The 41086-nt window shown below is 64.0% G+C and carries 32 protein-coding genes and 4 tRNA genes (1 of these 36 running past the window's edge); 28 read left to right on the forward strand and 8 right to left on the reverse strand.

Going from position 1 to position 41086, the window contains the following annotated elements; translation table 11 throughout:
• On the reverse strand, positions 1-1143 hold the start of the coding sequence (locus OO306_RS07330) for a TagA domain-containing protein (RefSeq protein WP_265968207.1). Its footprint begins 1947 nt before the window's first position; only the first 1143 of its 3090 coding nucleotides appear in the window; the start codon lies at positions 1141-1143; its stop codon lies beyond the left edge, outside the window.
• 209 nt (positions 1144-1352) lie between these two features.
• Here OO306_RS07330 and OO306_RS07335 point away from each other — a divergent pair, with 209 nt between their 5' ends.
• The 16 genes from OO306_RS07335 to OO306_RS07410 all read left to right on the forward strand — a co-directional run bounded on the left by OO306_RS07335 (position 1353) and on the right by OO306_RS07410 (position 16188).
• Positions 1353-2357 carry an aspartate-semialdehyde dehydrogenase gene (locus OO306_RS07335; protein WP_265968208.1) on the forward strand — a complete coding sequence of 335 codons (1005 nt, stop codon included), beginning with the start codon at positions 1353-1355 and terminating at the stop codon, positions 2355-2357.
• A 70-nt stretch (positions 2358-2427) separates the two neighbouring features.
• A complete protein-coding gene (locus OO306_RS07340) occupies positions 2428-5148 on the forward strand; it encodes a FimV/HubP family polar landmark protein (protein ID WP_265968209.1) in 2721 nt (906 codons plus the stop codon).
• Between the two features lie 110 nt (positions 5149-5258).
• On the forward strand, positions 5259-6116 hold the full coding sequence (gene truA / locus OO306_RS07345) for a tRNA pseudouridine(38-40) synthase TruA (RefSeq protein ID WP_027596725.1): 858 nt from the start codon (positions 5259-5261) through the stop codon (positions 6114-6116).
• Between the two features lie 59 nt (positions 6117-6175).
• Entirely contained in the window at positions 6176-6796 is a 621-nt protein-coding gene (locus tag OO306_RS07350; protein ID WP_099430089.1) for a phosphoribosylanthranilate isomerase, read from the forward strand.
• 218 nt (positions 6797-7014) lie between these two features.
• Entirely contained in the window at positions 7015-7908 is an 894-nt protein-coding gene (accD, locus tag OO306_RS07355) for an acetyl-CoA carboxylase, carboxyltransferase subunit beta (protein WP_027596723.1), read from the forward strand.
• Positions 7908-9194 (forward strand): bifunctional tetrahydrofolate synthase/dihydrofolate synthase, encoded by a 1287-nt coding sequence (folC, locus tag OO306_RS07360; RefSeq protein WP_265968210.1) that lies wholly within the window; start codon positions 7908-7910, stop codon positions 9192-9194. Before accD ends, folC begins: the two co-directional genes overlap by 1 nt.
• A 4-nt stretch (positions 9195-9198) precedes the next feature.
• Positions 9199-9858 (forward strand): SPOR domain-containing protein, encoded by a 660-nt coding sequence (locus tag OO306_RS07365; RefSeq protein ID WP_265968211.1) that lies wholly within the window; start codon positions 9199-9201, stop codon positions 9856-9858.
• 226 nt (positions 9859-10084) lie between these two features.
• A complete protein-coding gene (locus OO306_RS07370) occupies positions 10085-10642 on the forward strand; it encodes a CvpA family protein (RefSeq protein ID WP_012313468.1) in 558 nt (185 codons plus the stop codon).
• Positions 10643-10684: 42 nt separating this feature from the next.
• Positions 10685-12190, forward strand: coding sequence for an amidophosphoribosyltransferase (gene purF / locus OO306_RS07375; protein ID WP_027596720.1), 1506 nt, complete (start codon positions 10685-10687; stop codon positions 12188-12190).
• Between the two features lie 15 nt (positions 12191-12205).
• Complete coding sequence (locus tag OO306_RS07380; RefSeq protein WP_099430085.1) at positions 12206-13417, forward strand: O-succinylhomoserine sulfhydrylase; 1212 nt, start codon at positions 12206-12208, stop codon at positions 13415-13417.
• Positions 13414-14187 (forward strand): SDR family oxidoreductase, encoded by a 774-nt coding sequence (locus tag OO306_RS07385; RefSeq protein ID WP_027596718.1) that lies wholly within the window; start codon positions 13414-13416, stop codon positions 14185-14187. The genes OO306_RS07380 and OO306_RS07385 overlap by 4 nt, the downstream gene beginning before the upstream one ends.
• A 323-nt stretch (positions 14188-14510) precedes the next feature.
• Positions 14511-14586, forward strand: a tRNA-Val gene (locus tag OO306_RS07390).
• Between the two features lie 92 nt (positions 14587-14678).
• A tRNA-Asp gene (locus OO306_RS07395) sits at positions 14679-14755 on the forward strand.
• Between the two features lie 101 nt (positions 14756-14856).
• A tRNA-Asp gene (locus tag OO306_RS07400) sits at positions 14857-14933 on the forward strand.
• A 140-nt stretch (positions 14934-15073) separates the two neighbouring features.
• Positions 15074-15150 (forward strand) — tRNA-Asp (locus OO306_RS07405).
• Positions 15151-15339: 189 nt separating this feature from the next.
• Positions 15340-16188, forward strand: a complete 849-nt coding sequence (locus OO306_RS07410; RefSeq protein WP_085273674.1) for a DUF2242 domain-containing protein — start codon at positions 15340-15342, stop codon at positions 16186-16188.
• A gap of 230 nt (positions 16189-16418) precedes the next feature.
• Here OO306_RS07410 and OO306_RS07415 read toward each other — a convergent pair whose 3' ends face one another.
• Both OO306_RS07415 and OO306_RS07420 read right to left on the reverse strand, forming a co-directional pair.
• Entirely contained in the window at positions 16419-17459 is a 1041-nt protein-coding gene (locus tag OO306_RS07415) for an AraC family transcriptional regulator (RefSeq protein WP_265968212.1), read from the reverse strand.
• Between the two features lie 4 nt (positions 17460-17463).
• Positions 17464-18582, reverse strand: a complete 1119-nt coding sequence (locus OO306_RS07420; RefSeq protein WP_265968213.1) for a nitrilase-related carbon-nitrogen hydrolase — start codon at positions 18580-18582, stop codon at positions 17464-17466.
• Positions 18583-18772: 190 nt separating this feature from the next.
• Between OO306_RS07420 and OO306_RS07425 the strand changes: the two genes are divergently transcribed.
• Positions 18773-20809 carry an NADPH-dependent 2,4-dienoyl-CoA reductase gene (locus OO306_RS07425; RefSeq protein ID WP_265968214.1) on the forward strand — a complete coding sequence of 679 codons (2037 nt, stop codon included), beginning with the start codon at positions 18773-18775 and terminating at the stop codon, positions 20807-20809.
• Between the two features lie 78 nt (positions 20810-20887).
• Positions 20888-21781, forward strand: a complete 894-nt coding sequence (locus tag OO306_RS07430) for a 1-aminocyclopropane-1-carboxylate deaminase/D-cysteine desulfhydrase (protein WP_265968225.1) — start codon at positions 20888-20890, stop codon at positions 21779-21781.
• Here OO306_RS07430 and cybB read toward each other — a convergent pair.
• Entirely contained in the window at positions 21772-22317 is a 546-nt protein-coding gene (gene cybB / locus OO306_RS07435; RefSeq protein ID WP_265968215.1) for a cytochrome b561, read from the reverse strand. The genes OO306_RS07430 and cybB overlap by 10 nt on opposite strands.
• Positions 22318-22454: 137 nt before the next feature.
• Positions 22455-23390 carry a DUF1853 family protein gene (locus OO306_RS07440; protein ID WP_265968216.1) on the reverse strand — a complete coding sequence of 312 codons (936 nt, stop codon included), beginning with the start codon at positions 23388-23390 and terminating at the stop codon, positions 22455-22457.
• A gap of 88 nt (positions 23391-23478) precedes the next feature.
• Here OO306_RS07440 and OO306_RS07445 point away from each other — a divergent pair, with 88 nt between their 5' ends.
• The 10 genes from OO306_RS07445 to OO306_RS07490 all read left to right on the forward strand — a co-directional run bounded on the left by OO306_RS07445 (position 23479) and on the right by OO306_RS07490 (position 35236).
• Complete coding sequence (locus tag OO306_RS07445; RefSeq protein ID WP_027596710.1) at positions 23479-24369, forward strand: NAD(+) kinase; 891 nt, start codon at positions 23479-23481, stop codon at positions 24367-24369.
• Positions 24369-25340 carry a metallophosphoesterase gene (locus OO306_RS07450; RefSeq protein WP_027596709.1) on the forward strand — a complete coding sequence of 324 codons (972 nt, stop codon included), beginning with the start codon at positions 24369-24371 and terminating at the stop codon, positions 25338-25340. The genes OO306_RS07445 and OO306_RS07450 overlap by 1 nt, the downstream gene beginning before the upstream one ends.
• Positions 25337-26224, forward strand: coding sequence for a rhomboid family intramembrane serine protease (locus OO306_RS07455; RefSeq protein ID WP_265968217.1), 888 nt, complete (start codon positions 25337-25339; stop codon positions 26222-26224). Before OO306_RS07450 ends, OO306_RS07455 begins: the two co-directional genes overlap by 4 nt.
• Before the next feature lie 13 nt (positions 26225-26237).
• Positions 26238-26498, forward strand: a complete 261-nt coding sequence (locus OO306_RS07460) for a YeaC family protein (protein WP_051099822.1) — start codon at positions 26238-26240, stop codon at positions 26496-26498.
• Positions 26495-27325: a DUF2797 domain-containing protein gene (locus OO306_RS07465; RefSeq protein WP_085273671.1), complete on the forward strand. Its 831-nt coding sequence runs from the start codon at positions 26495-26497 to the stop codon at positions 27323-27325. Before OO306_RS07460 ends, OO306_RS07465 begins: the two co-directional genes overlap by 4 nt.
• 13 nt (positions 27326-27338) lie before the next feature.
• Positions 27339-29996, forward strand: coding sequence for an aminopeptidase N (gene pepN / locus OO306_RS07470; RefSeq protein ID WP_265968218.1), 2658 nt, complete (start codon positions 27339-27341; stop codon positions 29994-29996).
• Between the two features lie 277 nt (positions 29997-30273).
• The gene (locus OO306_RS07475) at positions 30274-31314 is read left to right on the forward strand and encodes a YCF48-related protein (RefSeq protein WP_265968219.1); all 1041 of its coding nucleotides are present in this window, start codon (positions 30274-30276) and stop codon (positions 31312-31314) included.
• Between the two features lie 20 nt (positions 31315-31334).
• A complete protein-coding gene (locus tag OO306_RS07480; RefSeq protein ID WP_027596703.1) occupies positions 31335-33710 on the forward strand; it encodes an RND family transporter in 2376 nt (791 codons plus the stop codon).
• Positions 33711-33849: 139 nt separating this feature from the next.
• Positions 33850-34140 carry a DUF5629 family protein gene (locus OO306_RS07485; RefSeq protein WP_027596702.1) on the forward strand — a complete coding sequence of 97 codons (291 nt, stop codon included), beginning with the start codon at positions 33850-33852 and terminating at the stop codon, positions 34138-34140.
• Entirely contained in the window at positions 34106-35236 is a 1131-nt protein-coding gene (locus OO306_RS07490) for a lactonase family protein (protein WP_265968220.1), read from the forward strand. The genes OO306_RS07485 and OO306_RS07490 overlap by 35 nt, the downstream gene beginning before the upstream one ends.
• 218 nt (positions 35237-35454) lie before the next feature.
• Here OO306_RS07490 and OO306_RS07495 read toward each other — a convergent pair whose 3' ends face one another.
• The 3 genes from OO306_RS07495 to OO306_RS07505 are packed head-to-tail and all read right to left on the reverse strand — an operon-like array spanning position 35455 to position 40924.
• A complete protein-coding gene (locus tag OO306_RS07495) occupies positions 35455-36048 on the reverse strand; it encodes a glutathione S-transferase (protein ID WP_265968221.1) in 594 nt (197 codons plus the stop codon).
• A complete protein-coding gene (locus OO306_RS07500) occupies positions 36045-39689 on the reverse strand; it encodes an AAA family ATPase (protein ID WP_265968222.1) in 3645 nt (1214 codons plus the stop codon). The genes OO306_RS07495 and OO306_RS07500 overlap by 4 nt, the downstream gene beginning before the upstream one ends.
• Positions 39686-40924 (reverse strand): exonuclease SbcCD subunit D C-terminal domain-containing protein, encoded by a 1239-nt coding sequence (locus tag OO306_RS07505; RefSeq protein ID WP_027596698.1) that lies wholly within the window; start codon positions 40922-40924, stop codon positions 39686-39688. The genes OO306_RS07500 and OO306_RS07505 overlap by 4 nt, the downstream gene beginning before the upstream one ends.
• Positions 40925-41086 lie beyond the last annotated feature (162 nt).

Raw genomic sequence — 41086 nt, forward strand, 5'->3', positions numbered from 1 at the left:
GCCGAAGTAGTGCAAGCCCAGATAGTCTACCCGCAGATTGTAGCGGTGTGGGTCAGGATGTGTGTGTGGCAGAAAGACATTGTCATACGCCCTATACGACCAGTCTTCGTAGCGTGGGGGTGTATCGTGAGGAAGGCCAAAGGCGTGGCCTGTTTCATGCCAGAAGCCATCGGGGAAGTAAGGGTAATTACAGCTGTTACCTCCACAGCTGGCGGCTACGCCTGGCGGCAATGGAGGCATGCCGTTTGGCGTGTCAAGCAATTGCCCCGTAATGGCCACAGGGTATCCTGCTTTCTTGTCGCCCAGGTTCGAAGCCGCGCGCCAGTAATTGCCCATGCCCACTTTGGCCGGTAACGTTTTGTCGCCGAACACAGCCCACTCCATGCCATTCGTCTTGTCGTAAACATGCGGCTTTTGATCGGGCCCCATGGCAATGATGCGGGGCCAGTAGGCCTTGCCGGTGCCTAGGTGAAGGCGTTGAGTGGGCACTTCGGAAAGCATTTCCCGTGCTGCAATACGCGCGGCAGTGGGGTTGTACTCACCGTCGAACTGATCGAGGGTATCCCTGCACGTCGACTCATCCTTGAAGATGCAGCCCTTGATGTTCATCAGCGTCAGCCCCTCGCTTTCAGGGGTCATGAACACGAATTTGTCAGCGGGTAGCGAGCCTTGATTGCTCGGGTTGCCAGCTTGCTGAAAACTGATGCGTGCATCGGCGGTGAATAGGTTCCAGGGGATCTGATAGCTGAACGTGTTTTCCCTGAACTTCGGGTAGCTGCCTTCAATGATTTTTCCAGAGAAGGTGTCCCTCTGGTCATATACCGCGGTGCCTGGAAGTGCTTCCGGGCGATCCATGCGTACGGTGGTGGTGCGGCCATCCAGCGTTATGGTCATTTCCACGTCAGTGACGGGCTTGTTGGGCCTGAACAGCACCAGGGCCGGTTTGTGCGGCACCAGAAACGGGTCGAAGATTCTGCGGGTCGCCGCTACCACATGCGTTTGGGCAAAATCGACCTGCCCCCCCAGAGCGCCCTGCAGATCATTTCTCGGCGCATCCGCGAAGTTAGTCGGGCCGTAATCCTGAGGTACGCAGGCGCTAGTGACCAAACATGACAGCAGCGTTGTTATCAGGAATGGGCGCATAACGTGTGCCTCGATGAATAGACGTCATGCAAGATTGGGTGCGATCGAGAAATCCTGAAACTGGCAAAAATGTCAGGTAGCGCCTGTCATTCTGGCCGGCCTGATGTTCGACGGTCGGACGCAGAGGGGCTGGCGAATTGAGGGTGTTCGTTGTTCCATAATCCGAGTAAAGTGCCGCCCCCCGCCGTTTCAGCAAAAGGATCCCCTCCATGACCCAACCCCTGGACATCGCCGTCGTCGGCGCCACCGGTAGCGTCGGTGAAACCCTCGTACAGATCCTCGAAGAGCTGGCATTTCCGGTCGCGACCCTGCACCTGCTGGCCAGTATGGAGTCGGCGGGCAGCAGCGTGATGTTCGCAGGCAAGAAGATCAAGGTGCGTGAAGTCGACAGTTTCGATTTCGCCCAGGTCAAACTGGCCTTCTTCGCTGCCAGCCCTGGCGTCAGCCGCAGTTTCGCCAACAAGGCTCAGCAGGCGGGCTGCACGGTCATCGACCTGTCCGGCGGCCTTGACGACGCCCTTGCCGTGGTGCCGGAAGCCAATGCCGACAGAATCGCCAACCTGAAGCTGCCTGCGCGCCTGGCCAGCCCAGGCTCTGCAGCCGTTGCCCTGGCTGTCGCGCTGGCACCGCTGAAAGGCCTGCTGGACATCGAGCGGGTGCAGGTCATGGCCAACCTGGCGGTCTCTGCCCAAGGCCGCGAAGCGGTCAACGAATTGGCCCGTCAAACCGCCGAGCTGCTCAATGCCCGCCCGTTGGAGCCGCGCTTCTTCGACCGCCAGGTGGCGTTCAACCTGCTGGCTCAGGTGGGTGCGGTTGACGAACAAGGCCATGCTGGCCTTGAGCGGCGCCTGGTCAGCGAGCTGCGCGAGCTGCTGGGGCAGCCCGAACTGAAGATTTCCGTGACCTGCATTCAAGTCCCGGTGTTTTTCGGCGATAGCTTCAGTGTGGCGGTGCAAAGCCGTAAACCGGTGGACCTGGCGGCAGTCAATGCTGCGTTGGAGAGTGCCGGTAGCGTCGAACTGGTCGCGCGCGACGATTATCCGACGCCGGTAGGTGACGCAGTGGGCCAAGACGTGGTCTATGTTGGACGTGTACGCCATGGTGTCGATGACGACCAGCAGCTCAACCTCTGGCTGACCACCGACAACCTGCGCAAAGGCGCCGCGCTCAACGCTGTGCAAGTGGCGCAATTGTTGATTAAACACAGGCTGTAAAAGATACTGCGAGCACTTTTGTCCTGCTCTGCATGCAGGTTTCGGGACGATTCATACAAGGGAAGAGGTCATGCTTCGAATTCGCAAACTGGTCCTGGCCATGGCTGCTGCCTCGGCGCTGTCGTCGGGCATGGCCAATGCGTTGGGCTTGGGGGAGCTGACCCTCAAGTCGGCACAGAATCAGCCGCTGGACGCCGAGATCGAATTGCTCGACGTGCGCGACCTCACTGCCGCCGAAGTGGCGCCCAGCCTGGCGCCGCCGGAAGAGTTCAGCAAGGCGGGGGTAACCTTTGCGACTTACCTCGAAGACCTGACATTCACGCCGGTGATCAACCCCAACGGCAAGAGCGTGCTGCGCGTCACCTCCAGCCAGCCGCTGCCGGGCTCTGTGGTCAAGTTTCTGGTGCAGGTGATGTGGCCGCAGGGGCGTCTGCTGCGTGACTACAGCGTCCTGCTCGACCAGGCCAAGGCCCAGGGCAAACAGCCTGCGCCAGGCAATGTCGCACCCGCAGTGACGGGCGCCAGCAACTACACCACCCAGCGCCGCGACACCTTGTGGCAGATTGCTGCGCGCAACAGCCAGGGCGGCTCGATTCAGCAGACCATGATCGCGATCCAGGCGCTGAACCCGGACGCCTTCATTGGCAACAACATCAACCAATTGAAGGTGGGCCAGGTACTGCGCCTGCCCGACCAGCAACAAATCCAGGCCATTGCTCAGGGTGAGGCGGTTCGCGACGTGGCCGAGCAGTATGCGGCCTGGCGTGAAGGCCGGCGCCTGGGGCCGCGTGCCCGTCAGCTCGACGCCACCCGCCGCGGTGCCGCCGAGGCCGCGCCAGAGCGCATTGCCCAGGGTGACAACCTGCGCCTGGTCAGCCCCGGCAACCAGGCAGGCGCTGCGCCGGCCAAAGGGCTGAACGACAAACTGGCCGTGGCCCAGGAAAGCCTCGATACCAGCCGTCGTGACAACGATGAGCTCAAGAGCCGCATGGCGGACCTGCAGAGCCAACTAGACAAACTGCAGCGTCTGATCGCGCTGAAAAACGACCAGTTGGCCCGGCTTGAAGCCCAGGGCGCAGCAGGTCCGGCGCCAGTCGCCGCTGCTCTGCCAGGCGAGCCTGCGCCGGCCAATCCGGCAGCTAATGCCGAGCCGGACGTAAAACCTGCACCGGCGGCCGTCGATACCGCGCCGGCCAGTGTGCCTGACGCCCAGCCGCGCGCTGACGGCGTGCTCGGCAACCCGTTGCTGCTGTGGCTGATTGCAGGGTCTGCGTTCCTCGTGCTGTTGTTGCTGCTGGTGCTGTTGATGCGCAAGCGCAAGGCCCAGGAAGAAGCCGAGAAACACCTGCGCATGGCGCGGGCCTTGGCTGAGGAAGAGCAGGGTGCGGGCCTGGATATCGATGCCGACAGCTTTGAAGGCCTGGAGGTTTCGGCGCCGAGCGTAACGCTGTCGCCAGCGGTGGTCGCGGCGTCTGCTGCTGCCGCCACTGCTGCAGAAAAGCCCGCGGTCGCGCTCGCCGAGCCAGCGCCGCAGCCAGACACGACGGCCGCCCTGTTGGCGGAAGTCGAGCAAAGCCTGCAAAGCGGCCGCCTGAATCATGCCGCCGAGCTGCTAGAAACGGCCCTTGCCGCTGAGCCTGAGCGTGACGTACTGCGCCTGAAACTGATGGAAGTGTATGCCCGTCAGGGTGATCACAGTGCGTTCGTCGAGCAGGAGCGTGTGCTGCCAGCGACTGAGCAGAATGTTGCTCAGGTCGACGAACTCAAAGGCCGTTTCCCAGCCATGCTGGGGCTGGCCGCCGCCGGTTTGGGTGCGGCAGCGTTGGCTGCCGAGATGGATGAGCAGTACGTGCAGGGCCTGCTGCAGGATCAGCTTGAGGCGCCGGTGGTTGAAGACATCGTGCCCGAGGCCGAGCCAGAGGTGCTGGCGGAGCCCGATTTTGTCGCAGAGCAAGCGCTGGACGACATCGTCGAGCCTGAGGCCGAGGCCATCAGCGAGGTTCCGTCGCTTGATGAGTCGGACCTGGACAGCGACTTCGACCTGAGCCTGGGTGAAGACCTGCCCGAGGAAGACCCGTTGGCAGCGCCGCTGCTGGACGAGCCAGTGCTGGACGAAGTTGTGCTGGATGAACCTGTATTGGACGAAGTGCAGGTAGAGGAACAGCCCGCTGCCGTGGAGGCTGAGCTGCAAGCTGACGCTGAAACAGACGCTGAAACAGACGTTGCCGCCGATGCCGATGCTGATTTCGAAGCGATGCTGGCGCAGGCCGAGCCGCAGCCCGTTGCCGATCTGGATGACTTCGACCTCGACGTCAGCGAGCCCGTGGCCCCGGCTGTCGCCGAAGAGGCGCCGGTAGACGTTGCCGCCGAGCTGGCAGCCTTCGACAACGTGCCAGAGTTTGACCCGATCACCGAACTGGACCTGCCGTCGGACTTCGATCTTTCGCTGTCGCTGGAGGATGACTCGCCCGCTGCCAAGAGCTTTGCTTCGGAGCTGGATGACGTCAACGCCGAGCTGGACAAGCTGTCCCAGAACCTCGAGTCGCCTTCGCTGGAACCGCACTTCACCGCTGAAGACGCCGTTGAGCAGCCAGAGCCCGAGCCACTGGACGACTTGGACTTCGACTTCTTCTCTGGCAGTGATGAAGTCGCCACCAAACTCGACCTGGCGCGCGCCTACATCGACATGGGCGACCACCAGGGCGCCCGTGACATCCTCGATGAAGTCGTCAAGGACGGCGACGGGACGCAGCGTCAGGAAGCCGAGGACCTGTTGTCTCGGTTGGTCTGAGCCCGGTTCTGAGGCTTCGCGGCTAAACAGATGTAACCACCCCCAACGGCAGCCCAACAGGGCTGCCGTTGTCGTTATAATCCCGCCATTGCGTAATCACCACAGGTTTCATGCTTTTGGACATCATCGACACCGCCGCCGAATCCGCGGCTGAAGGCTACTCCCGCATCGCCCTGGGCGTGGAATACAAGGGCTCGCGCTACCGCGGCTGGCAGCGCCAGGCCAGCGGCGTGCCCAGCGTCCAGCAAGCCCTCGAGCAGGCGTTGTCGAAAGTGGCGAACGAGCCGATTTCCGTGATCTGCGCCGGGCGCACCGATGCCGGGGTTCACGGTTGCGGGCAAATCGTGCACTTCGACACGCGCGCCATCCGCGATGAACGCGCCTGGACCCTGGGCACCAATTTCAACCTGCCCCACGACATCAGCGTGGTCTGGTCGCGCCCGATGCCGGCGGACTTCCATGCCCGCTTCAAGGCCACCGCCCGGCGTTACCGCTACGTCATCTACAACGACCCGATTCGCCCCGCGCACCTGGCCGAGGAGGTGACCTGGAACCACCGCCCGCTGGACGTCGAACGCATGGCCGAAGCCGCCGAATTCCTGCTCGGTACCCACGACTTCAGCGCCTTCCGCGCCAGCCAGTGCCAGGCCAAGTCGCCGATCAAGCACATTCATCACCTGCGCGTCACCCGCCATGGCCAGATGATCGTGCTGGACGTGCGCGCCACGGCGTTCCTGCACCACATGGTGCGCAACATCGCCGGTGTGTTGATGACCATCGGCGCGGGTGAGCGGCCCGCCACCTGGGCGCGGGAAGTACTGGAAGGGCGCAACCGCCGCGAGGGTGGGGTGACGGCACACCCGTACGGTTTGTACCTGGTGCAAGTGGAATACCCCGAAGCCTTCCAACTGCCCCAGCGTTACATCGGCCCACACTTTTTGACCGGCTACGAGGCATTGGCAGACTGACGGGCCAAAAGCCTTTTGCTAACATCCGGCCTTCACCGAAACAGCAGGGTTCGCAGTCCATGAGCAACGTTCGCAGCAAGATCTGCGGGATTACCCGCATCGAAGACGCGCTGGCTGCCGCCGAGGCGGGGGCCGATGCCATCGGCTTCGTCTTCTACGCCAAGAGCCCGCGTGCCGTGGACGTGCGCCAGGCGCGCGCGATCATTGCCGAGCTACCGCCGTTCGTGACTACCGTCGGGTTGTTCGTCAACGCCTCGCGTTGCGAGCTGAACGAGATCCTCGAAGTGGTTCCCTTGGACCTGCTACAGTTCCACGGCGATGAAACCCCGCAAGACTGTGAAGGCTTCCATCGCCCCTGGATCAAGGCCCTGCGCGTGCGCCCGGGTGATGACCTGGAAGCGGCCTGCCGGCTTTATGCTGGCGCCCGCGGTATCTTGCTGGACACCTATGTACCCGGCGTGCCTGGGGGCACGGGGGAAGCCTTTGACTGGTCGCTGGTACCGGCGCGCCTGAGCAAGCCGATTATCCTGGCCGGTGGCCTGGACGCGCAGAATGTCGGCCGGGCCATTGCCCAGGTCAGGCCCTATGCGGTGGATGTCAGCGGCGGGGTGGAGCAGGCCAAGGGCATCAAGGATGCGGCAAAGATAGAAGCCTTCATGCGTGCGGTGCAACAGGCGTGACGGTGGATGTGACGGTTGGCGGCGCACCATCGTCCATAGCTATCGCAGCCCCTGCGGGGCGCCCGCCGATGCGGTGGGCGAACAACACATTAACGGTGGCGTGGCGCGCCGGAAGCCCCGGCGGCCGTGCCATCATCGTTTCATAAAAGATTTTGAGCTCAAGGGCAGGGCAGGCCGGTTACGCCGGCCCCCGCCCGCCGATACTGGAGAAAGAAAGCATGAGCAACTGGTTAGTCGACAAACTGATCCCTTCGATCATGCGTTCCGAGGTGAAGAAGAGCTCGGTGCCTGAAGGCCTGTGGCACAAGTGCCCGGCTTGCGAGGCCGTGCTGTATCGTCCGGAGCTGGAAAAGACCCTCGATGTCTGCCCTAAGTGCAACCACCACATGCGCATCGGCGCACGTGCGCGTATCGACATCTTCCTCGACGCCGAAGGCCGTGCTGAGCTGGGCGCCGAGCTGGAGCCGGTCGACCGCCTGAAATTCCGCGATGGCAAGAAGTACAAGGACCGCCTCACCGGTGCGCAGAAGCAGACCGGCGAAAAAGACGCGCTGATCTCCATGAGCGGTACCCTGATGGGCATGCCGATCGTGGTCAGCGCGTTCGAATTCTCCTTCATGGGCGGCTCCATGGGTGCCATCGTCGGTGAGCGTTTCGTTCGCGCCGCCAACTACGCCCTTGAAAACCGCTGCCCGATGGTCTGTTTCTCGGCCTCCGGTGGCGCGCGCATGCAGGAAGCGCTGATCTCGCTGATGCAGATGGCCAAGACTTCGGCTGTGCTGGCGCGCCTGCGTGAAGAAGGCATTCCGTTCATCTCCGTGCTGACCGACCCGGTCTACGGCGGCGTTTCCGCCAGCCTGGCGATGCTGGGCGACGTCATCGTCGGCGAGCCCAAGGCACTGATCGGCTTTGCCGGCCCGCGCGTGATCGAGCAGACCGTACGCGAGAAGCTGCCAGAAGGCTTCCAGCGCAGCGAGTTCCTGCTGGAGCACGGCGCCATCGACCTGATCATCTCCCGTGGCGAACTGCGCCCGCGCCTGGCCCGTCTGCTGGCCCAGATGACCGGCCAGGAAACCCCGGAGCAGGCACGTGAGGCGGCTGCGGTCGCGTGATGACACAGCGAACCCTGGGCGAATGGCTCGCCTACCTCGAGCAGTTGCACCCTTCGGCCATCGACATGGGGCTGGAGCGTTCGCAGAACGTGCTTGCCCGCCTGGCGCTGGGCAAGCTGGCACCGCGCGTGGTGACCGTCACTGGCACCAATGGCAAGGGTTCCACCTGCGCCTTCGTCGCCGCGATGCTGCGTGCCCAGGGGCTCAAGGTGGGCGTGTACAGCTCGCCACACCTGTTGCGTTACAACGAGCGGGTGCTCATCAATGGCCAAGAGGCCAGTGATGAGCGCCTGTGCGAAGCCTTCGCCGCCGTCGAGGCGGCGCGAGGCGACATTTCCCTGACCTATTTCGAGATGGGCACCCTGGCGGCGTTCTGGTTGTTCTACCAGTCCAAGCTGGATGCTGTGGTGCTCGAAGTGGGGCTCGGTGGCCGTCTGGACACCGTGAACGTGGTGGATGCCGACCTGGCGCTGGTGACCAGCATCGGTGTCGACCATGTCGATTACCTGGGTGATACCCGTGAGCTTGTCGCCTTCGAGAAGGCCGGCATTTTCCGTGCTGGCAAGCCGGCGCTGTGTGGCGACCTTGACCCGCCGCAGCCCTTGCTGGACAAGGCCCATGAGCTGGCGGCGCCGTTGTTCTTGCGTGGGCGTGACTTCGACCTGGAAAGCACAGGCGACAGCTGGCACTGGCGTGGGAAAACGGCGGAGGGTGGCCTGGTAGCGTTGCGCGATCTGCCGCTGCTAGACCTGCCCATGGAAAACGCCACCCTGGCCCTGCAGGCCTACCTGTTGATGGGCCTGCCCTGGGATGCCGGTCAACTGCGCCAGGCGCTGCTCGATACCCGTATCACCGGTCGCCTCGATCGCCGTGAGGTGCGCTGGCAGGGCAAGCGTGTGGAGCTGTTGCTGGATGTCGGGCATAACCCGCATGCTGCGGCGTACCTGGCACGGCGCCTGGCGGCAAGTCCGGTCAAGGGGCGCCGCCTGGCAGTGTTCGGCCTGCTGGCCGACAAGGACCTGCCGGGCGTTGTCGAGCCTTTGCAGGCACTGGTCGACGACTGGGCGGTCGCACCGCTGGACACGCCGCGCAGCCGTCCGGCCGCAGAACTGGCTGACGCCTTGACGAACCTCGGCGCCGCGGTGAAGTCTTATGCCAGCGTCGACGCGGCCCTCGAAGGGCAATGCGCGCAGGCGACGGCGGATGATCAGGTCCTGCTGTTCGGTTCGTTTTTCTGTGTCGCCCAGGCCCTGGAGTGGTTGGCGCGGCAGGCCCCGGAGGGTTGAGTAGATGGCAGTGCTGGATAAAGGGATGAAACAGCGCATGGTGGGTGCGTTGGTGCTGGTGGCGCTGGCGGTGATCTTCCTGCCGATGCTGTTCACCCGCGAGGACGAGATGCGCCAGGTGCGTGTCGAGGCCCCGCAGGCGCCGGCCATGCCGAGCCTGCCAGAGGTGCAAGTGGAGCCGGTCGCCGTGCCGGAGCCGCAGGTGCTTGCGCAGGAGACGCAGCAGCCACCGGTGGTGGTTGACGAGTCTACCGCGCCAGCCAGCACGCCTAGCCAGCCGATTACGCCATCCCCGCAGACGCAAACGCAGGCCCAGGCTGCCAAGCCGCCAGCGCCCAAGGTTGAAGCCAAACCGGCCGCCACGCCTGCGCCTGCCGTTGCCGCCGCCAAGCCCGCAGCGCCGTCGAAGATCGACGTGAATGGGTTGCCGGTCAGTTGGTCTATCCAGCTGGCCAGCCTGTCCAATCGTGCCGGGGCAGAAAGCCTGCAGCAGACGTTGCGAAGCCAGGGCTACAACGCCTACATCCGCTCGGCGGGTGGTATGAACCGGGTGTACGTCGGGCCACTGATTGAGCGCGCCGAGGCCGAGCGCGTACGTGATGCAATCAACCGCAAGCACAGCCTCAAAGGCTTTGTGGTGCGCTTCCAGCCCGAGCGCGGCTGATAGCGCTGCCTCTTTGTAGGAGCGGCCTCGTGTCGCGAAAGGGCTGCGAAGCGGCCCCAGGTTCCTGGCTTAGATATAAGAATCGCAGGGGCCGCTTCGCAGCCCTTTCGCGACGCAAGGCCGCTCCTACAGGTATCGCGCAGTTGTTAATCGGCCCGACATTCCGCTTACCCCCAGCTCGCCGCTCTGGTAAAATGCGCCGCCTCAAACGTCTGCAGGCAGCACCGTGGCATTTACCTGGGTTGATTGGGCGATCATCGCGATCATCGCCGTCTCCACACTGATCAGTCTCAAGCGCGGCTTCGTCAAGGAAGCCTTGTCCTTGCTCATCTGGATCATTGCCGGTGCGGTTGCCTGGATGTTCGGTGGCTCGCTCTCGGTGTATCTTGAAAGCTACATCCAGACGCCATCGATGCGCATCATCGCAGGCTGCGCCATTCTTTTCGTCGCCACCCTGCTGGTGGGGGCCATGGTCAACTTCCTTGTCGGCGAGCTGATCCGCGTGACCGGGCTGTCGGGTACCGATCGTTTCCTCGGCATGGCCTTCGGCGCCGCGCGCGGGGCCTTGCTGGTGGTAGTGGCCATCGGGCTGCTTAGCCTGGGGCCGGTTCAACAAGACACCTGGTGGCAGGAATCACGCCTGATACCACAATTTCTCTTGGTCGCTGACTGGTCGAAAAACCTGATTCTGGGTTTCACCAGCCAGTGGATGTCCAGTGGGGTGATCAGCACACCGGCTGATCTCCCGTTCAAGGAACAGTTGCTCGGGCCGGCAAAGCCCTGAGCGCTATTCACTCAAGTTTCGTCAAAGTAGGGGTTGCGTCGCATGTGTGGCATCGTCGGTATCGTCGGTAAGTCGAACGTCAATCAGGCGCTGTATGACGCGCTTACGGTCCTCCAGCACCGCGGCCAGGACGCTGCCGGTATCGTGACCAGCCATGACGGCCGGTTATTCCTGCGCAAGGATAATGGCCTGGTGCGCGATGTCTTCCAGCAGCGCCACATGCAGCGCCTGGTCGGCCACATGGGTATCGGCCACGTGCGCTACCCAACGGCGGGCAGCTCGACTTCGGCCGAGGCCCAGCCGTTCTACGTCAACTCGCCGTACGGCATCACCCTGGCGCACAACGGCAACCTGACCAACGTCGAGCAGTTGGCCAAGGAGATCTACGAGTCCGACCTGCGCCACGTCAACACCAATTCCGACTCGGAAGTGCTGCTGAACGTGTTCGCCCACGAGCTGGCCGTACGCGGCAAGCTGCAGCCGACCGAAGAAGACGTGTTCGCTGCGGTTTCCCACGTGCACAGCCGCTGCGTGGGTGGTTATGCGGTAGTGGCCATGGTCACCGGTTATGGCATCGTCGGTTTCCGTGACCCGAACGGTATTCGCCCGGTGGTGTTCGGCCAGCGTCACACCGACGAAGGTGTGGAGTACATGATCGCCTCCGAAAGCGTCGCCCTGGACGTGCTCGGTTTCACCCTGATCCGCGACCTGGCGCCGGGCGAAGCGGTGTACATCACCGAAGAAGGCCAGCTGTACACCAAGCAGTGTGCACAAAACCCGAAACTGCAGCCGTGCATCTTCGAACACGTCTACCTGGCCCGTCCGGACTCGATCATGGATGGCGTCTCGGTGTACAAGGCGCGCCTGCGCATGGGCGAAAAGCTGGCCGAGAAAATCCAGCGTGAACGCCCTGAGCACAACATCGACGTGGTCATCCCAATCCCGGACACCAGCCGCACTGCGGCGCTGGAGCTGGCCAACCACCTCGGCGTCAAGTTCCGCGAAGGCTTCGTCAAGAACCGCTACATCGGCCGTACCTTCATCATGCCCGGCCAGGCCGCGCGCAAGAAATCGGTACGCCAGAAGCTCAACGCCATCGAGCTGGAATTCCGCGGCAAGAACGTGATGCTGGTGGACGACTCGATCGTGCGCGGCACCACCTGCAAGCAGATCATCCAGATGGCCCGCGAAGCCGGCGCCAAGAACGTCTACTTCTGCTCCGCAGCCCCTGCGGTGCGCTACCCCAACGTCTACGGCATCGACATGCCGAGCGCTCACGAACTGATCGCCCACAACCGCACCACCGAACAGGTGGCCGAGTTGATCGGCGCCGACTGGCTGATTTACCAGGACCTGCCGGACCTGATCGAATCGGTCGGTGGCGGCAAGATCAAGATCGAGCATTTCGATTGCGCGGTGTTCAATGGTGAATACGTCACTGGCGACATCGACGCAGCCTACCTTGATCGTATCGAGCAGGCCCGTAACGACCTGGCGAAGGTGAAGACCCAGGCGGTCAGCGCGATCATCGACCTCTACAACAACTGATTAGGGAGCGACGGCATGACGGATCAATGGGATGCCGGACGACTGGACAGTGACCTCGAGGGTGTCGGCTTCGACACCCTGGCGGTGCGCGCCGGGCAAAACCGTACACCGGAGGCCGAGCACAGCGAAGCGCTGTTCCTGACCTCCAGCTATGTTTTCCGTACGGCCGCCGATGCGGCTGCACGCTTTGCTGGCGAAACGCCGGGTAACGTCTACTCGCGCTACACCAACCCGACTGTGCGTGCCTTCGAGGAACGCCTGGCGGCCATGGAGGGCGCCGAGCAGGCAGTGGCGACGTCCACCGGTATGGCGGCGATCCTCGCCGTGGTCATGTCGCTGTGCAGCGCCGGTGACCATGTGCTGGTGTCGCAGAGCGTATTTGGCTCGACCATCAGCCTGTTCGAGAAATACTTCAAGCGCTTCGGCGTCGAGGTGGACTATGTGCCGCTGGTCGACCTGTCGGGTTGGGAAAAGGCCATCAAGGCCAATACCAAGCTGCTGATCGTCGAGTCGCCGTCCAACCCGCTGGCCGAGCTGGTCGATATCACTGCCCTCAGCGAGGTCGCCCACGCGCGTGGCGCCATGTTGGTGGTGGACAACTGCTTCAGCACCCCGGCACTGCAGCAGCCGCTCAAGCTGGGTGCCGACATCGTGTTCCACTCGGCAACCAAGTTCATCGATGGCCAAGGCCGTTGCATGGGCGGTGTGGTGGCTGGGCGCAGTGAGCAGATGAAAGAAGTGGTGGGCTTCCTGCGCACCGCAGGCCCGACCCTCAGCCCGTTCAATGCGTGGATCTTCACCAAGGGCCTGGAAACGCTCAAGCTGCGCATGCGTGCGCACTGCGAGAGCGCTCAGCACCTGGCTGAGTGGCTGGAGCAGCAGGACGGCATCGAGAAGGTGCATTACGCCGGCCTGCCTAGCCACCCGCAGCACGAACTGGCCAAGCGCCAGATGAGCGGCTTTGGTGCGGTGGTCAGCTTCGAGGTCAAGGGCGGCAAAGAGGGCGCCTGGCGCTTCATCGATGCCACGCGGGTCATCTCGATCACCACCAACCTGGGTGACAGCAAGACCACCATCGCGCACCCTGCCACCACCTCCCACGGCCGCTTGTCGCCGCAGGAGCGTGAGGCAGCGGGTATCCGCGACAGCCTGGTCCGCGTTGCCGTGGGCCTTGAAGATGTGGCCGACCTGCAGGCAGACCTCGCGCGTGGGTTGGCGGCACTGTGATTGAAATCAGCGGCAGTAAGCCAGGCCATAACGGCCGGGTAGCCTTGGTGACCGGTGCCGCTCGCGGCATCGGCCTGGGGATTGCCGCCTGGTTGATCTGCGAAGGCTGGCAGGTGGTGCTCAGCGACCTTGACCGCCCACGCGGGGCCAAGGTGGCCAAGGCGTTGGGTGACAACGCCTGGTTCATCACCATGGACGTTGCCGACGAGGCGCAGGTCAGTGCCGGGGTGTCCGAGGTACTGGGGCAGTTCGGTCGGCTCGACGCGCTGGTGTGCAATGCGGCGATCGCCAACCCGCACAACCAGACGCTGGAAAGCCTTAGCCTGGCGCAATGGAACCGCGTGCTGGCGGTCAACCTCAATGGCCCGATGCTGCTGGCCAAGCATTGCGCACCTTACCTGCGTGCGCATAACGGGGCGATCGTCAACCTGACCTCGACCCGGGCACGGCAGTCCGAACCGGACACCGAAGCCTATGCGGCAAGCAAGGGCGGCCTGGTTGCGTTGACCCATGCCCTGGCCATGAGCCTGGGCCCGGAGATCCGCGTCAATGCGGTGAGCCCGGGCTGGATCGATGCACGAGACCCTTCCCAGCGCCGTGCCGAACCGTTGACCGATGCCGACCATGCCCAGCACCCGACGGGCAGGGTAGGGACGGTGGAAGACGTGGCGGCCATGGTGGCCTGGCTGTTGTCGCGCCAAGCGGCTTTCGTCACCGGCCAGGAGTTCGTGGTCGATGGCGGCATGACCCGCAAGATGATCTACACCTGAGCTGTCAGATGTTAAGAAGGGGACCGAAAGGTCCCCTTCTTGTTTCCAGCGATTAATCATCGCGCGACCACTTGGGGTAGGGGCAGCCTTGTGCTGCGAAGAGGGCAGTGAGCTCATGCTGAATCATGGGTGCATTCACTGGCCTCTTCGCAGCACAAGGCTGCTCCTACAGTGAAGGCGGGATCGATCCATTGTCCTCGCACTGGCAAACCTCTTTTTTTTGCCCTTTTTGAAAAAAAATTCAATGGGGGTATTGACTTAGCATCGGTACCTGCGTAAATTTCGCGGCCTCAGCGAAGCAAACGCAACAAGCAACATCGCGGGGGTGATTAGCTCAGCCGGGAGAGCATCTGCCTTACAAGCAGAGGGTCGGCGGTTCGATCCCGTCATCACCCACCACTTCCTGAGCGTTCCTGGTGCAGGAAGCTTCGAAAGAAGCAGATAGCCAGAGAGGAACAAGGCCTGATAAGCCACGACGTAAGTCACTATGCGCAGCGGTAGTTCAGTCGGTTAGAATACCGGCCTGTCACGCCGGGGGTCGCGGGTTCGAGTCCCGTCCGCTGCGCCACTTTTTAGTAACAGATGGGTGCCTTGCACCGGTCTGAGACCGAAAGGCAAATATGCCTGAGGTCGATCCCAGTTTCAATCGGGCGCAAGCCTGAACGATACGCAGCGGTAGTTCAGTCGGTTAGAATACCGGCCTGTCACGCCGGGGGTCGCGGGTTCGAGTCCCGTCCGCTGCGCCATCTTCGCTTCGAAGCCCCTTGAACGCTTCGAAGCAACAAAAAGAGCGATCAACGTGTCGCTTTTTTTGTGCCTGACTTCACTGTGCCCTTGGCCAGTAAGCAGGCAACAGGTTTTAACTGGGCGCAAGCCCAAGCGATACGCAGCGGTAGTTCAGTCGGTTAGAATACCGGCCTGTCACGCCGGGGGTCGCGGGTTCGAGTCCCGTCCGCTGCGCCATCTTCGCCTCGAGGCCCCTTGAACGCCTCGAAGCAACGTGAAAAGCGACCTTAGGGTCGCTTTTTTCGTTTTAACGCCCCGCCAGTCCACATTTACACGAAGCTGACAGACTCTTCACGGATGAACGGTTTCAGTGCCCGTGCGCAGTGATGCACAATAGGCACCTTCTCGACTTACCCGGAATTCGCAATGACCAGATCATCCGTCTTTGGTGCGCTCGGGCTGGCCCTGGTGCTGGCGGGCGTGACCGGTTGTTCCTCGAAAAAAGCCGCCATCTACGAGCACGAGAACTTCGATGACTCGGGCACCTTCTCGCGCAGCTTCCCGGTGACCGATGCCGGCTCCTGCGAGGCCGCTCGCCGCGCCTTGCTCAGCCAGGGTTACATCATTACCAGCAGCGGCGCCAACCAGGTGACCGGCAACAAGAGCTTTCAGCAGAACAGCGAAAACCACCTGCAGATCAGCTTCAACGTTACCTGCGCACCCGACGTGAGCGACGAGCAGCGCTCGACCATGTTCGCCAACGCCCTGCAGGACCGCTACAGCCTGAAGAAATCCAACACTTCCGCCAGCCTTGGCGTGGGCGTGCTGGGTTCGGTGTCCATGCCGATAGGCTCCAGTGATGACTCGATGGTCAAGGTCGCCAGTGAGACGGTGACGGCGGCGCAGTTCTACGACCGTTACTTCGCACTGGTAGAGAGCTATCTGCCGAAGCCGAAAAAGGCCAGCAAGGCTAAGGCCAAAGTCGAGCCTGAGGCGCCCGCACCCAAGGTTGAAAAGCCAGCCGTAGACCTGGGGCTGCCGGAGCAGGCGGCTGCAGCGCCTGTGGCCGCTCCCGTAACGCCTGCGGCTGAAGCCACACCAGCGGCTGAAAGCACGCCTGCACCTGCCGCCGTTGCCCCCGCCAGCGAAGTGCCAGCGGCGCCAGTGGCGAATGACAGCCAGGGGTCGCAGCCAGTAGCGCCGCCCGCCGAACCTGCGCCTATTCAGGTGCAGCAGGAGGCACAGCCTGCAGAGCCCGCACCCGCGGCGCTTTGACACATTCCCTGTTACAGACAGGCGGCGATAACGCCGTCGATACCTGCTACGTTTACTTCTCATGAGCTTGTCATCATTCCTTCACCCAACCTGCTTAGGTTGAAGGCGACATCTACGAAGACAAATGAGAAAAGAGGACGCAGGGCAATGGATGAATATCAGGAAGAGCTGCTCGAGTTCCAGGCATACGAACTGGCCCCCCCGGAACCCGCCGACGACGCCACCGAGCTTTAGCCGGCCTGCCGCTGACTGCGGCGAAACTCCCCCGGCGTGAGGCCGGTCCAGCGCTTGAATGCGCGCTGGAAAGCCTCTGCCGAAGCAAACCCCAACAGATAAGCGATTTCGCCGAAAGCCAGCTCCGTGTCACGGATGTAGGTTTCGGCCAGGTCGCGCCGTGTCTCGTTCAACACGTCGCGAAAACGCGTCCCTTCTTCGGCCAGCTTGCGCCGCAATGTCCAGGTCGGCAGTTGCAGGCTCAGTGCCACTTCGTCCAGGTCCGGTTCGCGGCCGCCATTGAGCAGCGGGCCGAGCAGGTGCGTGATGCGTTCACCGAGGCTGCGCACCCGCGTGCGCTGCTGCAACTCCGCTTCGCAAAGCTGAAGCAGGTGCTGCCAAGTGCTCGGGCAGTGCTGCGGGTTGGCCATCTGCAGGGTGGCGCGGCTAAGGCGCAGTTGATTACCGTCGGCGCCGAACTGCACTGGGGTGCTGCACAGCGCCTGGTACTGGGCGACATAGGGCGGCGCGGTAAATTCAATTTCAAGCCGTTCGGCCTGCAGCGCAGTCCCCGCCAGGTCGCCCAGTTGCGCCAGCCAGCCGGCGAGCAGGGAGTCGACCACGAAGCGGTTGTAGGTGTTGTAGGGGCTGATGGAGTAAAACCGCAGCCAGGCGCCTTGGGCATCTTCCTGAAAGCGCGAGTGGCCCCGGTAGTTGGCAGCGTACAGCGGCTCAAAGCGCAACAAGGTGCGCGCCGCTTCGCCCACGGTGGGCGCCTGGGCCGCGGTGATGCCCGCAAGGCCTGCATGCGCCAGGCGGCTGAGCCGGCCCATGTGCAGGCCCAGCGCCGGCTCGGCGCACAGCGCGATGGCGGCATGCCCAAGGTGCATGTAACGCGGGATCGACAGGCGGGCTCCGGCTTCGGCCAGGCGTGCCGCATCCAGGCCATAGCGTTGCAGCAGGGGCGCAGGGTCGTGGCCCAGCACGCGCAGGGCCTCGGCCAGTGGCTGGACAAACCCTACCGACAGATCACCCAGGCGCACGCGGGGGCGGGCCACGGGGTTACAACCAGAGGTTCAGCAGGCGGGCGCCATGGCTGGGGTTGCCCGCCAGCAGTTGACCCGACTGATGGGCGAAGCCCTGGCCATCGCTGGCCTGCTCCCAGAACTGCCCACGCATGAACACGCTCATGCTACTGACGTTTTCGCCAGCGGCCTGGGTCAGGCGTTGCCAGGCGTTTTGTTCGCTGACTTCGCCACGCTTGAGGGCGAGTTCGGCCGCCGCGTCCTGATGGCGATTGCCACGCCATGGCGCCTCCCAGCTGCCTTTGCCACTGAGGAATACCGGGTTGGCAATCAATTGCACGGATTGTTGTGTCAGTTGCTGGTGGTTTTCCGGGTACCAGCTGTCGCTGCCGACCAGCACGCCCAGGCGCCCGGCCGGGGTTTGCAGCACCTGCAGCGGTTGCTGGCGGCCATCATGAATGAAGCGGCGCGTTTCGCTGTCCGGGTACTGCTGACGCTGTGGCTGGCCCAGCAGCGAGCCGTCGCCGGCAAACACCACGCTGCTGTTGTACAGCGGGCCATTGCCGGCGTGCAGCACGCCTTGTTTGATATAGGGGGCCGGCAGCACGATGGAGCCGGCCACCAGGGTGACGCCAAACTCCTTGGCCAGGCCACCGAACAACTGCTGATAATCGGCGGCCATCTGCTCGGCCTTCATGCGCAGGTGGGCGTCGCTGCGCCAGTCGTCGGCGTTGGCGCGCAGCATGGCCAGGCCATAGCGCAGCGGGTTGCTCAGTTCCAGCCATTGCAAGGCCTCGCGGCTCTGCGTGACTTGGTACAGCTCGTTCTTTTCACCCCGTGCCCACAGCCAGGTACCGATGTGCTCAGGCAGCACCACCACCGTACGTGGGCCGACCAGCCCCTGTACGCGAGCCTGCTGCAAATAGGCCGAAAGCTTGCGGTGCAGGCGTTGCAGGTTCTGGTAGTCACTGGGGTAGAGCAGCGGTTCGACGCCAAGCAAATTGCCTCGCTCACCGGGCACGCCATGGTTGAGCGCCAGCTCGATGCGCAGGTCGGAAAGGTAGTGGCCTTCCGGGCGCTGCTGGGTCCAGAAGCCGTAGCCGCACAGGGCGGCAATCATCACCAGCGCCAGGGCGCTTGCCAGAAGTTTTCGCATGAAGCGGTACAGCGCCTTGGAAGTTGGAGTTGTGTAGGGTAGCCCTGCTGTACGGGAGGATCAATAAGTTGTCAGTTTCGATCATTGAGGCCGTTCAAACAGCTGTTTAATGTCAGTGGCAGATAAACGACGGGGCCCGCCAGCTGGCGAGGCACCCGCATTCCGTGATCACGCCACATGGGGACATTCCATGGCTGCCGACCGTTATCCGCACCTGCTCGCACCGCTTGACCTGGGCTTCACCACCTTGCGCAACCGCACCCTGATGGGCTCGATGCACACGGGCCTTGAAGAACGCCCCGGCGGCTTCGAGCGCATGGCGGCCTATTTTGCCGAGCGCGCCCGTGGCGGCGTCGGCCTGATGGTCACCGGCGGTATCGCTCCGAATGACGAGGGCGGCGTCTATTCCGGCGCAGCCAAGCTCAGCACCGAGGAAGAGGCCGACAAGCACCGCATCGTGACCGAGGCGGTGCATGCCGCTGGCGGCAAGATCTGCCTGCAGATCCTCCATGCCGGGCGCTATGCCTACAGCCCGCGCCAGGTCGCGCCCAGCGCGATCCAGGCGCCGATCAACCCGTTCAAGCCCAAAGAACTGGACGAAGCAGGCATCGAGAAACAGATCGTCGACTTCGTCAATTGCGCCGCGCTGGCCCAGCTGGCCGGCTATGACGGCGTCGAGATCATGGGTTCGGAAGGCTACTTCATCAACCAGTTCCTGGCCGCCCACACCAACCACCGCACCGACCGCTGGGGGGGTAGCTATGAAAACCGCATGCGCCTGGCCGTCGAGATCGTCAGCCGTGTGCGCGGCGCGGTGGGCCCGAACTTCATCATCATCTTCCGCCTGTCGATGCTCGACCTGGTCGAAGGGGGCAGCACCTGGGACGAAATCGAGCTGCTGGCCAAGGCCATCGAGCAGGCGGGGGCGACCCTGATCAATACCGGTATCGGGTGGCACGAAGCGCGTATCCCGACCATCGCCACCAAAGTGCCGCGGGCGGCGTTCAGCAAGGTCACCGCCAAGCTGCGTGGCACCGTGAGCATTCCGCTGATCACCACCAACCGCATCAACACCCCGGAAGTGGCCGAGGCGGTGCTCGCCGAAGGCGATGCCGACATGGTTTCGATGGCCCGGCCGTTCCTGGCCGACCCGGACTTCGTCAACAAGGCCGCTGCTGGGCGCGCTGACGAGATCAACACCTGCATCGGTTGCAACCAAGCCTGCCTGGACCACACCTTCGGCGGCAAGCTGACCAGTTGCCTGGTCAACCCGCGCGCCTGCCACGAGACCGAACTCAACTACCTGCCTGTGCGCAACGTGAAGCGTATTGCCGTTGTCGGTGCTGGCCCGGCCGGCCTGGCTGCCGCCACCGTGGCCGCCGAGCGGGGCCACCAGGTGACCTTGTTCGATGCCGCTGGCGAGATCGGCGGGCAGTTCAACGTGGCCAAGCGGGTGCCGGGCAAGGAAGAGTTCTTCGAGACCCTGCGCTATTTCCGTAACAAGCTGAGCAGCACTGGCGTAGACCAGCGCCTGAACACCCGCGTCGATGTACAGGCGCTGGTGGACGGCCGCTTCGACGAGGTTATCCTGGCCACCGGGATCGCGCCGCGTACGCCCGCGATACCGGGGGTCGAGCATGCCAAGGTGCTCAGCTACCTGGACGTGCTGCTCCAGCGTAAGCCAGTCGGCCAGGCTGTCGCGGTGATTGGCGCGGGTGGCATCGGTTTCGATGTGTCCGAATACCTGGTGCACCAGGGCGTGGCCAGCAGCCAGGACCGCGAGGCGTTCTGGAAAGAGTGGGGCATTGACACCCAGCTCGAGGCCCGCGGTGGTGTGGCCGGCATCAAGGCTGCGCCGCACGCGCCGGCACGCCAGGTGTATCTGCTGCAGCGCAAGCAGTCCAAGGTTGGCGACGGGTTGGGCAAGACCACCGGCTGGATCCACCGGACGGGGCTGAAGAACAAGCAGGTGCAGATGCTCAACGGCGTGGAGTACCTGGGTATCGATGATGCCGGCTTGCATATTCGGGTCGGTGGCGGTGAGCCGCAATTGCTGGCGGTGGACAACGTGGTGATCTGTGCCGGGCAGGAGCCGCTGCGAGAGCTGCAAGAAGGCTTGCTGGCCGCAGGCCAGTCGGTGCACTTGATTGGTGGCGCGGATGTGGCGGCCGAGCTGGATGCCAAGCGGGCGATCAACCAAGGCTCGCGGTTGGCTGCCGAGCTTTGAGATAGCCGGGGGCCGGGAAGCGGCCCCCGATGTTCGCTGATAAACTGAAGCCTTCGCTTCAGGCCCCGTTCCATGTCTATCGATTTTCTCGACCTGCCCCAGGCTCCTCTACACCCCTTGAACCTGCCCTGGCTACAGAGCGCCAAGGTCGAAGTCGCCATTCTGCGCCTGGACCTGATCGACCCCCTGATCAGCGGCAACAAGTGGTTCAAGCTGCGCCACCACCTCCAGCACGCTCATGAATCAGGTGCCCCTGGCCTGATCAGCCTCGGCGGCAGCCACTCCAACCACCTTCATGCCCTGGCCGCTGCCGGCAAACGCTTTGGCTTCGCCACGGCCGGCCTGCTGCGTGGCCACCCCCAGGACACGCCCACGGTGCGCGATCTGCAGGCGTTGGGCATGCACGTGCACTGGCTCGGCTATGGTGGCTACCGCGCCCGTCATGAGGCGGGTTTCTGGCAACCCTGGCAGGCACGTTACCCTGGTTGGCACTGCATTCCCGAAGGCGGCGGCGGCTTGGCCGGCGCGCAGGGTTGCGGGTTGATCGTCGCGCAGGCGCGCGCGCAACTGGCCGAGATCGGTTGGGACGATTACAGCGCCTGGTGGCTGGCCGTGGGTACCGGTACAACGTTGGCCGGCCTGGTGCTGGAAGAGGCGGGCGCGCATGACGTGCACGGCGCGCTGGCAGTGCCCCGCGATCACGGCGTGCCGGACGTTGTGAGAGATCTGGCCGGCGGCAGTGGCTATCAACTGCATGATGCCTGCCGAGGCGGTTTCGCTCGGATCGACGACGAACTGCTGGCGTTCATCGACGCTTGCGAGCGGCACACAGGCGTGCCGCTGGAAGCGCTCTACACCGGCAAGGCCCTGCTGGCGCTACGCGAGCAGGTCGAGGCCGGCCTGTTCGCGCCCGGCACCCGCCTGATCGTGCTGCATACCGGCGGCCTGCAAGGCCGGCGCGGTTATTTGTAGGGCAGCATGCGCAGCAGCGTGTTGTCGCGCTGCACGTAGTGGTGATACAGCCCGGCCAATGCATGCAGGCCGATCAGCCAGTAACCCCAGCTGCCGATGCGTTCATGCCAGCCTTTGATGAATTTGGCCTGGTCTGGGTCCGCGCCGATGAGGTGCGGCAGTTCCAGCCCGTAGAAGGGGACTGGCTTGTCGGCGGCGCTCAAGATCAGCCAGCCGGCCAGGGGCAGGCCGATCATCAGCAGGTACAGCGCCAGGTGCATCAGGTGGGCAAGGCCGGTCTGCCAGGCCGGTGGCTTGGGCAGGATGGGCGGGGTGGGGCGGCTCAGGCGCACGGCCAGGCGCAGCCAGACCAGCACGAACACGGTCAGGCCCAGCATGAAGTGCAGGTCCTTCATCAGGTTGCGCTCGGCGCTGTCCTTGGGGAACAGGCCGCGAAACTCGATGCAGGCGTATACGACGGCCAGTAGCACCAGCGTCAGCCAATGCAGGGCGATGGACAGGCGCGCGTAATGTTGTGTGGGGGTGGATGAAACCATGGAGGATCCTCGTCATCAGGTCTTGAAGTGGCGCTCTTGGTGGCGCTCAGCACTCACTGTATCCGCTTGAGGGAACCAATCTTTGCTCCAGGTCGGTGAAAATTGTGTTGCTTGTACCGGCCTCTTCGCGGGCGCAATCATCGCGTGGGCAAAAGTGGCCAGCTATCAGCCACCAAAAACACCCGCTCCACTTCATGCCAGGCACCCTCGGCTTCTTGCTCCAGCCTGACCAGCATCTGCGCCGGCGCATGCTCATCCAGCCCCTGCAGCCAGGCCCCGAACTGCAGTGCCGTCCAGCACTCATCCGCCTCGACCCGCGCCGGTGCCAACCAGGCATCGCGGGGCAAAGGCTGCCAGCGTTCGCCAGTGGCCATCGACCAATCCCGCCGCCGCAACCAGCGCCCGCGCAGGTGCAGTGGGTTGGCCCCCTCGGGCGCTTCTGCCTGCCCAGGCCAGGGGTAGAACAGGTAACCGGCCAGCCACAGATGCGCCTGCACCTGCTGCACGCCAAGCCCGGCCAAGGCCGCGCGGCTCTGTGCGCCACTGGACATCGGCAACTGATGCCCAGTCAGGTGCGCCAGTTTGATCCCCAGCCGGTCATGGCAACCTGGGCCAAGCCATTGCGTCGGGTCTCGGCCATTGCTGTGGGTCGGCCCCAGGTAAAACTTGATGGCCAACTCGAAATGCTGCACCCCCTCGTCATCCCGCAGCAGAATGTCCAGCTCACCCAACGTCTGCCCGCCTGCGCGTATCGCCAGGTTCGCTGCCAGCAACTCAAGGCCCGGCGCCTGGCCCAGGGCGAACTGCCAGAGGCATTCGTAGTACAGGCCCAGCCGCCGACTGGTCAGGCGCGCCAGCCTGTCGCGCAGCGCTTGCTCGTCGGCATCCAGGGCCAGCAGCCAGGCTTTCAGGCGTTGCGGATCATCGGCCCAGGCGCTGCCGGCCAACGGGTGGCGCTGGGGGCAGGGCGGGGCGCTCAGCAGCGGGGGCGACAGCAATGCCCAGGCCAGGTCGCGCACGGCAGGGCGGCGCAACTGGCGAGGCAAGTCGTGGAGTTCGGCGAAAGGCATCATCCAGCGAGCATAGCCGGTTTGCCGCTACCCGGTCGTTTCGCCCATAATCGGCGCATAGTCACCCGCCGCAGAGCCTCGCAGGAGCCCCATGGAGCAATTTCGCAATATCGGTATCATCGGACGCCTTGGCAGCTCGCAGGTGCTCGACACCATTCGCCGACTGAAAAAATTCCTCCTCGAGCGCCACCTGCACGTGATCCTTGAGGACACCATCGCCGAAGTCCTGCCCGGCCACGGCCTGCAGACGTCCACGCGCAAGCTGTTGGGCGAGGTCTGCGACCTGGTCATCGTCGTCGGCGGTGACGGCAGCCTGCTCGGCGCCGCCCGCGCGCTGGCCCGGCACAACATCCCGGTGCTCGGCATCAACCGCGGCAACTTGGGCTTTCTCACCGACATCCGCCCTGACGAGCTGGAAGAAAAGGTCGCCGAAGTGCTCGACGGCCACTACCTGGTGGAAAACCGCTTCCTGCTGCAGGCCGAAGTGCGCCGTCACCACGAGGCCATCGGCCAGGGCGACGCGCTCAACGACGTGGTCTTGCACCCCGGCAAGTCGACGCGGATGATCGAGTTCGAAATCTACATCGACGGCCAGTTCGTCTGCAGCCAGAAGGCCGACGGCCTGATCGTCGCCACCCCGACCGGCTCGACCGCCTACGCGTTGTCGGCCGGCGGCCCGATCATGCACCCCAAGCTCGACGCTATCGTCATCGTGCCGATGTACCCGCATACCCTGTCGGGCCGGCCGATCGTGGTGGACGGCAACAGCGAACTGAAGATTGTCGTGGCCAAGGACCTGCAGATTTACCCGCAGGTGTCCTGTGACGGCCAGAACCACTTCACCTGCGCCCCTGGCGACACCATCACGGTGAGCAAGAAGCCGCAGAAACTGCGCCTGATCCACCCGCTGGACCATAACTACTACGAAGTGTGCCGTACCAAACTCGGCTGGGGCAGCCGCCTTGGAAGCAGGGACGACTGATGCTCGATCCGGCGCGAAGTTTTGACATCATCGGTGACGTGCATGGCTGTGCGCTGACCCTTGAACGCTTGCTCGACGCCCTCGGTTACAAGCGCGTGGCCGGCGTCTGGCGTCACCCGCGGCGCCAGGCATTGTTCCTGGGCGACATCGTCGACCGTGGGCCGCGCATCCGCGAGGCATTGCACATCGTCCACGACATGGTCGAGGCCGGCCAGGCGTTCTGCATCATGGGCAACCATGAGTACAACGCCCTGGGCTGGGTCACCCCGGCGCTGCCCGGCAGCGGCAAGGCCCATGTGCGCGAACACACGCCACGCCACGCCCGGCTGATTGACGAGACCCTCACGCAGTTCGCCCACCACCCCGGCGACTGGCATGACTTCGTCAACTGGTTCTACGAACTGCCGCTGTTCGTCGACGCCGGGCGTTTCCGCCTGGTGCATGCCTGCTGGGACCCACGGCTGATCGAGCCGCTGCGCCAGCAATACCCGGATGGGCGCATCGACGAACATTTCATCCAGGCCTCGGCTGTGCCCGGCAGCTTTGCCGCCACCGTGTGCAATCGCCTGCTGCGGGGCACCGACATGCGCCTGCCGGACGGCTTGACCCTGACCGGTGGCGATGGCCTGACCCGCGCCTTCTTCCGCACCAAGTTCTGGGAAGAAGACCCGCAAACCTATGGCGACATCGTGTTCCAGCCCGATGCGCTGCCTGAAGCCGTCGCCAGCACGCCACTGAGCCATACCCAGAAGAACGCCTTGCTGCGCTATGCCGAGGACGAGCCTTTGTTGTTCGTCGGCCACTACTGGCGCAGCGGACGCCCGGCGCCGATCCGCGACAACCTGGCCTGCCTCGACTACAGCGCGGTGCTTTACGGCAAGCTGGTCGCCTATCGGCTGGATGATGAAACCCGTATCGACCCGCACAAGTTCGTCTGGGTCGACGTCGACCGCCCACAGGCCAATCAATGAACATAATCGAAGTGATGCGCCTGCCGCTGTCGGTCGACCTCAGCGGCTTCGTGCACCTGCTGCAACGCTTGCAGGTGCCACACCGGGTCAGTGAAGAAGGTGAAGTCCAGGTGCTGTGGGCCCCCGACACGCTGGCCCAGGATGTGCTGCAACTCTACCAGCGCTATCCCGACGGTAACGCCGACCTTGAGCTTGCGCAGGCCCCTGTGGAAGGGGATTCAGCCGCGAGTGCCCCCACACAACCCCCCCTCAAAGACCAGGTCAAAGCCTGCAAGGTCACCGCTGCTGTCCTGCTGCTGTGCTTCATCGTTGCCGGCATCACCGGCCTTGGCGACAACTTCTCGACCATTGGCTGGTTCACCTTCCTCGACTTCCGCGTGCAGGGCGACTACCTCTACTTCACCCCACTGGCCCAGGGCCTCGCCGAAGGCCAATGGTGGCGCCTGGTGTCGCCGATGCTGCTGCATTTCGGCGTGCTGCACCTGGCCATGAACAGCCTGTGGTACTGGGAACTGGGCAAGCGCATCGAGCTGCGCCAGGGGCCATGGCTGTTGCTGGGCCTGACCCTGTTGTTCAGCCTGGTTTCCAACCTGGCCCAGCACTACACCAGTGGCGCGAGCCTGTTCGGCGGCCTTTCTGGGGTGCTGTACGGGCTGCTCGGGCACATCTGGCTGTACCAGTGGCTGGCGCCCAACCCGCATTTCAACCTGCCCAAGGGCGTGCTGGTGATGATGCTCATCTGGCTGGTGGTGTGCCTGACCGGCGTGGTCGGCCAGCTCGGCTTCGGCCAAATCGCCAACGCCGCCCACGTCGGCGGCCTGCTCATCGGATGCCTGACAGGGCTCTTGGGTGGCGGCATGGCCCGGCGTAAACTGTCGGCTTGAATTAGGAGACGCTATGTCCACTTTCGCGCAAATGATCGAAAACATTACTCCCGAGATCTACGAGAGCCTGAAAACGGCCGTGGAAATCGGCAAATGGTCCGATGGCCGCAAGCTCACTGCCGAGCAGAAAGAGCTGTCGCTGCAGGCGGTGATCGCCTGGGAAATGAAAAACCTCCCCGAAGACCAGCGTACCGGCTACATGGGGCCGCAAGAGTGCGCCTCGAAGTCTGCGCCAATCGCTAACATTCTGTTCAAGTCGGACTCGGTACATTGATCGAACTCGCTCGTGGCTCTTTGAGCAAGATGGCGGTGCGCCTTGAAGCACCGGTCGTGCAATACAGCTTTCGCCTGGGTGAAGAGCAGGTACCGGTCAACCCGTTGATCGGCCAGCGCTTGCGCCTCGAGTACCTCGGCGCCATTCACTGCAGCCATTGCGGCAAGCGCACCAAGACCAGCTTCAGCCAGGGTTACTGCTACCCGTGCATGACCAAGCTGGCCCAGTGCGACGTGTGCATCATGGCCCCGGAACGCTGCCACTATGACGCCGGCACCTGCCGCGAACCGTCCTGGGGCGAGCAGTTCTGCATGACCGACCACGTCGTCTACCTGGCCAACTCGTCAGGGGTCAAGGTCGGCATTACCCGCGCCACCCAGTTGCCCACCCGTTGGCTCGACCAGGGTGCCAGCCAGGCGCTACCGATCATGCGCGTGGCCACCCGCCAGCAATCGGGCCTGGTCGAAGACGTGCTGCGTAGCCAGGTACCGGACCGCACCAACTGGCGCGCTCTGCTCAAGGGTGACGCCGAAGCGCTGGACCTGGTGGCCATTCGTGAACAGATCTTCGATGCCTGCGCCGACGGCCTGCGCGAGCTGCAAGGGCGCTTCGGCTTGCAGGCGATCCAGCCGCTGCCGGATGCCGAAGTGGTGCAAATGCGTTACCCGGTCGAGGCCTACCCGACGAAGATCGTCAGCTTCAACCTGGACAAGAACCCGGTAGTGGAAGGCACGCTGCTGGGCATCAAGGGCCAGTACCTGATCTTCGACACCGGCGTGATCAACATTCGCAAGTACACGGCCTACCAGTTGGCCGTGCTCCAGTAAAAAGGACCTGCACATGCGTACCGAACAACCGCAAGTGATCTACCTCAAGGACTACCAGGCGCCCGAGTACCTGATCGACGAGACGCACCTGACCTTCGAGCTGTTCGAGGACCACACCCTGGTCCATGCGCAACTGGTCATGCGCCGCAACCCGGCACGCGGTGCCGGCCTACCGCCGTTGGTGCTCGACGGCCAGCAGCTTGAGCTGCTGCGCGCTTCGCTGGACGATGCCGAGCTGCAGGCGAGCGATTACCAGCTCGAAGCCGACAGCCTGACCGTGCAGCCCAAGGCCGAGCGTTTCACCCTCGACACCAGCGTGAAGATCCACCCCGAGAGCAACACCGCGCTGGAAGGCCTGTACAAGTCCGGCAAGATGTTCTGCACCCAGTGCGAGGCCGAGGGCTTCCGCAAGATCACCTACTACCTCGACCGCCCGGACGTGATGAGCACTTTCACCACCACGGTGATCGCCGAGCAGCATCGCTACCCGGTGCTGTTGTCCAACGGCAACCCGACCGGCAGCGGGCCGGCCGAAGACGGCCGCCACTGGGCAACCTGGGAAGACCCGTTCAAGAAGCCGGCCTACCTGTTCGCGCTGGTGGCGGGTGACTTGTGGTGCGTCGAAGACAACTTCAAGCGCCAATCCGGCCGCGATGTGATGCTGCGCATTTATGTCGAGCCCGAGAACCTCGACAAGTGTGACCACGCCATGGTCAGCCTGAAGAAGTCCATGCGCTGGGACGAAGAAGTCTATGGCCGTGAGTACGACCTGGACATCTTCATGATTGTCGCGGTCAACGACTTCAACATGGGCGCCATGGAAAACAAGGGCCTGAACATCTTCAACTCCAGCTGCGTGCTGGCCCGGGCCGAAACCGCCACCGACGCCGCCCACCAGCGTGTCGAAGGCGTGGTTGCCCACGAGTACTTCCACAACTGGTCGGGCAACCGCGTCACCTGCCGCGACTGGTTCCAGCTGTCGCTCAAGGAAGGCTTCACGGTGTTCCGCGACGCCGAGTTCAGCGCCGACATGAACTCGCGCACGGTCAAGCGCATCGAAGACGTCGCCTACCTGCGGACCCACCAGTTCGCCGAAGATGCCGGCCCCATGGCCCACCCGGTACGCCCGGACAGCTTCATCGAAATCTCCAACTTCTACACCCTGACTGTGTACGAAAAGGGTGCCGAGGTTGTACGCATGGTCCGCACCCTGCTGGGGGCCGAGGGCTTCCGTAAGGGCAGCGACCTGTATTTCGAACGCCACGATGGCCAGGCGGTGACCACCGACGACTTCATCAAGGCCATGGAAGATGCCAACGGCGTTGACCTGACCCAGTTCAAACGCTGGTACAACCAGGCGGGCACGCCGCGGCTGGAAGTCAGCGAGGCCTATGATGCAGGCGCCCAGACTTACAGCCTGACCTTCCGCCAGAGCTGCCCGCAGACCCCGGACAAGGCCGAGAAGCTGCCGTTCGTGATCCCAGTCGAGCTGGGCCTGCTGGATGCCGAAGGCAACGACCTGCCGCTGCGCCTGGCGGGTGAAGCCGCGGCTGGCGGCACCAGCCGCGTGCTGTCGGTGACCGAGGCGGAGCAAACCTTCACCTTCGAAGGCCTCACGGCCAAGCCGCTGCCCTCGCTGCTGCGAGGCTTCAGCGCGCCGGTGAAGTTGAGCTTCCCGTACGACCGCGACCAGCTGATGTTCCTCATGCAGCACGACAGCGACGGTTTCAACCGCTGGGAAGCGGGCCAACAGCTGTCGGTGCAGGTGCTGCAGGAGCTGATCGGCCAGCATCAACGTGGCGAAGCGTTGAAGCTCGACCCGCGCCTGATCACCGCCCTCGGTACCGTGCTGGGCAACGAATCGCTGGACGCCGCCATGGTCGCCGAGATGCTCTCGCTGCCAGGCGAGGCCTACCTCACCGAAATCAGCCAGGTAGCTGACGTCGATGCCATTCACGCCGCCCGCGAGTTCGCCCGCCAGCAGATCGCCGAGCAGCTGTTCGATGGCCTGTGGGCCCGCTACCAGGCGCACCGCGAGGTCTCGCGCAGCACGGCCTACGTCGCCGCGGCCGAGCACTTCGCCCGCCGCAGCCTGCAGAACATCGCCCTGTCGTACCTGATGCAGAGCGGCAAGCCGCAGGTGCTGGAGGCGACCCTGGAGCAGTTCGACCAGTGCGACAACATGACCGAGCGCCTGACCGCCCTGGCGGTGCTGGTCAACTCGCCGTTCGAAGCCGAGCGGGCCAAGGCGCTGGAAACCTTCGCCGAGCACTTCAAGGACAACCCGTTGGTCATGGACCAGTGGTTCAGCGTGCAGGCCGCCAGTTCGCTGCCAGGCGGGCTGGCGCGGGTCAAGGCGCTGATGCAGCACCCGGCGTTCACCCTGAAAAACCCGAACAAGGTGCGGGCGTTGGTGGGGGCGTTTGCCGGGCAGAACCTGGTCAACTTCCATGCGGCCGATGGTTCGGGTTATCGCTTCCTGGCGGACCTGGTGATCGAGCTGAATGCGCTGAACCCGCAGATTGCCTCGCGCCAATTGGCCCCGCTGACCCGCTGGCGCAAGTACGACGACGCGCGTCAGGCGTTGATGAAGGGTGAGCTGGAGCGGATTCTGGCTTCTGGGTCGCTGTCCAGTGATGTGTATGAGGTGGTGAGCAAGAGCTTGGCGTGAGTTCTCGATAGCCTGAACGGGCCCTTTCGCGGGACAAGCCCGCTCCCACAGGTACTGTGCAACTTTCTGGGGGCAGTCCAGGTATTGTGCAAAACCTGTGGGAGCGGGCTTGTCCCGCGAAGCTTTTGGGCGGTTAACAAAACATAACGTCCCGCTCGTTGTATTCCCGCAACCTTCCCCGCTACGATCCCCTCAAGCTATTGCAGGCCTCTACCACAGGCATTTCGCAGTACCTGCAAGGCATTGACCCACTAAGAACAACAAACAGGGGACGGTCATGAGGGAGCAGCTGATGGCGCAAACCAGGCGTGGAGCCTGGCCGCTGGCCGCCGGTGCGATGCTGGCGCTGGCATTGGGCATGTGGACGGGCAGTGTTGAAGCCGCTGCCGCCGACGAATACTCGACCGAATCGGCCAAGGCCAGTCAGAGCCTGCTGATCGACGCCGCCCAGGCCGGCAAGCGTCTGGTCGTGGTCGGTGATCGCGGTCATATCCTGTTCTCCGACGACCAGGGCAAGACCTGGACCCAGGCCCGGGTACCCACCCGGCAACTGCTCACCGCTGTGTTCTTCTTCGACGACAAGCGCGGCTGGGCTGTCGGCCACGATGCGCAGATCCTCGCCAGCACTGATGGCGGCGCGACCTGGAGCAAGCAATTCGAAGACCTGTCCCGCGAAGCCCCGCTGCTCGACGTCACCTTCCTCGACGCCCAGCACGGTTTTGCCGTGGGTGCCTATGGCGCTTTGCTGGAAACCACCGACGGCGGCCAGCACTGGCAGGACGTTGCCGAGCGCCTGGATAACGCCGACCAACTGCACCTTAACGGCATCGCCGTAATCAAGGACGCCGGCCTGTTCATCGTCGGCGAGCAGGGCAGCATGTTCCGCTCAGGTGACAACGGCCAGACCTGGGCCAAGGTCGACGGCCCTTACGAGGGCTCGCTGTTCGGTGTGATGGGCACCGCCCAGCCTAATACGCTGTTGGCCTATGGCCTGCGCGGCAACTTGTTCCGTTCTACCGACTTCGGCGACAGCTGGCAGCCGATCGAACTCAAGGCCGCGCGCGGCACGCTCGAATTCGGCCTGGCAAGCGCTACGCTTGTCGAGGATGGCAGCGTGGTGCTGGTCGGTAACGGCGGCAGCGTGTTGCGCAGCCATGACGACGGGCAAACCTTCAGCGTCTACAACCGTGCCGACCGCATCGCCCTGGCCGGCGTCACCGGCCTGACAACCGGCGGCTTGTTGCTGGTGGGGCAGGGGGGCGTGCACCTGGCCACCGCCGAAGGCGCCGACCAGGCTGCCAAGGAGGCGCGTCCATGACCAGCAGGGAGAGCATCACCATGCACCCGCATCACCAGGACAAGGCCACGCTGCTCGAACGCCTGATCTTCAACAACCGCCCCGTGGTCATCGCCCTGTGCGTGCTGGTCAGCATTTTCCTGTTCTGGCAGGCCACGCAGATCCGCCCCTCGACCAGTTTCGAGAAGATGATCCCGCTTGAGCACCCATTTATCGAACAGATGATGGAGCACCGCAACGACCTGGCCAACCTCGGCAACACCGTGCGTATTTCGGTGGAGGCGGTCAACGGTGACATCTTCGACAAGGACTACATGGAGACCCTGCGCCAGATCCATGACGAGGTGTTCTACATCCCTGGCGTCGACCGCGCCGGGCTGAAGTCGCTGTGGAGCCCCAGCGTGCGCTGGACCGAGGTGACCGAAGAGGGCTTCTCCGGTGGCGAGGTGATCCCCAATACCTACAACGGCTCGGCCGAAAGCCTCGATGCCTTGCGCGACAACGTGCTCAAGTCCGGCCAGGTCGGGCGCCTGGTGGGCAACAACTTCAAGTCCAGCATCGTCGATGTGCCGCTGCTGGAGAGCTACCCCGACCCGCAGGACCAAGGCAAGCAGGTCAAGCTCGACTACCAGCAGTTCTCGCACCTGCTCGAAGAGAAGATCCGCGACAAGTTCCAGGCGCAGAACCCCAACGTGAAGATCCATATCGTTGGCTTCGCCAAGAAGGTCGGCGACCTGATCGACGGCCTGGTGATGGTGGCGATGTTCTTCGGCGTGGCCCTGGGCATCACCTGGGTGCTGCTGTACTGGTTTACCTGGTGCATCCGCAGCACTATCGCTGTGCTCATCACCACCCTGGTGGCGGTGGTCTGGCAGCTGGGCTTGATGCATGCGGTGGGCTTCGGCCTCGACCCGTATTCGATGCTGGTACCCTTCCTGATCTTCGCCATCGGCATTTCCCACGGGGTGCAGAAGATCAACGGCATCGCCTTGCAGTCGAGCGGCGCCGACAACGCACTGACCGCTGCCCGGCGCACGTTCCGCCAGCTGTTCCTGCCGGGGATGATCGCCATCCTTGCTGACGCAGTGGGCTTCATCACCCTGCTGATCATCGACATCGGGGTCATTCGCGAGCTGGCCATCGGCGCCTCGATCGGCGTCGCGGTGATCGTCTTTACCAACCTGATTCTGCTGCCGGTGGCGATTTCCTATGTCGGCATCAGCAAGAAGGCGGTCGAGCGCAGCAAGAAGGACGCGACCCGTGAGCACCCGTTCTGGCGCCTGCTGTCCAACTTCGCCAGTGCCAAGGTGGCGCCGGTGTCTGTTGCCGTGGCCTTGGTGATGTTCGCCGGTGGCCTCTGGTACAGCCAGAACCTGAAAATCGGTGACCTCGACCAGGGCGCGCCGGAGCTGCGCCCGGACTCGCGCTACAACCAGGACAACAACTTCATCATCAGCAACTATTCGACCAGCTCGGACGTGCTGGTGATCATGGTCAAGACGCCGTCGGAAAGCTGCTCGATCCACTCGACCATGGCGCCGATAGACGAGCTGATGTGGACCATGGAGAACACCCCGGGCGTGCAGTCGGCGATCTCGCTGGTGACCGTGTCCAAGCAGGTGATCAAGGGCATGAACGAGGGCAGCCTGAAATGGGAGACCCTGTCACGCAACCCGGACATCCTCAACAACTCCATCGCCCGCGCCGACGGCCTGTACAACGCCGACTGCTCGCTGGCGCCGGTGCTGGTGTTCCTCAACGACCACAAGGCCGAGACCCTGGAACGCGTCACTGCCGCCGCCAAGGCCTTTGCCGACAGCCACAACAAAGAGGGCCTGCAGTTCCTGCTGGCAGCCGGTAACGCCGGGATCGAGGCGGCCACCAACGAGGTGATCAAGTCGGCCGAGCTGACCATTCTGGTGCTGGTGTACATCTGCGTCGCGGTGATGTGCCTGATCACCTTCCGCTCGTTTGCCGCAACCCTGTGTATCGTCCTGCCGCTGGTGCTGACCTCGGTGCTGGGCAATGCGCTGATGGCCTACATGGGCATTGGCGTGAAGGTTGCGACGTTGCCGGTGGTGGCCTTGGGTGTGGGCATCGGTGTGGACTATGGCATCTACATCTACAGCCGCCTCGAAAGCTTCCTGCGTGCAGGCCTGCCGTTGCAGGAAGCCTATTACGAAACCCTGCGCTCGACCGGCAAGGCGGTGTTGTTCACCGGGTTGTGCCTGGCCATTGGTGTGTGCACCTGGATCTTCTCGGCGATCAAGTTCCAGGCCGACATGGGCTTGATGCTGACCTTCATGCTGCTGTGGAACATGTTCGGTGCGCTGTGGCTGTTGCCGGCGCTGGCGCGGTTCCTGATCAAGCCTGAGAAGATGGTGGGCAAGGAGGGCGGGTCCATTTTTGCCCATTAAGTGAGGGGGCTGTAGAGGGCCTGTGGGAGCGGGTTCACCCGCGAATACGGTGGTGCATTCGCCGACGCATTCGCGGGTAAACCCGCTCCCACAAGTGCCATGTCGCTATACTGTCGCTCTTTTCCCAATTGGTACCCTCATGTCCCCCCTCGCCACCGCCCTCCAAACCTGCGACATGCTGCTGATCGACGGCCTGCACGCCTTCGATTTCACGTCCAACGAGACCGGCCTGACCGTCGAATGCATGGACGGCCGCCAGCTGCGTCGCTGGAACTTCACCCCCGAGCAGATCGCTGCCGCCACCGCCACGGGCGACGAGTGGACGCTCAACGGTGCCCAGGGCGAGCATCGTCTAGTCTGTATGAGTGCCTTTCGCGCCCCGGATGAAGACCACGATGAACCGGATCTGGACGAGCCTGCTGACCGCTAGCCTGATGAGCCTGACAATCAACGCCCACGCCGCCACGCTGCTGGTGGGCAGCTACACCGATGGCCAGAGCCAAGGCATCTACCGCTACCTGTTCGACAGCAAGACAGGCAAGATCACGCCGACGCCGCAACAGGTGGTCAAGAGCGAGAACCCTTCCTGGCTGGTGCTCTCGGCCGACCAACGGCAACTGTTCGCAGTCAACGAAACCGCGCAAGGCCACGTCAGCAGTTTCAGCGTGAGCAGCAAAGGCGAGATCAAACCGCTCAACCAGGTGGCCACCCGAGGCGATGAGCCGACCCACGCCAGCCTCAGTCGCGACCAGCGCTTCCTGTTCGTTGCCAACTACGCCGTCAAGCCAGACCCCGGCGGTAGCCTGGTGGTGATCCCGGTGGCCAAGGACGGCAAGCTCAAGGACGTGGTGCAGCAAGCCCGCCATAAACCAAGCGGCGTAAACCCCGAACGCCAGGCCGGCGCCCATGTGCACTCGCTGGTGCTGTCGCCGGACGGCCAGCACCTGTATGCCTGCGACCTGGGCGCCGACAAGGTGTTCATCTACCGTTACGACGGTGCCAGCACAGACCACCCGCTCACGCCGGCGATACCAGCGTCGGTGGCCCTGCCGCCGGGCAGCGGCCCGCGCCACCTGCTGTTCGACGCCAAGGGGCGACACGCCTACCTGACACTGGAAATGAGCGCCGAGGTGGTGGTGTTCGACGTCCAGGAAGGCAACCTGGTCGAGCGTCAGCGTCTACCCCTGACGGACCACCAGGACGCTGCGGCCAAGGCCGCTGGCGGCCTGCACCTGTCGGCGGATGGGCGCTTCTTGTACGTGAGCAATCGCGGCACGGCCAATGAGATCGTGGCCTTCAGCGTGGGCAAGGACGATGGCCAGTTGGCGTTCTTGCAACGCCGTTCGGTGGAGGGCGATCACCCTCGGGAATTTACCCTCGACCCTAGCGACAACTTCCTGTTGGTGGCCAACCAGAAGAGTGACCAGATCGTGGTCATGCGCCGTGACCCGCGTAGCGGCAAGCTCGGTGAGACAGTACAGACGCTGGCGCAGGCTGCGCCGTCGGACCTGAAGTTCATCGAGTGACGCCAGGTGTTCGGCGTTCGTTTTTGGGCGTTCTTGAGATCGAGCGCCGCCCGCGCGGCGCTTCGCAGCACAAGGCTGCTCCTACATTTGTTTCGGGCCAGTCACGCCTGTGAAGGCGGCGCGCGACCGCCCTGTAGGAGCAGCCTTGTGCTGCGAAGCGCCGCGCGGGCGGCGCTCGACCTCAAAACTACTCAAGCATGCCCGCCGGACACTGCCAGCTATCGCGCCATCACTGCCTTGAACAGATCCGACCCCAGCCAGCCCTCCAGCCAGCTCCGCACCCGCGGATAAGCCGCCTCGGCGAACCACTGCGGTTCGACCCCGGCAAACTGGCGCATTAGGGGCAACAAGGCGGCATCGGCAAGGCTCGGGTGATCGGCCAGCAGGTACGCACGCCCTTCGAGCAAAGCCTCGAGCTCCACCAACCAGGCTTCGGCCTGCTGGCGGTAGTGCTCGCGGGTATGTTCGGGGTAGCGCTCGGCGTACTTGTACAGGTTCACCTGCGCCTTGAACGTGCTGTCGTTTCGGGCGATCAGCGCCTCAGCCTGTTGCGCCGCCGCAGGGTCGGTCAGTAGCTGCCAGTCCTGCGGGTCGTTGCGTTGCAGTGCCCAGCGCATGATGTCCAGGCTTTCTTCCAGCACACCCGCCCCGGTGTCCAGCACCGGCACCGTGCCCTTGGGCGACAAGGCCAGCAGTGCGGCGGGCTTGTGCTTCATCGCCACTTCTTCGATCTGCACCTCGCACCCGGCGTAGCGCAAGGCCAGGCGCGCGCGCATGGCCCAAGGGCAGCGGCGAAACGAGTAGAGGATCACCCGCACACCTCGACGTCACTCAGGCCGTTGCCCTGGCGGCGTACCTGGATCTGCACCGGGATCCGCTCATGCATCTCCTGCACGTGGGAGATCACCGCCACCTTGCGGCCTTGCGCCTGCAGGCCGTCGAGGGCATCCATAGCCAGTTGCAGCGACTCTGGGTCGAGGCTGCCGAAGCCTTCGTCGATGAACAATGATTCGATGCGCAAGGTGCTCGACGCCATCGACGCCAGGCCAAGGGCCAGGGCCAGCGAGACCAGGAAGGTTTCACCGCCCGACAGCGAATGCACCGAGCGCAGCTCGTCGCCCATCTCGGTGTCCAGCACCAGCAGGCCGAGGGCGCTGCCGCCACGTTTCAGGCGGTAACGACGCGCCAGCTGGCGCAATTGGCTGTTGGCATGGTGCAGCAGCAGGTCGAGGTTGTAACCCTGGGCGATCTTGCGGAACACATCGCCGGAGGCCGAGCCGATCAGCGCATTGAGCCGCGCCCAGCGCTGCCACTGCTGATGGGCGTGCTCGATTTCCGTGGCCAGGGCCTGGTACGCCTGTTGACGACGCTGGTCTTCGGCCTGGGCGGCGCGCAGCTCGGCGCACTGCTGTTCATGGTTGGCCAGCACTTCGCGTAGCTCGAGCAACGACTGCTCCAGGTCTTCGGCCGTGGCTTCGACACTGGCTTGCGCGGCATGTTGCTGCAGCCGCTGTTCACGCTCCTGCAACAGTACGCGGCCTTGTTCGATAGCCTTTTCCGCCGCCTGCAGGTGCTGGCGCAGTTCAGCCATTTGCGCGTCGTCCATGGCCAGCAAGCGGTCCAGGCCACTGTCGTCCAGCTCGGGGTGTTCGGCGCGCCATTGGGCGATTTCCCCCTGCAACTGCTGGTGCTCCTGTTCGAGCGCCTGTTGGCGGGCGATGTTGGCCTTGAGTTCGCCGGCCAGTTGCAGGGCTTGGGTGCGGGCGTGTTGCAGGCGCTCGGCCGTTTCGGCCTCGCTTGTGCGGGCCTGCTCCACCTGCTGTTCCAGATGGCGCTGCCAGTCTTCGGCGCGCGGGTGGTCACCCAGCAACTCGGCCAATGCGGCGCGGGCTTTTTCCATCTGCTCGGCCAGCCCGTTGATCTGCTGCTGCAGGTCTTGCTGGCGCTGCACGCGGGTGTTTTGCTGATCGAGCAGGCGCTCCAGCTGTTGCTGGCGTTGCTGTTGTTCCTGCAGTTCGTCCTTTTGCTGGTCCAGCTGTTGCTGGCGCTGGGCGATCTGCTGGTCAAGGCTGAGGAAGGCGTGCGCTGGCTCGTCGTGCAGTGCCTGCAACACAGGCGCTGGCAGCAGGGTGGCGAAATCAGCCAGGGCCTGTTCGAGGCGTTCCTGGTCGGCGGCCAGGGCTTGATGCTGTTGGTCCAGGCGGCGCTGGGCCTGCTGTTGGGCTTCGCTGGCAGCCTGCAACTGCTGGTTCAGGCGGGCGGCATCGCGTTGCAGGGTCAGCAGGGTGGCCTGGCGTTTTTCGTCCCGGGCGATCTCTTGGTCGAGGCGCTGCAACTGGCTGTCCAGCCAACCACTGCGGGCCTTGCCTTCATGGGCGCTGAGGGCGGGCCACAAGGCATGGGCGGCGAGTTGGCCGGCCAATGGCTGCAATTGCTCGTTCAGTTGCGCCTGTTGGTGCTGGTATTCCTTGATCTGGCCGTTGACCACACCCACTTGGGTGCGCAGTTCGATCAGGCGGGTATTGAATTGCTCAACCTGAGCCAGGGCCGTGGCTTCTTCGGCCTGGTCATGCCGGCCAAGGCTCTGCAGCAGCGCTTCAGGCTGGTGGAAGGGGTGTTCGGCGCTGCCGCAAACCGGGCACGGTTCGCCATCGTGCAACTGCGCACGCAGTTCTTCGACGCTGGTGTTGCGTGCCAGGCGCTGGCGTTCCAGCAGTTGCCGGGTCAGTGCCAGCGCCTGCTCGGCGGCTTCCAGCTCGGCCTTGGCGGCAGTGCCTTCGCCAATCAGTTGCTGGCGTTGCTGCAGGGCCTGTTGCTGGCGTTCGCGCAGCGACTGAATACCCTGTTGCAGCTCCTGCTCGCGGGCGTGCAGGCGCGACAGTTCTTCCACGGCGCGTTGTTGCTTGCGGTTTTCTTGCAGCATGCCACCCAGCAGGTCGAGCTGCTCGGCCAGGGCCTGGGGCTCTGCTGCGGCTTCGCGGAACAACACGTCGAGGGCGTCGCGCTGTTCCTGCAGTTGCGCATTGGCCTGGCTGGCCTGGGCCTGCAGGCCGGGCAGTTCTTCGCGGCCCTGGTTCAGGCGGTTGCCGATTTGCAGCAACTGTTGCAGCTGCGGGCGATAGGCCTGCCAGGCGTTGGTCAGGGCGGCCAGGGGCGCACTGTCAGCCAGGGCTGCTTCAATGTGGGCCAGTTGCTGCTGGCCGCGCTGCTGGTGCTCGGTCAGTTGCTGCAATTGTTGCTGCAGCTCGGCCGCGGCCAGGTCGGCCTGCTGGCCGGTTTCGCGCGCCTTGACCAGTTCCTGTTCCAGGCGGGTGAGGGTGTCTTGCTCGGCGAACGCCTGGCGCAAGCGTGGGGCGTTTTCGCCTTGGCTGGCCTGGGCCTGGCTCAGCGCCTGGCGGGCTGATTCGAGGGCCTGCTCCAGTTCGCCGGTGCGGTTGTGCAGGTCGCTTTGCTGGCGCTGTTGTGCGTCGAGCTCACTGGCCAGTGGCGTGAGTTGCGCGGCCAAGGCCTGCTGCCGGTGGAACTGGTGGCGCTGTGGCGCCAGGCGCTCCAGGCGTTGCAGGTCCAGGCGCTGTTCGGCCAACTGCTGCCAGGCCTGTTCGGCGGCCTGCAGGGTTGCATGGGCTTCGGCCTGCTGTACCTGCAGCAGGCGCTGCTCATTGAGCCAGCCACGCTGTTGCTCCAACTGGCGCTCGCGCGCCTGGTCGGCCTTGAATTGCTGCTGCGCCTGCTCCAGGCGTTGGTCGAGCTCGGCGCGGGCTTCGGCCAGCAGCGGCAGCAGGTGGCTGGCACGGTCTTTCAGGGCGTTGTGCGTTTCACCGGCCTCGCGGGCCTTGCTGAATGCGCGTTGGCCAAGGCGGGTGTAGATCGCCGTGTTGGTGAGCTTTTCCAGCAGCTCGCTGCGTTCCTTGTCGTCGGCCTTGAGGAACGCACCGAACTCGCTCTGGGCCAGCATCACTGCGCGGGTGAACTGCTCGAAATTCAGGCCCAGGCGTGCTTCGACCAGTTGCTTGTATTCGTTCTTGCCGCTGGCCAGCACCTGCTCGCTGTCCAGGTCATAGAAGCTCTGGCGGCTGTGTTGCAGCTTGCCATTGGCCTTGTCGCGGGCGCGGTTGGCCTCCCAGCGGGCGCGGTAGCGACGGCCATCGATGCCGACGAAGTCGACTTCGGCAAAACCGCTGCCCGTGCCGCGGCGCACCAGGTTGCGCGGGTCCGAGGTCGGGATCTCGCCGTCGGCGTCCGGTACCTTGGCTTCGCGGCCGATGTCGTTGAGCCGCGGCACGGTGCCGAACAGGGCCAGGCACAGGGCATCGAGCAGCGTGCTCTTGCCGGCGCCGGTTGGCCCGGTGATGGCGAACAGGCCGGCGCTGGCCAGGGGCTCGGCGGTGAAGTCGATGTCGATTGGGCCGGCCAGGGATGCCAGGTTCTTCAGGCGGATGGCGAGAATCTTCATGGCTGTTCCTCTTCCAGCTGGACGTCCTGCAAGAGCAGGGCGAAATCGGCCAGGGCCTGCTCATCGGCGGGGTTGCCGTAGGCCTGTTCCCAGGCGCGGCTGAACAGGTCCTGCGGGGTCATCTGGGACAGTTCGACGAACGCCAGGTCGTCGTCCTCGGCACTCGTGCGTCCGGCGTATTCGGCGCTGATGCGGATCAGCCGCACGGCCTTGCCTTGCAGCGCCCCCTCGACTTGCTGACGCAGGTCGGGTTGCGGTTCGTCCAGCACCACACGCACTTCGAGCCAGGGCTGACGATTGGGGTCTTCGAGCAAGTCGATCACCGGCAGCTCAGCCAGCTGTACCAGCAACTCGCCGAGCGGCGCCGGGCCAATGCGTTGCAGGGCCACGGCGCGGGGCACCAGGCGCGGCTCGACGCTGACCAGCTCGGCGCCGTCCAGCTCCACCTCCAGCACCTGGTGCGGGTAGTTGATTTCGGCAAACGACAGCGGGATCGGCGAGCCGCTGTAGCGAATGCGCGCTTCGCGGTTGACCTTCTGCGGCTTGTGCAGGTGGCCCAGGGCGACATAGCTGATGGCCTTGTCGAACAGCTTGGCCGGCAGGGCTTCGGCATTGCCGATGATCAGGCTGCGCTCAGAGTCCTCGGACACCGCACCCCCGGCCATGTGGGCATGGCTGATGGCGACCAGCGCCTGGTCCTTCTTGCGCTTTTGCTGGGCAGCGGCAATCAGTTGCTGGTGCACCTGGGTGATGCCGTGCAGGTAATCGTCACCCAACTGCGGGCCGGTCACTTCTGCCGGGCGCAGGAAGGGCAGGGCCAGGCACCAGGCGCTGACCTTGCCGCGGGCGTTGGTCAGCGGGATCAGCAGGCGCTCGGCATCCAGCTGGCCTTCATCGAGCCAGTGCACACGGCCCAAGGCGTGGGTGCGCAAGCGGCGCATGAGCGCAGCGGGCAGTTCGATGCGTGAGCCGGAGTCGTGGTTGCCGGCGATCATCACGATGTCCAGCTTGGGCTGTTGCTCATGGGCCTGGACGATGAAGTCGTAGAGGCGCTCCTGGGCTTTGACCGGTGGGTTGACCGTGTCGAAGATGTCGCCAGCGATCAGCAGCGCATCCGGCTGGCGCAGGTGCAGTTGGCCGAGCAGCCAGTCGAGGAAGCAGGCGTGTTCGAAGTCGCGTTCCTGGCCGTGCAGGCTTTGGCCCAGGTGCCAGTCGGAGGTATGAAACAGACGCATGGATGACCTGTTGGTGTCGAGTCGAGCAAGCGGGGGGCTTGGCTTGGATGATGGGCGTTGCGCAGGGGGGTATGGTAACTCAATGGTGGGGGGAGGGGGCATGGCTGGGGGGATGTTGGCGGAGTGCGTGTGGGGGCGCCGGTCTAGAGTTTTGCAGTGCCT

It is taken from the genome of Pseudomonas sp. DCB_AW, from assembly GCF_026240895.1.
GTDB classification, from domain to species: Bacteria; Pseudomonadota; Gammaproteobacteria; order Pseudomonadales; family Pseudomonadaceae; genus Aquipseudomonas; species Aquipseudomonas kermanshahensis.

Bases quoted from the DNA above. Each gene is read 5' to 3' on its own strand.
- OO306_RS07335 (WP_265968208.1), top strand. From the start codon at position 1,353: ATGACCCAACCCCTGGACATCGCCGTCGTCGGCGCCACCGGTAGCGTC.
- OO306_RS07340 (WP_265968209.1), top strand. From the start codon at position 2,428: ATGCTTCGAATTCGCAAACTGGTCCTGGCCATGGCTGCTGCCTCGGCG.
- truA (WP_027596725.1), top strand. From the start codon at position 5,259: ATGCTTTTGGACATCATCGACACCGCCGCCGAATCCGCGGCTGAAGGC.
- OO306_RS07350 (WP_099430089.1), top strand. From the start codon at position 6,176: ATGAGCAACGTTCGCAGCAAGATCTGCGGGATTACCCGCATCGAAGAC.
- accD (WP_027596723.1), top strand. From the start codon at position 7,015: ATGAGCAACTGGTTAGTCGACAAACTGATCCCTTCGATCATGCGTTCC.
- folC (WP_265968210.1), top strand. From the start codon at position 7,908: ATGACACAGCGAACCCTGGGCGAATGGCTCGCCTACCTCGAGCAGTTG.
- OO306_RS07365 (WP_265968211.1), top strand. From the start codon at position 9,199: ATGGCAGTGCTGGATAAAGGGATGAAACAGCGCATGGTGGGTGCGTTG.
- purF (WP_027596720.1), top strand. From the start codon at position 10,685: ATGTGTGGCATCGTCGGTATCGTCGGTAAGTCGAACGTCAATCAGGCG.
- OO306_RS07380 (WP_099430085.1), top strand. From the start codon at position 12,206: ATGACGGATCAATGGGATGCCGGACGACTGGACAGTGACCTCGAGGGT.
- OO306_RS07410 (WP_085273674.1), top strand. From the start codon at position 15,340: ATGACCAGATCATCCGTCTTTGGTGCGCTCGGGCTGGCCCTGGTGCTG.
- OO306_RS07420 (WP_265968213.1), bottom strand. From the start codon at position 18,582: ATGCGAAAACTTCTGGCAAGCGCCCTGGCGCTGGTGATGATTGCCGCC.
- OO306_RS07425 (WP_265968214.1), top strand. From the start codon at position 18,773: ATGGCTGCCGACCGTTATCCGCACCTGCTCGCACCGCTTGACCTGGGC.
- cybB (WP_265968215.1), bottom strand. From the start codon at position 22,317: ATGGTTTCATCCACCCCCACACAACATTACGCGCGCCTGTCCATCGCC.
- OO306_RS07440 (WP_265968216.1), bottom strand. From the start codon at position 23,390: ATGATGCCTTTCGCCGAACTCCACGACTTGCCTCGCCAGTTGCGCCGC.
- OO306_RS07445 (WP_027596710.1), top strand. From the start codon at position 23,479: ATGGAGCAATTTCGCAATATCGGTATCATCGGACGCCTTGGCAGCTCG.
- OO306_RS07450 (WP_027596709.1), top strand. From the start codon at position 24,369: ATGCTCGATCCGGCGCGAAGTTTTGACATCATCGGTGACGTGCATGGC.
- OO306_RS07455 (WP_265968217.1), top strand. From the start codon at position 25,337: ATGAACATAATCGAAGTGATGCGCCTGCCGCTGTCGGTCGACCTCAGC.
- OO306_RS07460 (WP_051099822.1), top strand. From the start codon at position 26,238: ATGTCCACTTTCGCGCAAATGATCGAAAACATTACTCCCGAGATCTAC.
- pepN (WP_265968218.1), top strand. From the start codon at position 27,339: ATGCGTACCGAACAACCGCAAGTGATCTACCTCAAGGACTACCAGGCG.
- OO306_RS07475 (WP_265968219.1), top strand. From the start codon at position 30,274: ATGAGGGAGCAGCTGATGGCGCAAACCAGGCGTGGAGCCTGGCCGCTG.
- OO306_RS07480 (WP_027596703.1), top strand. From the start codon at position 31,335: ATGCACCCGCATCACCAGGACAAGGCCACGCTGCTCGAACGCCTGATC.
- OO306_RS07485 (WP_027596702.1), top strand. From the start codon at position 33,850: ATGTCCCCCCTCGCCACCGCCCTCCAAACCTGCGACATGCTGCTGATC.
- OO306_RS07490 (WP_265968220.1), top strand. From the start codon at position 34,106: ATGAACCGGATCTGGACGAGCCTGCTGACCGCTAGCCTGATGAGCCTG.
- OO306_RS07500 (WP_265968222.1), bottom strand. From the start codon at position 39,689: ATGAAGATTCTCGCCATCCGCCTGAAGAACCTGGCATCCCTGGCCGGC.
- OO306_RS07505 (WP_027596698.1), bottom strand. From the start codon at position 40,924: ATGCGTCTGTTTCATACCTCCGACTGGCACCTGGGCCAAAGCCTGCAC.